This window comes from Lentzea sp. HUAS TT2, from assembly GCF_051853195.1.
GTDB lineage: Bacteria > Actinomycetota > Actinomycetes > Mycobacteriales > Pseudonocardiaceae > Lentzea.
This window is the reverse complement of sequence record NZ_CP196667.1, coordinates 5,467,589-5,521,673: the sequence shown is the minus strand read 5'-3', so window position 1 is coordinate 5,521,673 and position 54,085 is coordinate 5,467,589. Positions and strand designations below refer to the sequence as shown.

Genomic DNA, 54,085 nt, shown 5'->3' with positions numbered 1-54,085 from the left:
TCCACCTCGACGTCCGCCATCGCGTACCGGGGCAGCCCGGAGTCCCCGGAGCGCCGCTCCAGCGGTGACCGGTGGCGCAGGACCTCCTCGACGACGGCGGGGACGGCGCCGGGGTTCTTGAGCGCCCGCCACTGGCCGGGGTGGAGGCTGAGCAGCACGACCGCGCGGTCGATCGCGGAGACCGTCGTCTCGTGGCCTGCGAACAGCAGTCCGGCGCTGAGCTGCGCGATCTCCTGTTCACGGGCGTCCGGGTTCTGCCCGATCATGCGGCTGATGACGTCGTCCGCAGGGTTTTTCTTCTTCCGCGCGACCAGTTCGCTCATGTATGCCCACAGGTTTGCGAAACCCCGCGTCGACTTCTGCTCGTCGTTGATCGTGCTCATGGCCTCTGACCAGCTTCGGAACTCTTCTCGGTCCTGTGGCGGGACACCCAGCAGTTCGCAGATCACCAGCACCGGGAGAGGGAACGACACCGCTTCGTGAAAGTCCGCCGGCTGGTCTTGTTCCACCAGCGTGTCGAGGAGGTTGTCCAGAAGTTGCCTGATGCGCGGGCGCATCGCTTCCATGTTCTTCGCGGAGAACGCCGGGGTGAGCATCCTGCGCATCCACGCGTGCTTCTCGTTCTCCTCCTCCGCGGTGGCTTTGTGCGGTTTGCCGAGGATGACCGAGGTCGAGAACCTCGGCGCGTTGTCCGGGTCGGCGTGGCCGCGGCCGAGCCTGCGGTCGGCGAGCAGGGCCTTGACCTGGTCGTAGCCGGTGACGAGCCAGGCCTCGTCGCCGGCCGGTGTCGGTACGCGCTTGATCGCCATCGTTGCCCCTTCGATCCGTCGTATACGACGCGTCGTGTGCAACGTACCTCTAGAATCGCTCCGTGGTCGATGCTTTCGAGGACGCGGAGTCGGTGATGGCGCACCTGCGTGCGTTGCGGCAGGAGCTGCTGACCACGTCCGTCGAGCCGACCGGCGACCAGGCGCGCAGCGGGCTGACCGGGCCGCAGGTCGAGCTGATCAGGTCGTTGGTGACGGAGGGGACCGCCACGGTCACGGAGCTGGCGCGGCGGCTGAGCCTGTCGCACTCCACGACGTCCGGGATCGTGGACCGGCTTCAGGCGCGTGGGCTCGTGACCAGGGAACCCGACCCGCACGACCGGCGGTACACGCGGATCGAGGTGACCGAACCGGTCCACGGCTACACGCGGGAGATCTCCGAGGGGCCGTACGGACGGCTGACCCGCGCGCTGGACGCGGCCTCTCCCGCTGAGCGCAAGGCCGTGCTGAACGGGCTGGAGACGTTGCGGGCGCTGCTGGTCAGACGGGATCGGTGAACGAGACCGGCTTGCCGGTCTCGCGGGCGTACGCGATCTCCCTGCTCGTGGACTCGCCGACGTAGCCGCCGGGGTTGACGACCAGGACCCGGTCGGCCAGGTCGATCTTGCGCAGGTGCAGGTCGCCCAGCGCGGCCCGCTGCTCGCCGGTGACCACCCCGCCTGTCTCGGCGGGCGCGACGACGATGACGCCCGCCAAGGTCAGCTCGCGGTTGGCCGCGCGCAGCTCGTCTGCGAAACGGGTGGAGCCGCAGAGGCAGACGATCTCAGGCCGGCCGGTCACGGTTCAGTCCTTCTGTCGCCACAAGCGGCCGCCGGCGATCACGAACACCTGACCGCCGACCTGCTCCGCCGCCACGACCTTGCCGGAAGGCCCCTCCGCAGGCCGTTCGTCCTTTTCGGACACCAGCTTGACCCCGCCGTGGTCCACGAACAGCGTCGGGACGCCGTTGACGGGCACGGGTGCGGCGAGCGTGTCGTCGTCGCCCACCGGGACGTCCGGGGTGGTCAGCTTCTTCCAGTCCGGGCCGGACCACCAGGCGAGCTTGCCCTTGCTGCGGCCGACGACGTGGCAGGTGCCGTCCCAGCAGCGGGCGGCCAGCGCGGCGTCGCCGTCCGGGAGGGTGGCGGTGGTCCAGGTGGTGCCGTCGAACCGCCAGATCGCGGCGCTCACCACGCCCTTCGCGATCTGCCAGCCGACCACGAGCGCGCCGTCGCCGTCCGGGGTGACGGCCAGCGGGAACCGGAGCAGCTCCTGCGAGCTCTCCAGCACGGTGCCCGCGGAGGGCTGGCGGGTCCAGGTGTCGGCGGCGTAGGTCCAGGCGGCGAGGTCGAGGCCCGCCTTGGCGCTCTGCCACGTGCCGATGATCAGCGGACCCTGCTTCGTGCGCACCGGGCCGATCAGCTCGCCCGCGCCGTAGCCGCCGAACGTGCTGAAGGCCTGCGGTTTCTCGTTGATGGCACGGGTGTCACCGGTCCAGGCGCTCCAGCGGACGTTGCCGTGCGCGCCGCCGCGTTCCCCGCCGACACCGGTGATCGTGGTGCCGTCGGAGGTGATGCCGTACCAGTGCGCTTCCTTGCCGTACGGGGTCGCCGGGGTCAGCCTGGAGTTGCTCAGCGCGCCGTCCTTGGTGCGCGTGACCAGTTCCGGGTGGTCGGACGGCCGGGTGCCGATGACGAGCATGTCGCCGTGCGTCGCCAACGCTTCGGGCGTGGCCGTGAGGTCGACCACCGTGAAACCGACGGCGTTGTCCGCACCGCCGGACGAGCAGCCGGCGAGGACCAGCAGAACCACGAGCGTCAGCCTCCGCATGCGGGTCAGTATCGACCACATGCGCCCCGAACCAGGTCAGGTCCTGCACTTCTCCGAAGATCCGTCGATCACCCGGTTCGTCCCGCACCGGGCGGTGACCGCGCGGCAGGACGACGAGTACGTGTGGGCCGTGGACGCTCGACGCTCGCCCGACTACTGGTTTCCCCGGCAGTGCCCGCGGATGATGACGTGGACCGCCACGACCAGGGTGCACGCGATCGAGTACCGGTGGCTGGAACGGATGCGGACCGTCGAGCTGTACGCGTACCGGTTCAGCGCTGGGCAGTTCCGGCCGTTCGAGGAGCACGCGCACGTCGCGACCGAGCCGGTGGTGCCGCTGGGTCCGGCCGAACGCGTCGGCGACCTGTTCGCGCTGCACGAGGAGGCAGAGATCGAACTGCGCGTGCTGGCCAACCTCTGGCCGTTCTGCGACGAGGTCACCGGCAGCGGGCAGGAGTTCAGCGGCATCCGGCTGCGCAACGCCCTGCCTCGGTCAATGGAATGATCAGCGCCCATGCGGGTGCTGCTGGTGGAGGACGACGAGCCGATCGCGGAATCGCTCACGCGAGGTCTGTCCCGCTACGGGTTCGAGGTCCGGTGGGTGCGCACGGGCGCGGAAGCGCTGGTGGCAGGGGACTTCGCACTGGTGCTCGTCGATCTCGGGCTGCCCGACATGGACGGCCTCGACGTCTGCCGTGAGCTGCGGGCGCGCGGGGACGTGCCGATCATCGTGATCAGCGCCCGGTCCGACGAGGTCGACCGGGTCGTGGGGCTGGAGATCGGCGCCGACGACTACGTCACCAAACCGTTCGGGGTGCGCGAGGTCGTGGCACGGATGCGGGCGGTTCTCCGGCGCGCGCAGCCTTCCCAGCGCGAACCGGAAGTGCACGGGCGGGTGCGCATCGACCGGCGCGGGCGGCGGGTGCACCTCGACGGCGGCGAGGTCGAGCTGACGCCGAAGGAGTTCGACCTGCTGGCGTTCCTGGCCGAGGAACCGGGCGCGGTGTTCACCCGCGAGCAGATCATGGAGGCGGTGTGGGACGAGAACTGGTTCGGCCCCACCAAGACGCTCGACGTGCACGTCGGGGTGCTGCGCCGCAAGCTCGGTGACGCCGCGTCGCTGGAGACCGTGCGGGGCGTGGGGTTCCGGCTGGTGCTCCCGTGATCCGCCAGCTCGCCTGGAGCTACGTGCTGCTGGTCGCGGTGGCGATCGCCGCGTTCACGGTGCCGGTGGCGTTCACGCTGAACAGCCAGATCTACGGCGACGCCGTGAACACCGCCCGCCGCGAGGCCGACACCGCCGCGTTGCTGCTCGCCTCGAGCGACACCAGGTCGTTGAACGCCCTGGTGGACGCCTACGAACGGCAGACGCCCGGCCAGATCGACGTGCTGGAACCCCAGGCGGAGTCGACGGTCTGGGACGACGAGGGTCTCAAGCTCACGGTGCCGGCGAAGACGGCGGACGGCACGGTCGTCGGCGCGATCCGGCTGTCCTATCCGGACGGTCCGATCACGCAACGGCTGTGGCAGATCTGGGGTTTCCGGGCCGCGCTCGCCGTCGGCGTGCTGATACTGGCGGCGTTCCTGGGACTGTGGCTGGCCAAACGGGTCACCCGGCCGTTGCGCGAGCTGAACGCGATGGCGGGCAGGCTGCGCGACGGCGACCTGTCCGCGCGGGCCGAGGAGACCGGGCCGCCGGAGACCCGCACGCTCGCGAGGACCCTGAACACCGCCACCGAGACGATCGGCACGCTGGTCGGCTCGCAGCGGGCGTTCATCGGCGACGCCTCGCACCAGCTCCGCACCCCGCTGACCGCGCTGCGACTCTCTCTGGACAACGTCGCCGACGGCGTGGACGACCCGCTGGTCCGCGAGGACGTCGAGATGGCCACCGCCGAGGTCGTGCGGATGTCGAGGCTGGTCAACGGGTTGCTCGCGCTGGCACGCGCCGAGGCCGACGTCGCCCACCCCGAACCGGTGCAGGTGCTCGACGTCGTCGCGGAACGGTTCACCGCGTGGCGCGCCGCCGCGGACGAACGCTCGATCTCGCTGGTCAGCGAAGGCTTCGACATCCGCGTCCTCGCCACCCCGGGACACCTAGAGCAGGTGCTGGACAACGTGCTGTCCAACGCGCTGGAGGTGTCCCCGGACGGCGCCACGATCCTCGTCCGCACCACGCGGCCGGGTCTGCTGGAGGTCATCGACTCCGGGCCCGGCCTGCCGGAGGCCGACCGGGCGCGGGCGTGCGACCGGTTCTGGCGCGGCCAGGGCCTGACCGGCAAGGGCGGGTCCGGCCTCGGCCTCGCGATCGTGAAGCAGCTCGTCACCGACGACGGCGGCGCGGTGTCGCTGGAGGCGGCGTCCAGCGGCGGGTTGTGCGTGCGGATCAGGCTTGCTCCGGCATCGCCGACGAGTGGTGGTTCACGATGAGCCACTGCCCGCCGACCTTCTCGTAGACGAACGTGTAGCGCGCGTCCACGGTCGTCGGCTTGCCGTCCTTGGTGAGCGCGAACCGGTAGGTGCCCGCGTCGATCGCGTCGTCGGCGTCGAGGACGGCGACGTGCGAGTCGAGGATGCTGCCGCTCGGCCTGTTCAGCAGGAAGTGCTCGAAGTAGTCGACGATCTCGGCCCGCGTGGACCGCACCTGGTTCGACACCGTGGGCAGCAGCACCGCGTTCGGTGCGTAGCGGTCGGCCACCTTCTGGGCGTCCCCCGTCGCGAGGGCGGCGTTCCAGTCGGCGAACAACGCCTTGATCTGCTCGGCCGTCGGCGCCACTTCCGTGGCGGCGCCTGTTTGTGCTGGGGCGCTGGAACATCCGACGAGCAGGGCGGTGACCCCGGTCAGTCCGGCGGCGCCGATGAGGTGCTTGCGCATCGTGTCGTTCTCCCCGATCGAGTGGCTGTTGAGATCCACTTTCGGGCTACGACGGGAAGCGCTCGGACAGCACCGGCCCAGCACCGGGACAAGGTTTCGGAAAGCCTGGTAAACGTGGACTTATGGGACTTCTCAGCGGAATGATGGGGAACGCGTCGAAGCTCGACCCGCGGGACGCCGCGAAGGAGTTCGGGCGCCTGCTCGGTCACGGGGAACAGATCCACGCGGCGTACCAGTTGGTGCGCGACTCGTTCCTGTTCACCGACCGGAGGCTGATCCTGGTCGACAAGCAGGGCATGACGGGCAAGAAGGTCGAGTACCACTCGGTGCCCTACAAGGCGATCACGCAGTTCTCGGTCGAGACGGCCGGCCACTTCGACATGGACGCGGAGCTGAAGATCTGGGTCTCCAGCGCCGACGCCCCGATCTCCAAGCAGTTCGGCAAGGGCGTCGACGTCTACGAGGTGCAGGCGCTGCTCGCCACGTTCCTCGCGCGGTAGGCCCAGCGGGCCTGCAGCATCGGGCGGAACCTGTCGCGGTACGCCACCGTGCTCGGATCCGGTGCGGGCATGACGTTCAGGCCGGTCACGGTGAACAGCAGACCGGTCAGGACGCGGGTCACGAGCGTGGCGGTCATGTCGAGTTCCTCCTGGGGTGTCGTGTCCTTCCACTGATGCGTCGAACGGGCACCAGTCCCGGATCGACACGACGACCCAGAAGATCTTCGGAAATCATGAACGCGCTGGTCAGGCCCTCGCGGCTCGCACGTGCTCCGCGACGGGGCTGAGCTTGAGCCACTCCGGCAGGCCGCGCACCACCCAGCGCGGGCCGGTCAGCTCGATCGTGCCCGCGCGCACCGCGTCGAGCAGGTCGACCTCGCCCTCCCACATCCGGTAGAGCGTCGCGATGTCCGACGCCAGCACGGCGTCGACCTCCAGGCCCGGGTCGGTGTAGCAGATCGAGGCGTCGCCGGGTTCGACGACGAGCCAGAACGTGCGGCGGCGGTCGTTGATGCGGACCTCGATGTTCGCGCGCTTGGTCAGCGTGCCGGTGTCGACGCGGCCGTGCATCCACCACATCAGCACCTCGGGGTCGAGCTCGTCGGCGCGCGGGTCGCCGAACGCGTAGCGGGCACCCCAGTCGGCGAGGCCGAACACCAAGGGCCGCAACGCCTGTCCGGCCGGCGTCAGCGTGTAGCCGTCGCCGGTGCGCTGCACCAGCCCGGCGTTCGCGAGCTGCCGCAGCCGCCGCGACAGCAGGGCGCGCGAGAGTCCCGGCAGGCCGCGCGAGAGCTCGTTGAAGCGCGAGGCACCGACGAGCATGTCCCGCACGATCAGCAACGTCCACCGGTCGCCCAGCACCTCGACGGCGCGGACGATCGGGCAGTACTGCGCATACGTCCTCACAGGGGAAGTCTCCGTCTTGACGGGGGTTTCGTTACCGCCGTCCGGTTCACTTTCAGAACTACCCGCGGGGCTTGCGCGTTCTTACGTTTGTCGCATGACAACTCTTGAGACACCACGCGTGACCAGCACGTTCCCCACCGTGACCAGAGACGGCGACGCGAAGTTCGCAGAGATGGCCGCCCGCATCGGCACCATCGCGGCGGCCCACGCGGCCGGGCACGACCGCGATGCCACGTTCGTGAGCGAGGCGTACGAGGCCATGCGTGAGGAGGGCTACCTGGCGTTGGCCGTACCCGAGGAACTGGGCGGGCTCGGCGCCACGATGCGCCAGGTCTGTTACGCCCAGGCCGAGCTCGCGCGACACGACGGCGCCACCGCCCTCGCGGTCACGATGCACCTGTATCTGACGCTGATGCAGGCGTATCGCCGACGCAAGGGCGCGCCGGACGCGGAAGGCGTGCTGCGGCGCGTGGCCGCGGAAGGCCTGGTCATCGCGACCAGCGGCGGCTCGGACTGGCTGTGGCCGACGACGACGGCGACGGCGGTGGACGGCGGGTTCCTGGTGAACGGCCGCAAGGCGTTCTGCAGCCAGTCACCGCGCGCGAACGTCGTGGCCACGTCCGCCGTCCTCGGTGAGGAGGTGCTGCACTTCAGCGCCCCGTTGAACGCCGACGGCGTGCGCATCGAGGAAACGTGGGACACGCTCGGCATGCGCGGCACGGCCAGCCACGACGTCGTGCTGGAGGACGTGTTCATCCCCGCCGAGAAGATCGCCGCACGCCGTCCGTACGGCGAGTTCGGCGCTCCCCTGTTCGCCGCGGTCGTCCACTTCGCACCGGTGTGCGGGGCGACGTACTTCGGCATCGCGTCGGGCGCGCGGGACGTGGCCGTGCGGACGACGTCCAAGAGCGCCACCAGGCAGATCGGGCTGATGGACTACAAGCTGCGCACCGCGTGGTGGTCGCTGATGGGCTCGATCGAGGAGCTCGGCGACGACTACACGGCCAACGCCGAGTCGACCGTCACCGTGATGCTGGCCAAGCGCCAGGCCGTCGTGGAGGCCATCGAGGTCGTGGACCTCGCGATGGAGGTCCTGGGTGGACGGTCGTTCTTCAAGCGTTCCCCGCTGGAGCGCGCCTACCGCGACGTGCGCGCCGGAACGTTCCACCCGCTCACGCCCGAGGCCACACTCATGTACGCGGGCAAGGTCGCACAGGGTGACTCCGGCGTTACTGAATAGCTTCAAGTTGTAGGCGTCCCAAGGGTTTGCGAGGATTCGGATCCGTCTTCCTAAGGAGCGATCCCGGTGGCCACTCGCCTCAACCCGTACATCAGCTTCGACGGTCAAGCCCGCCAGGCGATGGAGTTCTACCAGTCGGTCTTCGGCGGCGAGCTGAAGATGAACACCTTCGGCGAGTTCGGGATGCAGGACACGCCGCAGGCAGACCAGATCATGCACGCGCAGCTGGAGACCGAGCTCGGCTACACGATCATGGCCGCCGACACGCCGCCCGGCATGGAGTACAAGTCCGGCTCCAGCATCACGGTGTCGCTGTCGGGCGACGAAGAGGTGCTGCGCGACTACTTCAACGCCCTCGCCGAGGGCGGCAAGGTCGGTACCCCGCTGGAGAAGCAGATGTGGGGCGACGAGTACGGCGACCTCGTCGACAAGTACGGCGTCAGCTGGATGGTCAACCTGGGCGGTCTGGGCTGATCTTCGTTCTGGCGGGGCCGCGGGAGTGGCCCCGCCCGCCGCGCTGACGCATCATGTGGACCATGAGCGAGCGTCTGCGAGGTGTGGTCGACCAACTCGCCGTCCGGCCGGGTGACCGGGTGCTGGAGATCGGCTGCGGTCAGGGCGTGGCCGCCACGATGGTGTGCCAGCTGCTGACCACGGGCACCCTCACCGCGATCGACCGCTCCACCAAGATGATCGAGGCCGCGACCCGCCGCAACGCCGCGTACGTGGCGTCGGGCAGGGCGGAGTTCCTCATCGCGGCGCTGGAGGACATGAACCTCGGCGACCGGCGGTTCGACCTGGTGTTCGCGGTGCGGGTCGGGCTGTTCCACCGCGATCCCGACCGCGCGCACGCGCTGCTGCAGCCGTGGCTGGCGCCCGGTGCACGCGTGTTGTCGTACTTCGACGTTCCCGTCTAACGCCTGTTGCCGGAAGTTGTGTCCGTTACTCGCCCCAGCGGCCCCGCGCCTGGCCCTGATGGCGTCTGCAAGTACCACCAACTCAACATCAACAGGCACTTTCCTACCGAGCCTTTTCCATCTTCATGATCGGGTGCGTTGTTCGAGGGTGAGGATGGCGCGGGCGTAGTGGGTGACTCGGTGGGGGCTGGCGCGGACTCGGGTGAGGACGCGCCAGTTCTTGAGGGTGGCGATGCCGCGTTCGACGAGGCAGCGGATGGCGGAGTGTGCGCGGTTGGCGGCGCGTCTGCCTGGGGTGAACTCGTTTTTGTAGCGGCGGTAGGGCAGATGAACGCCCTCGCCGGCGCCGATGTAGCCGCGGTCGGCGACGAGGTGGAGCCCGGCGTCACGGCAGGTGTCGAGGATGCCGTGGGTGCGGGCGGCGGTCAGGTCGTAGACCGAGCCGGGGAGTCCGTCGGAGACCCAGGCGAGCCGGCCGTAGGGGTCGGTCAGGACCTGCACGGTGATGCCGTGGTGGCGGGTTTTGACGCTGTAGCAGGCTTTCAGGCGCTCACGGTCGCCGGCGCGGTCGATGCGGATGACGGTGCCGTCCAGTAGCGCGTAGTTGGAGAACGATCCGGCCAGCCGGGCGACCGCGTGTGTGAGGCTGGGTGCTCGTGCCGCGAGCAGGTCGGTGGTCTCGCGGATGTAGCGGTAGGCGGTGGCCAGGCCGATGCCGAACCCGGTGGCCAGGCGCTGGTAGGTGTCGCCGTTGCGTAAATGCGCCAGCACCAGCAGGGCCTGGCGGTTGCTGGGCAGGCGGCGCCAGCGGGACCCGATGCTGGTGCGGTGGCGGCGGATCAGGCGTGCGACGTAGTCCAGGGTGCGATTGGACAACGTGATCACGGACGGATAGAACAACACACGAAGCTCCTGGTCGGCATCGGTTGATCTTGGTCGTGATGCCAGTGCTACCAGGGGCTTCGCCATGTTCAAGGCCGTCGAGCTACACCGATCCGATCTTGTGACCAGCAAGATCAGGATGGAAAAGGCTCACCACCAACAGGGGCCCGAGAACACGGCGCCTGTTCGTCGGACGACGAACAGGTTGGGTGTGGTTGACGGCGATTCGATCAAGAGTTGGTGGTACTTGCAGACGCCTCGGCACCGACAAGGACACGAGGTTTCGGACAAGACCGCTGGCCAGGTGCCTAGATCCGGCCGAACAGGTCCGTGATCAGCTTCTTCGACGGTTCCACACCGGCCGGGGACACGACCTCGATCTGGGTCTTGCCCTTGCGCGCGGCCACCGTGTGCTGGGCGGTCTCGGCCCCGCCCGCGCTGCTCTCGTAGGCCTCGTCGAACAGGCCCTCGATGGCCTTGGCCTTCTCCGGCCTGCCCTTGGCGAACGTCGCGGCGGTCGCGTTCGTCGTGAACCGCACCTCGACCGGCATGCCCGCGCCCACGTAGTTGCAGGTCGTGACGGTCTTGTCGACGCTCTCCCGCTGGCCCTGCAACCGCAGGTTGAGCGCCTTGCCCACGACGGACGAGTTGGCGTTCGCGCAGTTCGGGCCGGTGCCCGCCGGCTGCTCGACGGTGGTGGGGACCTGCGGCACCTGCGACGGCGCCGCCTCCGGCGTGGAGGTGCAGGCGGCGAGCAGGAACGCGGCGGCGGCGAGAAGGGTGATGCGCACATCCCTTCATCGGGCCTGCCGCCGCCGCGTTACCCCGTTCACGCGTCCAGGGTCAGCCGGAGGATCTCGTCCACGCGGGCGTTCCAGTCCACGTCGGCGATCGTGCCGTTCAGCACCGCCACCGCCGCGAGCGTCACGGTGCCCTCGACGTCCGCGGTCAGCGTCGGGAGATTCGCCGTGGTGGTGAAAGCCGTGCCCTGCGGCGCGGTCTGCCGTCCCACGCCGGTCCAGCCCCGCACCGCGACCAGGGGCGACGGCAGGTCCGTCGCCCAGCCGGTGAGTTCGGCTCTCGTGCCGGGCGGTGCGCCGATCACGCGGTGGATCCGCAGCTCCTGGTCGTCCCAGACGGCCGTGACGCTCTCGACCCGCAGGCCCGGCACGGTCGGCTGGTTCGCGTCGAACACCGGCCGGTGCCAGGACGCGGCCCAGTTGTCCCGCGCGCCCAGCGGGTGAATCCGCCTGCGCACGCTGCGGTCGCCCCTGATGACCAGGCTGAGGTGGTTGTCGGGAACGTTGTGCTTCGAGGTCGGCCCGGTGCTGGTCGAGTAGGCGAAGCGGCTGTAGAGCGGGTCGTCCTCGGTCGCGTACTCGCCCTCGAACGGCCGGACGTGGTCGCTGCCGTGGTTGTGCAGCCGCGTCACGCCGTTGTGCCGCTGGATCAGGAAACCCGGTCCTGGCAACGCGAGTGTGCGGTCCTCGTCCGTGGCGTCTTCCTGCGCTGTCCACAGTGGATGATCGGGGCCGGCGAGCAGGCAGACGAACGCCTTGGACGCCCAGTACGGCGAGGCCGGGCCGGAGTAGGGCTGGAGGCTGGCCTCGTGCGGGCCGTGCCAGCCGAGGCTGAGCAGGCCGTCGGTGAGCGAGCCGCGGTCGAGGAAGTACTTCAGCGCGTTGCTGATGAGGTGCCGGGAACGGCCGGGGCTCAGCGGTGTCTCGCCCGTGACCGCGCCGAGCGCCACGGCCGACGCCGCGGCGAACCGGTAGGTGAGCGACCGTCCGAAGTAGAGCGGGGCGCCGTCCGCGCCGAACAGCAGCGGGAAGCTCTCCAAGTGCTCGCGCAGGTGCGTGGTGACCGGGCGGCCGTTCAGGTGCGCGTCCAGTGCGGGGTAGAGGTGCAACGCCCAGCCGTTGTAGTGGTCGAACGCGCGGCCGTCGCCGTCGGAGTACCAGCCGTCGCCGACGTACCAGCCCTCGAGCAGTTCCACGGCACGGGCTTTCGCCTGGCGGGTCTCGTCGTCACCGCGACCGGCCGACTCCAGGAACGAGGCCACGGTGTACGGGAAGAAGTACCAGTTGTTGGCCGCCGGAACGTGCCGCAGCGCCTCCCGCAACCAGGCCTCTGCGCGGTCCTGCACGCCCTCGGGCAGCTTGTCCCACAGCCACGGCTTGGTCAGGCGCAGGCCCAGCGCCACCGAGGCCGACTCGACCATGGGCTGACCGACGTCGAAGATCGCGGGCCACTCCCCCGCCGTGCCGGCCGCCAGCCCCGCCGCGTAGCGCTCGAGCAGGTTGTTCGGGTCCTCCCCGTGCGCGGTGCGGAAGGCGGCGGCGAGGAACGTGCGGGCGTACCCCTCCAGGCCGTCCGACCGGACGCCGCTGCGCGAGGGGCGGCCGGGCAGGTCGAGGAAGGCCTGGTCGGGGGACGCGTGGCGCCAGGCGGCGGCGAGCAGGCCGTCGGCGGTGGCCACCCAGTGCGCGCGGGTGAGGCCGGTGTGGGGACTGAGCGCGTGGTCGGGGTCTGGCAGCTTCACGCCGTGCTTTCCCTTCGCTCCAACGACAGCTGGTTCTTGGCGGGCGTCACGCGATCCGCTCCCGTCGATCCGCGGGCACCGGCGTCGCGAACGGCTCCCCCGCGGCCCACCGGCGGACCTCGTCCACGGCGTGCCGGCCGAGGCGGCCCCACTCGTTGCCCTGCGAACCGGCCAGGTGCGGTGTGATCAGCACGTTGTCCGACCGCCACAGCGGGTGGTCCACCGGCAGCACCTCGGGATCGGTCACGTCGAGCACCGCCCGGATCCGCCCGACCTCCGCGACGAGGGCGTCCTGGTCGAGGACGGCGCCGCGGGCGGTGTTGATCAGCACGGCGTCGTCGCGCAGCCGTCCCAGCAGGTCGCGGCCCACCAGACCCCTGGTCTCCGGCAGCAGCGGCGTGTGCACGCTGACGACGTCGCTGCGCTCGAACAGCTCGGTGAGGCTCACGGACTCGGCACCGTCCACTTCGGTCACGAACGGATCGTGCACCAGCACCTCGAAATCGTAGGGTGCCAGCAGCTCGATCACCCGCCGGCCGATCATCGACGCGGACAGGACGCCGACGACCGCGCCGAAGTTGCCGACGGACGCGGGGATCCCGTACACCGACATCTGCTTCGTCTCGCGGTATTCGCGGGCCCGTTCGAGCACGCGCTTGCCGCTGAGCAGGATCATCGCGACGGTGTACTCGGCGACCGGCAGCGCGTTGGCCTGCGCGGCCGACGACACCGCGACACCGCGGTCCCAGCAGGCGTCGGTGACGAAGCCCTTCACCGAACCGGCGGTGTGCACGATCGCCTTCAGGCTCGGCAGGCGGTCGAGCACCTCGGCGGTGATCGGCGGGCAGCCCCAGCCCGTGACGAGCAGGTCGACGTCGGGCACCCCGGCGAAGTCCTCGTGCACGCCCTCGAAGTCGCACAACGCTTTCAGGTCGTGGAGCACGGGCGCGAGAACGGCGGCGGCGGCCTCCGCCGACATCACACCCGCGGCCCTCACTTGACGGCTCCCGCGGTCATGCCCGCCTTCCAGAACCGTTGCAGCAACATGAACGCGAGGATCAGCGGCAGCACCGCGAAGAGAGATCCCATGATCACCACCGGGTAGTACTCGGGAGACACCGTGGCCGAACTGTTCCACTGGTAGAGGCCAAGGCTGACGGGGTAGAGCTTCTGGTCGGACAGCATCACCATGGGCAGGAAGAAGTTGTTCCAGATCGTGGTGAGCTGGAACAGGAACAGCGTCACCATGCCGGGGCCGAGCATCCGGAAGGCGACCTTGAAGTACGTGGCGAGGTCGCCGGCACCGTCGATGCGGGCGGCCTCCAGCACCTCGTCGGGGACGTAGCCCTGCGCGAAGATCCGGCCGAGGTAGACGCCGAACGGGTTGAACAGCGCCGGGATGAACACCGCCCAGAACGTGTTCACCAGGCCCGCCCCGGACGCCATCAGGTACAGCGGCAGCGCGAGCACGGTCTGCGGCACCATGACCGCCGCGAGCACCAGCCCGAAGAGCTTCTCTTTGTGGCGGAAGGAGTACTTGTCGAACGCGTACCCGGAGGCGATCGAGATGAACGCGCTGACCGCCGCCCCGAACACCGCGTACAGCAGGCTGTTCAGGTACCAGCGCCCGTACAGGCCCTTGTCCATCGCGAACAGGTTCTCGACGTTCTCCACCAGCGAGAAGCCACCGAACAGGTCGCTGTTGAACAGGGCGTCGACGTTCTTGGTGGCGGCGAGCAGCAGCCACATCACCGGCAGCAGGGTGTAGAGCACCGAGACGCCGATGACCACGTTGACCGTGGTCCGGCCGAGGAGGGTCATCAGGCGGCCTTCCTGTTCGTCCAGCGGGTGACGCCGAAGGACAGCGCGACCGTGAAGGCCAGCAGGATCACGGACGCGGCCGCGGCGAGGCCGTAGTTGTTGCGGGTGAAGGCGGCGTCGTAGATGTACATGCTCGGCGAGAACCTGGCGCTGATCATCGGTGTGGACTGGCTGAGCAGCACGGGTTCGGTGAACAGCTGCAGCGCCCAGATGAGCGTGAAGATGCCGACCGTGACGATCGCGCCGCGCACCAGCGGTGCCTTGATCCGCAGCGCCTGCTTGACCGGACCGGCACCGTCCACGACGGACGCTTCCAGCACCTCGCGCGGCACGGCCTGCAACGCGGCGTAGAAGATCACCATGTTGTAGCCGAGGTTGCTCCACAGTGCGATGTTCACGATCGACGGCAGCACGGTGTTGATGCCGAGGAAGTTGATCTGGATGTCGGCCTTGGCGAACAGGTCGATGATCGGGCTCAGCCCCGGCGTGTAGAGGTAGAGCCAGATCAGGGCCGCGATGATGCCCGGCACCGCGTGCGGCAGGTACAGACCCATCTGCATCCAGCTGCGCAGCTTGGCGACCCCGGAGTCGAGCAGCAACGCCAGCGTGAGCGCGCCGACGACCATCAGCGGGATGTAGAGCAGGCAGTACAGGACCACGGTCAGCAGGCCGTTGAGGAACGTCGGGTCGCTGAGCACGGCGACGTAGCTGCGCAGGCCGACGAACACCGTGCTCTCCGGGCCGAAACCCAGTCCCGGCTGGTCGGCGGCGAAGAAGCTGAGCCAGACGGCCGTCCCCGTCGGGATGAGGAAGACCGTGACCAGCAGCAGGAAGAACGGCGCCATCAGGACGGCGCACGCGAGCTTGCTCTTCACCGCGCACCCTCCTCAGTGGACAGACCGAGGGCCTTGAGGTCGGGCATCGTGCCGCTCTGGGCCGTCCGCACCGCGTCGATCAGCGTGCCCTCACCGGCTCCCGCCTTCGCGAACCCGTCCTGCATGACCTTCAGGGTGGCGGTCATCCGCGGGCCCCACACCCAGCCGTCGCGGACCTTGTTCGCCTCCTGCTCGAAGAGCCGGTAGATGTCCTGGCCGCCGTAGTACTCGCCGGGGAACGCCTTGGCGCCCGCCTCGACCAGGCCGGGCGCGACCGGGTACTGGCTGCTGGTGCCGCTCTTCAACCGGGCGGTCAGCGCGTCCGGGTGGGTGCACTGCCACTCGATGAACTCCATCGCGGCCTCGGGCTCCCGGGAGTCCTTGGTGACCGCGAACGTCGAACCGCCGTGCGTGCCGACGACCTGCCGGTCCCAGACCGGCATGGCGGCGATGCGCCACTTGCCCTTCTGCGCGGGCCTCGCCCGCATCTGCGCGCCGGCGTCCCAGGCCCCGCTGAGCCTGGTGATCACGCGGTCCTGGCCGATCTGGGCGTCGTGCTGCTTGCTGTCGCCTGCGTTGCGGAACACCAGGTCCTCGTCGATCAACCCCTGCCAGTAGCCCGCGACCTTGCGCGTGGGTTCGTCCGTCATCGACACCCGCCACCTGCCGCCGCTGGTGTCGAACCACTGCGCGCCGGCCTGCCAGGCGTGGCAGGCGAACTGCGTGCCGCCGTCCGTGGGGAACAGCGTGAGCCTCTTGTCCGGGAACCTGCTCCGCACGGTGCGGGCGAGATCCGCGAACTCGTCCCAGGTCGTCGGGATCTCGAAACCGTTGGCCTGGAACAGGTCCGCGCGGTAGTGCAGGACCATCGGCTCGATGTCGAGCGGGACGCTGAAGACGCGGTTGTCGAAGGTCGTGAGCTTGAGCGCCTGCGGCAGCAGCTTCTGCTTCACGCGATCGGTCACGAGGTCGGTGATGTCACGGGCCACCCCGTCGATCGCGAACCCCGGGACCTGCGGGTACTCGATCGTGGCGATGTCCGGTGCGTTGCCCGCACGAGCCGCGTTGCTGAGCTTGGCATAGCCGCCCTGCCCACCGGAGGGGATCTGCTGGAAGACCACCCTGATGCGGTTCTGCGAGGAGTTGAACGCGTCGACGACCTGCTGACTACCTCGCAGGGCCGACCAGAACGTGATCTCTACCGGACCTCCGGCACCGCGGCGTTGCGGAGTGGAGCAGGCCGCCAATGGTGCCGTGAGACCCGCCGCGAGAAGTGTGCGACGACTCAGGCGCATGGATCGCATCCTGATCGCCTGATCGGTTTTACGTCAAGAAACGGTCAAACGCTCAGTCGATGAGCGGATCTTCAACTGGGGCAGCAGCTCGACCCTCGCGGTGGCCGTGACCTCGCCTTTCAGCTTCCTGAGCAACAGCTCGGCGGCCACCCGGCCGACCTCGGTCTTCGGCGGGGCGACGGCCGTGAGCGGGATGCTGCCCAACGATGCGACCACGTCGTCGTACGACACGACCGAGCACATCCGCGGCACCTCGAGACCGGCGTGCATCATCTGCTGGACCAGCATCAACGCGTCCTCGTCGCCGTGCAGCACCGCCGCCGTGGCCCGATGCGCGCGCAGCACGTCCACCAGCCCGGTGTCCGGCGAACTCAGCACCGTGACCGCGTCCTCCAGGTCCGCCGAGATCTCCTGGAACGCCCTGCGCAGCACCCGCGCCGTCGGACTGTCGTCGCGGGCGGCCAGCACGATCCGGCGATGTCCGAGGTCGGTCAGGTGCTTCACGGCCAGATGCATGCCGTACCAGTGGTCCGAGCACACGGAGTTCATCGCCCGCAGGCCCCCGCTCGGGCGGCGTTCCATGAGGACGGTCGGCACGCCCGTGTCCGCGAGCCAGTCGTCCTCGGCCTCCTCCTCGAACGTGCGCCAGCGCGGCGCCATCAGCAGCCCCTGCACGGACTCGGTCAGCGCCTTCTCGACGATGGGCCGTTCCGCACCCCTGACCTGCGGCGCGATGTGCAAGACAACCCGCATGCCCGCTTCTTCGAGCGCTTTGCGGGCGCCGTTCATCGTCTCGTACAGGTACGTGTGGCGCTCTGGCACGACCAGCGCGATCGCGCCGTTCGTGGCCTGTTTCGGCGCCGGCTGCTCGACCGGGGTGAGCGAACGAGCGACGCCGTGCCCGCGGCGCAGCTTGCCGAGCCGCGCGAGCTCCTCGACGTCACGGCGGATCGTGACGATCGAGACGTCCAGCTCCTCTGCCAGATCGCTCACCTTGACCGTGCCCCGCGACGCCGTGACGGCCAGGATCCGCTGCCGCCGTGCCTCGCTGGACTCACGCATGACCGACCGCCTGTTCGTTTGAGCGTTTTGCCGCGAGCATAGCCGGGCGTTCGCTGAAACACCTCTCAGCGAGCGGGGGCTAGCTTCGGCCGCGAGGGGGCACCGAGATGAAGATCGTGATTCCAGGCGGTACGGGGCAGGTCGGCGGCGTGCTGACCCGCGCGCTCAGGGCGGCGGGCCACGAGGTGGTGATCATCAGCCGCAGCGCGGGCGTGCGCTGGGACGGCCACTCGCTGGGCAGGTGGGCCGACGAGATCGACGGGGCCGACGTCGTGATCAACCTGGCCGGGCGGAGCGTGAGCTGCCGCTACACGGCGGAGAACCTGCAGCAGATGATGCGTTCGCGGGTGGACTCCGCGCGGGTCGTCGGTGAGGCCATCGCGAAGGCGGACAACCCGCCCGCGGTGTGGCTGCAGATGAGCACGGCGACGATCTACGCGCACCGGTTCGACGCGGCCAACGACGAGGAGACCGGGGTCATCGGCGGGCGCGAGCCGGACGTGCCGGGGTACTGGGCGTACAGCGTCGAGATCGCCAAGCGCTGGGAGGCCGAGCTCGACGAGGCGGACACGCCGGGCACGCGCAAGGTCGCGTTGCGCGCGGCGATGGTGATGAGCCCGGACAGGGGCGGCGTCTTCGACTACCTGTCGTGGCTGGCGCGGCTCGGGCTGGGCGGACCGGTCGCGGGCGGGCGCCAGTACGTCTCGTGGATCCACGACGACGACTTCGTGCGGGCGGTCGCGCTGCTGATCAGGGAACCGATCGCGGGCGCTGTCAACCTCGCGGCGCCGAACCCGGTGCCGCAGGGGGAGTTCATGCGCGAGCTCCGCGGCGCCTGGAAGGTGCCGGTGGGGCTGCCCGCGACGCGCTGGATGGCGGGGCTCGGCGCGTTCGCGCTGCGCACCGACACCGAGCTGCTGCTCAAGAGCCGCCGGGTCGTGCCGGGCAGGCTCCAGCAGGCCGGATTCGCGTTCCACTTCCCCCGGTGGCGGGAGGCGGCGCAGAATCTGGCTGAGCGCAGGAGGTGAGATGCCGAGGATCAACGACGTCGGCGGGCAGGACGGGTTCGGCCCGATCGAGGAGGAGCTCGACGAGCCGCCGTTCCACCACGACTGGGAGGCGCACGTCTTCGCGATGAACCGCGCGCTGATCGGCCGCGGGGTCTACAACCTGGACGAGTTCCGCGACGCCGTCGAACGGACGATGTCGCACGAGTCGGGGTACTACGAGAACTGGTTCAGGGCGATCCAGACTCTGGTGCGGGAGAAGGGCCATGCCTGAGCCGTACCGGACGGGCGACCGCGTGCGGACGTCCACAATGGACCCCGACCACCACACCCGGCTGCCTCACTACGCACGCGGGCGCGCGGGCACGGTCGTCGGCTTCGACGGCGTGCACCCGCTCGCCGACCTGCGGGCGCGCGGAGTCGAGCGGCCGCAACAGGTCTACCTCGTGGAGTTCACCGCGCGGGAGCTGTTCGGGCAGGGCGACCACAGCGTCACCCTGTCCCTCTGGGAGGAGTACCTGAGCGATGAGTGACGACCACGACGACACCCTGATCGCCGCCCAGGTCCGCGACTTCGAGGCGGTTCTGGAGGAGAAGGGCCTGATCGACGCGTCCGAACTGGACAGAGCGCTCGAGGCCTTCACCCACAGGGCCAAGCCCGCCAACGGGTTCCGGGTCGTGGCACGCGCGTGGGTCGACGACGACTTCCGCGCGAAGCTCCTCGAGGATGCGAACGCGGCGCTGCCCGAGATCGGCCTGTCCATGGGCGGCGGCCTGCAACCGCAGGTGCTGCACGTCGTGGAGAACACCGAGAGCGTGCACAACGTGGTCGTGTGCACGCTCTGCAGCTGCTACCCGATCGCGCTGCTCGGGCCGTCGCCGACCTGGTACAAGAGCACGGCCTACCGCTCGAAGGTGGTCAGCCACCCGCGCGAGGTGCTGGAGCAGTTCGGGCTCACGCTGCAGGACGACACCGAGATCCGGGTGTGGGACGCGAACGCCGAGTCGCGGTACATGGTGCTGCCGCGCCGGCCGGCGAACACCGGCGACCTGTCCGAGGCCGACCTGGCGGCGAAGGTGACGCGCAACGGGTTGATCGGCACGGCAGCCCTGTAGGTCAGCGCACGGGGTGAACCACCGGCACGTTCTCCACCGTCCGCACCGACCGGGACACGAGCATCCCCACCGTCGCGAGCAGGTAGATCGCGGCACACCCGAGCAGCGCGCCCGACGTCCCGAACGCGTGCGCCAGCGGCCCGATCGCGAGCTGCGCCAGCGGGATCGCCACGAACGACCCGAGCATGTCGTAGGAGTAGACCCGCGCGAGCCTGTCCTCGGGGATGTGGTGCTGCAACGACGTCTCCCACGCCACACCGAACTGCTCGATGCCCAGCCCGCACACGAACGCGGCGAGCAGGAGCGCCCAGGGCACGGGATGCAGGACCATCACCAGCGGCAGGAACACGGACGTCCCCACGCTCGCCACCCCGACGAGCAGCAGGCGGCGTGCCTTGACCCGCATCGCGACGAAGGCACCGGCGACCATGCCCGCGGTCTCCGAGGCCAGCACCAGGCCCCACACCTCGCGGCCGAACGTCGTGTCGGCCAGCACGGGACCGAGGATCATCACGCCGCCCGCGAACGCCGCGTTGAAGAACGTGAAGGCCAGGACCACGACCCAGACCCATTGCCGTGACGCGAACTCCGTCCAGCCCACCCTCAGCTCGGAGAACACCGACGGCTTGTGCTCGGCGGCGGCACGGGCGGCGGGCACCCGCACGAACGCGAAGAACACGCCGGCCAGCGCGAACGAGAGCGCGTCCACGGCGAGGCCCCAGCCGGGACCGGTGAACGCGATCAGCAGGCCGCCCAGTGCCGCGCCGCCGATGTTGCCCGAGTTCAGTCCCAGGCGCAGCAACGCGTTGGCGCCCTGGCGCAGGTCGGCGGGCACGGTCTGCGGCAGCAGCGCAGCGGAGGCCGGGAACGCGAACGCGCTCGACATGCCGTTGACCGCGGACAGCACAATGAACCACGGCATCGACACGGTCCCGGTCAGCACGAGCGCCGCGATCAGGGCCTGGCTGACGAAGCTGACCACGCACGACCCGGCGAGCACGAGCTGGCGCGGCAGCCGGTCCGCCACCACCCCGCCCCACAGCAGGAACACCACGTTCGTCACGGACCGCGCGGCGACGACGATGCCCAGCGAGGTGACCGACGAGGTCAGGTCGAGGACCGCGAACGCCAGCGCGATCGGTGCCATCGAGTTGCCGATGACCGTCGTGAAACGGCCTGCGAAAAGCCAGCGAAAAGCCGGATGCGCCAACGGCGCGAAAATATCCCCCATGTAATAGGACCGTACAACGGCGGGAGCCGCCCGACCCTGGGGATCGAGCGGCTCCCGGTCATCGCACCCTCGGGTGCGATGAGGCGATGACCACCGCGGCGGCGACGGTCACCAGGTTCTTCAGGATGTACTGCGCTTCGAAGGACGCCTGCAGCGGACCGGACCACATCTCACCGGCGAACAACACCAGCGGTGTCGACACCAGCACGACATGACCGATCAGCAGGACCGCGCACAGTCGTGGTGCGCGGAGGCTCAGCAGAACCAATGCGATCCCGATCTCGGTGATCGCGGCACTCAGTCTGGCCAAATCCCCGTGGACGATCCCGAACGTCAGCGCGGACACCGTGCGTTCGACGAGATCCTGGGCAGGGCTGCCACCGGGAAAGAGCTTCAGCACGCCGAACCAGAGGTACACGACCCCCAGCCCAATGCGCAGCAACGGAATTCCGGACTCTCGCGCAAAACGAGTCAGGCGCTCCTCTGTGCTTTCGCGGCGCGTGGTTTCTGGACTCGACATCGATCTCCCTCTCCTGTCTGACTGCCACCACCCGGCCAGACAGGAGACGCGAGGAAGATCAGCTGACGGGGTCCCCCAGCGGGTTCAGCAGGTCGGCCTTGCCCTCGAACGCGAACAGCAGCAGGTCGACCATGCGGAACGTGCTGGAGTCCGGGCCGAGCGTGGGCCGCCAGTACGGCGAGCGCACGATCGAGATCCGGCTGCCTTCGATCGCCCGGTGGAAGACCTCCGCGGTGATCCGTCCGCCGACGGGGCCCATCAGCCCGTTGCCGACCTCGGCCTCGCGCAGGACGTAGAACCACAACGGGGTGGCGGCGACGAGCTGCGCCTTCTGCTCCTCCGAGAGGCCCTCGACGACCGCGCCGCCGTTGCCCACCAGGATCTGCTCGGCGGTGAGCGGCTCGACCCCGAACAGCTCGGCGATCTGCTGGCCGGTGGCGAGCTCCATCATCGAGGCCCTGGTCAGGTTCCGGAACGCGAGGTTGCGCTCGATCTCCCGGAACTGCGTGCCGCGGCCGCCGAACGTGCCGGCCGGCAGCTGCGTGAGCGGGTCGACCAGCAGCGTGTCGATCCGCTTGGTGACGTTGCCGCCACCGGACTCCGCGGGCGGCACCAGGTCGTCCCGGTCGGCCTCGGTGAAGTCGTAGAGCCGCCGGAAGTCCGCGATCCAGTTGCTGGGCAACGTGAAGATCGGGCCCCGGTTCACGTCGTCGAGATCGGCCGGTGTGCCGGAGCTGGGATCGAAGTTGCCGCTCACGCCGGTGAAGGTGAACAGCGCGAACAGCGTCGCGATGCCGCCGGGACCGGCCGAGTTGAACACGCGGTTCCACTGGTACGCGCCGCGGACCTGGCTGTGCCCGAAGCGGTACGAGGCGACCGAGAACTCGATCGGCATCGTCGGCGAGTGGTCACGGCACCTGCCGGGCACCTCGAAGAACCTGCGGCCGTTGGTGAAGACGTCGTCCACGATCGCCGGGTCGATGATCCGCGGCAGGTGGTCGGTCCTGAGCATCCACTGGTAGTGCCGGACCACGAGCTCCTTGGCGGCGCGGAACAGCCGCTCCCCCGTGAGGCCGGTGAGCGCGAGCTCGTCGACCACGCGGTTGTGGAAGCGGATGAACGCGAGGTGCGTCTGCGCCACCACGAGGTTCTCGTCGTTGCGGGCGTCCGGGATCAGCGGCAGCCTGCGGTCCGCCGCCGTGCCGGCCGTCCCACCGCGGCGCGGCAGGTCGAAGCCCTCGAACGGCACGTTGGTGCCCTCGTCGGGGAACGGCACCGGCGTCGTGGTGCCGACCTTGAACTTCACGCCGTCCTGCGCGTAGAAGACCTGGTCGTCCTTGTCCCGCGGGCCGCGGCCGTAGACCGAGTCGAGGTCCAGCGCCGGCGAGCGGCCCTGGGTGAGCTCGTCGAGGTTGACGTCCTGCCCGAGCTGCGACTCGGTGCGGTCCATGGTCAGGTCGTGGTCGACGAACTGACCGAGGTAGGTGAACCCCGCCGGGACGGCCGGGTCCGCCGAGTCGGGCTGCGGGACGTTCGCGGTGATCGCGGTCGCGAGGGCCACCCGCGTCTCCTCGTCCGTGTGCGGCCCTTTCGGTCCCAGTCGCGAGAACCGGAACCTGCGCAACTCCTCCGCCGTGGAGGGCTGACGCGTGGTGGCCTCACCTTTGCCGTCGAATTCCAGCACACCTTCGCCCACGACGAAGAAACTGTCGCGCACATGCCTCTTCATATATCCCCCTGTTTTCCCCTCTTACAGGCGACCTGTTCTCCCCAACAAGCACCTGCCCCACCGCCAGTCTCCAGACGGACTAAATTTCCGTCGAAGCTTTTGGGGAAAACCAAAATGTCGTCACACAGCGGATACGAGGTGGTCCGGAATATTCGTGAAGAGCGGAAGATCATTCATCTGCGCGGCCAGTTTCTCAGCCTCGTCGTGATATGCCCTCGTGTCCAGCACGTGCTGGACCCGTTCGGCCAGAACGGCGGCGGTCAGTTCTTTCACGTCCACTCGCACGCCCACTCCGAGATCTTGAATTCGGTCGGCGTTGCGCGGCTGGTCGACGAACAACGGCAGCGCGACCATCGGCACGCCCGCGGTCAGCGCCTCCCGCACACCGCTGTAGCCGCCGTGCGTCACGAAGACCTTCGCGGTGCCGAGGAGCCGTTGCTGCGGGATCTCGGCTTCGAGCCGGACGTTCGACGGGCGCGGGCCGGTCCACTCGCCGGAGCCGATCGCGATGACCGCCGGCGCGCCGACCTCGCCGAGCGCCTCCACGACGACGTGCGGCAGCGCCGACCCGGCCATCATCATCAGGGCGTTGGCGCCGAAGGACGCGACGATCTCCTCGCCACCGTCCCCGCCCCGGTCGATCGGCACGCGGAAGTGCTGCTGGGCCGGGTGCCAGGCCGGCGGGGTCAGGCCCGCGGTGAGGAACGGGCCGGTCGCGCAGATCCCGAACCTGGCGCGGACCTTGTCCATCAGCTCGTCGAGCAGCGGGATCTCGAACGGCGCGAACGGGGCGATGTCGAGCAGCGCGTGCGGGACACCGAGCACCTCGGCGGCGATCTGCCCGCCGTACTCGCTGGTCTCGCGCAGGACGACGTCAGGACGCCAGGTGCGGGCGAAGTCGAGGATGTTGGCGGCGGACGCGACCACGAGCTCGCTGGACCAGAGCGGCACCTTCAGCACGCCGTCGCGTTCCGGCACCCACGACGGCGGTGGCCCGAAGTCCGACGGCGCCGGGATGTCCGGCATCACGACCGTGTGGTCCAGGTGCGCCATGGCAGGGCCGGTCGCGATCACGGCCTCGTGCCCCTGCTCCCGCAACGCCCGCGCGAGCGGCACCACCGCCGGCACCAGGTGGGAGCGGAGGGGCAACGAGGTCAGCAGAACGCGCATGCGAAACAGTTTCGCGGCGCGCACCACCGGGTACAGCTGCGAAATGCTCGAAGTCACGGTGACCGAATCGTCGCCTGCCTCCACCCTCGTCACCGTCACCGGTGAACTCGCTGGTCCCGGCGCGGAACGACTCCTCGCCCGGCTGGACCGGCTCCTCGACCAGGGCCACCGCTACGTCGTGCTGGACCTGACGGGCGTCAGGTTCTGCGACTCCAGCGGGGTGAGCGCGTTGGTGCGCGGCCACGCACGCGCCTCGGCCGCGGCGGGCGGCCTGAAGCTCGCCGCCGCGTCCGAGCAGGTGACACGGGTGCTCGAACTCTCGGGCCTGGGCAGAATGCTCGGCCTTCAGTCCACAGTGGAGGCCTAGGAGCAGACCGTACCCATCGCCTCGGCCAGCGCGTCCTCGTGCAGCCGGTCGAGGCGGTGCAGCACCACCGCGGACCGTTCCGCGATGGTCGCGTGGATCTCGCACCGCAGCGACGGGTGGCGGAGCCGTTCGGTGTCCTTGAGCTCGGCCAGGATGCCGGTCGTGAGCCGGTCGAGGATCGGACGGACCTCGGTGGCGAGATCCGGCCTGTGCTGCGGGACCTCCTCCGGGTGCGCGGTCCAGCGCGCGTAGAGACCGCGCTGCACGAGCTTGTTCGCCTCGATCTGCGCGCGGAAGAAACGAGCCGCGTTCTCCGGGTCGAGCCGCAGCTCCACCGCCTTGGCGCGCACGCCGTCGAGCACCTGCTGTTCGCGCGCGGGGTCGTCGATCGGTTGTGTCGTCCCGAACTTGGCCGCCGCCACCAGGTCCGCGACCTGGACGCGCTGCACGGCGAGACCGGTGAGCTCACCGAGCGGGCCGACGGGGGTGAGTGACGCGGCGAGGGTGAGTGCGACCGCCAGGAGCCTCATGATCTCCGAGAGTGCCATGATGGCGGGGTGGAGTCCACGCGCATCGACCGCTGGCTGTGGGCGGTCAGGCTGACGAAGACCCGCCCCGACGCCGCCCAGGCGTGCAAGGGCGGCCACGTGCGCATCAACGACAAGACCGCGAAAGCCTCGGCGACCGTGGTCCCCGGCGACACCGTCCGCGCCCGCGTGAACGACAAGACCTGGACCGTCGTGGTCGTGCGGGTGATCCAGAAACGGGTCGGCGCGGCGGACGCGGCCACGTGCTTCCTCGACCGCACTCCCCCGCCGCCGGTGGAGGCGCCGATCGCGCGGCGTGACCGGGGTGCCGGGCGGCCGACGAAGAGGGAGCGGCGCGTGCTGGACCAGTTCCGGTCACAGCACTAGGTCGGCGAGCTCCGTGAGTGAGCGGCCGAGCGGCAGGTCCACCCGTACAGAGGCGTGCGGGTCACCCCGCGTCTCACCCCGGTTGATGATCACGACCGGCAGCCCGGCAGCCGCGGCACGGCGCACGAACCTCAACCCGGACATGACCGTCAGCGAAGACCCGAGAACGAGCAACGACCGTGCGTTGTCCACGAGTTCGTAGCACTGCTCGACACGCGGCCGAGGCACGTTCTCACCGAAGAACACGACATCCGGCTTGAGCACCCCACCGCACTCAACGCACGGCACGATCCGAAAGCCACGGACCTGTTCCTCCGGCAGGAACACGTCACCGTCCGGGTTGATCTCGGTGGTGGTGGCGGCGAAGTCCGGGTTCGCCTCGCGCAGCCGGCGGTCGAGGTCGATGCGCGGCGAGAGCAGCCTGCAGTCCAGGCAGATCACCCGGTCCAGGCCGCCGTGCAGTTCCACGACGTCCGGCGAGCCCGCGGCCTGGTGCAGGCCGTCGACGTTCTGCGTGATGACGCCGCACAGCTTGCCCGAGAGCCTGGTGACGGCGTGGTGGCCGGCGTTCGGGTGCGCGCGGGCGATGGTGCGCCAGCCGACGTGGCTGCGGGCCCAGTAGCGCTGCCGGCCGGCCTCGCTGGTGGTGAACTCGTCGTAGGTCATCGGGGTGTGCTTGCGCAGCGACCCGCCCTCGCCGCGGTAGTCGGGGATGCCGGACTCCGTGGAGAGGCCCGCACCGCTGAGCACCAGCACCCCACCCTCCGCGACGATCGGCACGACGTCGGTGAGGGTGGAGGCGCGCGGCAGTGACGGGCCCGGGTTCGACCAGCTCAGAGTGGGCCTAGTTCGCACTTCACCAGCTTACGTACCACTGTCGAATCTCGGCCTCCGCCGCCGCGACGTTGCCCCCGGACGGGGCCGTGACCAGCGCGAACTGCCGTCCCTGGCCTGCTCGCAGCAGCAACTTGTCGCCGTCGACGGTCGAGGACGCCGAGCTGATCACCAACGGCGAGCGCAGCGACTCCGGCAGGTGCAGCTCGGTCGGCGCGCTGCCCCCGTTCGAGTCCCAGACGATCACCGCGAACGGGGCGGAGCCGACGAGCGCGCGGACGTTGGTCAGCGGGATCTGCTGCCAGGTCTGGTAGGCGCGGTCCTCGTAGGTGAACGCGAGCGTCGTGCCCGCGACGGCCTGCGGGTAGACGCGGTCGACGATCGCACGGTCGACGTTGAGCACCGCGTTGCCGGCCGCGTCGAGCTTGACCGCGGAGAAGTGCTCGTCGTTCATGGCGTCGCCGTCGGTCTTGACCTTGCCGGGGTTGTCGTTCATCAGCTCGCGGTGGCGGCCGTAGTTGGTGTCCCAGTGCCACTGGCTGCCCGAGATCACGCTCCCGCGCGGCGCCGACCACCAGCGCGCGCCCGGCGCCGTCGAGTCGAGGCCCTGGTAGATCGCCTTGAGCACGGACGGCGTCTTGTCGGAGGTGAAGCCCGACACCGGGTGGCCGAACTCGGAGACGATCGAGGTGGTGCCGAGAGCGGCAGCGCGCTGGCGGATCGTGCCGAACGCCTGGGTGTACTGGCCGTCGGCCGCCTTGCCCGGCATCAGGATTCCCGACTGCGCCTTGCCGTCGTAGAAGTGCGCGTTGAACACGAAGCGCTCGCCGAGACCGGGCACGAGCGTGAGACCGCCGGGTTCGGCGAAGAAGTCCACGTTCTGGTTCCAGAACACCAGCGGCTCCACGAACGCGGGCTTGGCCGCCCAGCCCGCCTCGTCCATCTCGGCGCGGAAGCGCTGGTAGAACGGCATCAGGAGGTCGCGCTCCCACGTCTGCGAGGTCTGGCCGGCGTCGTACTTGCCGGCGTACGGCTCGTTGAGCGGGTCGACGCCGACGACGAGCTTGAACTCGTTGGCGGGCAAGGCTTCCCTGACGTGCTTGAGCGCCTCGCCGGCCGCGTTCACGAACGAGTCCTGCACACCGTCGCGGTTGTGCCAGAAGTCGTAGGTGGCGGCGGTGACGGCGTTGTTGTTCTTCATGTTCTGGCCCCAGTGCACGCAGATCCCGCACGACTCCTTGGGGTACCCGCTCGCCGCCCACGCCGGTGCGCCGTCGCCGGTGTACCAGCTGTCCTTGTTGAACAGGTGGCGCGAGTACAGGTCCTGGTGGAAGTCGAGGTAGACGCGAAGGCCGAGATCCGTGAACTGGCGCAGCTGGTTCGTGACGCCGTCGAGGTAAGCGCGGTCGATCTGGCCGCGCTGCGGTTCGATCCACGCCCAGGTGAGCAGGAACCGCACGGCGTTCGCGCCGGTCAGCTGTTTCATCGCCTGCGCGGACTTGCGCGCGTCCGCGGTGTTCGCGAACGGGAGCCCGCGGTACTCCGCGAGTTTCGCCGTGCCGGAGACGTTGAAGCCGCGCAACACCACCTCGCGGCCGTGTTCGTCGCGGAAGACCCCGCCGGACACCCGCAGCTCGGAGCCGTCGAACGACTCCGCGCGCACAGGTGTGACCACCAGGGAGAACAGGAAGAGGACCACCAGGAGAACCGCTCGCCGCATCGCCGCCGCCTTTGGGAACGTGAACGAGATTCGCATTGAACCGTAGCCGGTGCGGGGCGGCGGGGATAGGGTCGTTCGTGCGCAATGACCTGATCAGCCGCGAGGACGTCCCGGTGCTGGAGCACACGGTCGCCGACGAGCTCACCGCGATGCGCGAGGCGTGGGACTGGTTCGAGAACCTCGTGGGCCTCCAAGGGCGCAGGATGTTCGCCCGCGTGGACGAGACCGCCGGCACCTACACCGTGTGCACACCTCTGAAGCCCGCCGACTCGTTCTCACTGACGGTCGGCGTGCTGCCGGGCGGGCGGTATCGGCGCACGGTGCTGGAGGGTGAGCCGCCCGGGCTGTACGGCCGGATCGGACCGGCCATGGAGGAGCTCAAGGCCCTGGGGCCCTGGGACTCCTCCAGGCCGCTCGTCGAGTTCTACCGGCGTCACACCGTGATCGAGCTCTGGGTGCCGGTCAGCTGAACGACGCCGCCACGAGCTCGGCGGTCTTGGCCACCAGCGGTTCGTCGGCCCCGCCCTCCGGGGTGTCCTTCTTCGTCGACAGCACGGCGATCACGATCGGCGCGCGGCCGGGCGGGAACGCGATGCCGACGTCGTTGGTGGTGCTGTACTTGCCGGTGCCCGTCTTGTCGCCCCAGCCCCACGCCGACGGCAGGCCCGCGCGGACGCGGTTGCCGCCGGTCGTGTTCGCCAGCAACCACTTCAGGAGCTGGTCGGAGTCGTTCGAGTTGAGGGCGTGGCCCAAGGTCAGACGCGCGTTGCTCTGGCCGATGGCGCGCGGTGAGGTCGTGTCGGTGACACGACCCGGTTCCGCGGAGTTCAGCTCCGGCTCGTAGCGGTCGAGGCGCGTGACCGGGTCGCCGATCGAGCGGCTGAAGCGGCTGATCGCCGTGGGGCCGCCCAGTTCCTCGAGCAGCAGGTTCGCCGCGCAGTTGTCGCTGTAGGTGATGGTCGCCTCGCACAGGGCCGAGACCTTCATGCCGTTCGCGAGGTTCTCCGGTTTGCCGGTGATCGGCCCGTAGCCGGACTTGTCCACGTCGGCCTGCGTGTAGGTGATCACCTTGTTCAGCAACGACCCGTCGCGGTCCTTGCGCAGGATCGCCGCCGCCGCGATGGTCTTGAAGGTCGAGCACATCGGGAAGAGCTCGTCCGCGCGGTGCAGCACCGTGCGGCCGGTTCCGGTGTCCGTGGCGAACACGCCGAGGCGCGCGTTGTGCAGCTTCTCCAGGTCGCGCAGCTTGCCGGTGACCGTCGAGGCCTGTGCGGTGGCGGGCACGGCCACGGCCAGCGCCGCTCCGGCGCCCAGTGCCAGCACGGCACGTCGGTTAACGCTCAACGTCCTGTCCCCTTCTTCGGAAACCTCTCCACAGGACAGGACGCGCGAGAGATCAACTGGTTGTCACTCGATCCGGCGCCAGCACGCGAGGTACGTGAGCGCGGCGATCAGCGATCCGGCCGACGCGAACGTGCCGGCACCGAGGTAGAGCACCCACTCGTCGGCGTTGAGGCCCTCGTTGCCCAGCGAGAACCCCCACAGGATCGCGCCCAGCGCCAGCGTGGCGACCGCGACGAGGGACCAGAACACCACCAGCACGACCCGTCCGACGCGCCGCGGTCCGGTGTAGGGCCGCAGGGAACCCTTGCGCTGCAACCACCACGCCGCCAGCGCCGCGATGGCGAGCGCGATGCCGTCGGCGGCGAGCGTGTCGCTGAGACGGTGCCACTTCGCGGTCAGCGTGTACTGGCCGATCGCCGTCGCCCACGGCAGCACGAAGAAGAGCATCACGCCGCGCCACTTCCACGGCACCACGATGATCGCCGCGAACAGCACGGTCATCGCGATCGTCGTGTGTCCACTCGGGAGGCTGTTGTGCGCGTAGTCGCCGGTGACCTCGACGAGTGCCGGGCGCGGCAGGACGAACCGCTTGAGCGCCTGCACGACGACCTGGCCCGCGACGATCACGCCGACGGCCGCGACGGTGAGGTCCCAGCGCTTTCTGAGCACGCCGACGAGCGCGACCACCACGACCGCCGCCGCGAGCGAGTAGAGGGTGATCTGGCCGAGCGCGTTCCAGGCGGCGTCCGACTCGGACACGTTGTCCTGGTCGGCGCCGCGCAGGGCCGCGTTCTCGATGGTCTGACCGGCCTTCGTCAGCACCGCGAGCACGTACACGACCGCCGCGAAGACGAACCCCGCCGCCGCGACCACGGGCCACCGTCGATAGTTCACCCCGCGCAGTCTGCCGCCGTTCGGACCAACGCGCTCCTTGAAGATCAACCGGCTCGTGGAGACGTCCGGCGGCTGGCGCAGGGCCCCTACGAGGACCTGGACCCGAGCCGCTGACGTTCGATCCGGTCGAGCACGGCGGTGATCGCGAGGTCCACCGTGTACTCGAACTCGGCCGCGCGGTCGAACTCCGCGATGTACGCCGCCGTGCACACCACCGCGGGCAGTCCGGAAGCCTGCAGTGCCTCGTGGCGCGCGCCGTCGTCGCCCCCGAACGTGGGTGCCGCCGACACCTCGCGCAGCAACGTGCCGATCAGCGTGGCGAGCAGCATCCGCAGCAGGTGCACGGACTCCTGCGCCGAGGCACCCGCGGCCAGCAGCACGGCGAGCACCGCGTCGACCGGCGCGAGGCCTTCCAGCGACGAGACCTGGCGGGTCAGCACCAGCGGCGCGGCGCCGGGGTGGGCCAGCGCGCCCGAGCGGAACGCGGTGGCGATCGCGTGCAGGTCGTGGCGGGCGTCGCCGGTGGGCGCCGGCAGGACCAGGCCACCCAGGAGCTGCTCGGCGACGGCGTCGAGCAGCCCGTCCTTGCCGTCGACGTGGTTGTAGAGGCTCTTCGGGTCCACGTTCAGCGCCCTGGCGACCGAGCGCATGCCCACGGCCGCCACCCCCTCCGCGTCGATGACCTGCAGCGTCGCCGCGACGATCGACTCGCGGGACAGCAGCGGCGTGCGCGGACGCCCTCGGCGCGGTTCAGTCACCCGGCCATTGTGCCTTGCGGATATCCACGCCGTGGGTTTAACCTCCAAATTAACCCACAGTGTGGGTATTGGAGGGGATGATGAGCTTCACCGGGATCGACACGCTCGAGCACATGGACGTCGAGGGTGGGCCTGGCGCGCGGCTGCGCGTCGCACGGGAACGCGGTCTCGCGTTCCGGCGGGAGTTCGCCACGACGGGCACTCCCGACAGCATCGTCACGCGCGACCTGGTGACGCTGCCGTATCCGACGCGGTTCGGTCTGTTCAGGGCGTCGCGGGCGATCGCGCCGTTCCTGTCGATCACGAACCGCATGCTGGTGATCCGCTGGCACGAGGGTGACCGCGAGCGGATCCTGCTGTTCGAGCCGAGCGACCACGAGTACGGCCGGTACACGCCGTACTTCGAGGACCTGTCGGGCCGCACGCCGGACGTGATCGAGCGGCGCATGGTCAAGGTCCACGGCACCGTGCCCGGCCACCTCGAACGCCTCGGCATCGCGCCCGCCGACGTCGACTACCTGATGTTCGACCACCTGCACACGCAGGACCTGCGGCGCTGGATCGGCGCCACGCCGTACTTCCCGAACGCCAAGGTGATCGTGCAGCGCGACGAACTGTCGGCGCTGAACGAGCTGCACCCGTTGCAGAAGCCCTGGTACCAGCCGTCGACCTACCGCGACCTGCCGGCGGAGGCGTTCCTGCCGATCGACGGCTCGGTCGTGCTGGGTCCGGGTGTCGCGGTGATCAAGACGCCCGGCCACGTGTTCGGCAACCAGAGCCTCGTCGTCAACACCTCGACCGGCATCTGGGTGAGCAGCGAGAACGTGATCGCCGCCGAGGCGCTGACGCCCGAGCACTCGAAGCTGCCCGGCCTCGCGTCGTGGACGCGGCGGTGGCAGCAGGAGGTCGTGCTCAACGCGAACACCGTCGAGACCACCGCCGACCAGTACAACTCGATCATCCTGGAGAAGACGCTCGCCGACCGCAGCCAGGCCGACCCGCGGTTCCTGCAGTTCTTCCCCTCCAGCGAGCTCACCGGTGCCTGGACGAACCCCGGCACCAGGCCCACGTTCAGCCACGGCCAGATCGTCCACTGAGGAGCTTCGATGTCCGACCGCTTCACCCTGCCGTCCAAGGAAGTCCTGCAGGCACGCGAGAAGCTCGTGCTGGACCACTTCCGCGACGAGGTGGCGCACGACTGGGACGCCACGCTGTCGACGTTCCCGCATCCGCACTACGAGGTCATCGCGCAGATGGTCGTCCACGACGGCGACGAGGCGGTGCGGCAGTACTACACCGACACGCGCGTCGCGTTCCCCGACCAGCACCACGAGCTGATCTCGTTCCGCCACAGCGTCGACGCCGTGATCGTCGAGTTCTGGCTGCTGGGCACGCACCTCGGGCCGTTGGGCAAGATCCCCGCGACCGGCGGCAAGCACCGCACGCGGATGAACGCGTACTTCATCTTCGACGCCGAAGAGAACCTCGTCACCGAACGGATCTACTTCGACCAGCTGAGCGTGCTGAAGCAGGTGATCGGCGGGATCGACCGGAAGAAGCCGAGCGGGCTGCGGAAGCTGCTGCAGGTGTTGCGGGGCGTGCTCGCCATGTCGGGCAGCCAGCCGGACGCGCGGCTGACCCGCACCACACCTCCCTCCCTCGACTAGATGTACCTGGCCGACAGGTTGGTGACGGCGTGTCGGCTTGATCATGGGTGAGGCCTCCGGGTGCGGTGGTGATTGCGAAGTCAGTCACCACAGCCGGAGGCCTCGATGGGACACGCTAATGCCCGCTTGACCGTCCACGGTCGCCTGGTCCTTGTTCAGCGGGTCGCTGCTGGCAGACCAGCCGCGCATGTGGCCAAAGAGCTCGGTGTCTCGCGGCAATGCGGGCACCGCTGGGTCCGTCGTTTCCGCACCGAAGGCGTGGCGGGCCTGGCCGATCGATCAAGCCGGCCGCACCATATGCCGTCTCGCACACCGACCGAAGCCGAGGAGCGGGTCATCGCCGCACGGACGCAGCTGCGGTGCGGCCCGGCTCGGATCAGTACAGCCACAGGCGTCGCGATCCGGACCGTCTCACGGGTGCTGGCCAGGCGTGGCATGCCACGCCTGGCCGAGTGTGATCCGCTGACCGGGCAACGCATCCGCGCCACCCGGCACACCACACGCCGCTACGAGCACCCGGCACCCGGCGATCTGGTGCACCTCGACGTCAAGAAGATCGGCAAGATCCCGCCCGGAGGCGGCTGGCGCGCCCACGGTCGTGGCGTCCGGCCCCGCACGGTCCGAGGACTTGGCTACGACTATGTCCACGCCGCGGTCGACGACCACTCCCGGCTCGCCTACGCCGAGGTCCTCGACGATGAACGCGGAACGACCTGCGCGGGCTTCCTGCTCCGCGCGGCCGAGTGGTTCGCCGGCAACGGCATCCCACGCGTTCACCGCGTCCTGACCGACAACGCCAAGAACTATCTGATCTCCCGCGACTTCGCCGCAGCGGTCACCGCGATCGGCGCCCGCCACAAGACCATCAAGCCACATTGTCCTTGGCAGAACGGCAAAGTCGAGCGGTTCAACCGCACCCTGCAGACCGAGTGGGCCTACCACGATGTCTTCCCTGACAACACCGCCCGAACTGTCGCGCTGGCGCCCTGGCTCGACTACTACAACACTGAACGCGGTCACACCGCACTCAACGGCCACCCGCCCACGAGCCGCACCCAGTCACCAACCTGATGGCTAGGTACAACTAGAGCCGGATCAGCTTGCGTTCCACGGCGGTCGTCACGGCCGCCGTCCTGGTCTCGACGCCGAGCTTCGTGAAGATCCGCACCAGATGGGTCTTCACGGTGGCCTGGCTGATGAACAGCTCCTTCGCGATCTCCCGGTTCGCGAGCCCCTTGGCGAGGCTCTCGAGGATCTGGATCTCGCGCTTGCTGATCTTCGGCGCGGGGTCGCGGACCTGGCCCAGCAGCCGTTGCGCGATGTCCGGCGAGAGCACGGTCTGGCCCGTCGAGGCCGTGCGCACGGCCTTCGCCAGGTCCTCCGGCTCGCAGCCCTTGAGCAGGTAGCCGATCGCACCCGCCTCGACCGCGCGCACGATGTCGGAGTCCGCGTCGTACGTCGTCAGGATCACGACCTGCGGCCCGTTCTCCATCGCGCGGATCCGCCTGGTGGCCTCCACGCCGTCGATCCCCTTGCCCAGCTGGAGGTCCATCAGCACGACGTCCACAGTGGACGCCTTGGTCAGCGACTCCTCGCCGGTCGCGGCCTCGATCACCTCGAAGTCGCGCGACAGCAGCCCGACCAGCCCGAACCGGACCACCGGGTGATCGTCGACCACCAGCACCCTCACGGCGTCGGCACCGTCACGGCCACGGCGGTTCCCTCCCCCGGCGCGCTCTCCACGGACACGGTGCCCCCCAGCTCGGTGATGCGGCCGCGGATGGACGCCAGGCCATAACCCCGGCCGTCCGCCGCCCGCACCTCCGCCGGGTCGAACCCGCGGCCGTCGTCCACGACGTCCATCGACACCGCGTCCCCGAGGAAGGACAGCGTGATCGCCACCCGGCCGGCCCCCGAGTGCTCGAACACGTTGGCCACCGCACCCTGCGCGACCCGTAACAACGCCACCTCGGTCTGCACGCTCAGGGCGTACGGGTCGCCGTCGATCTCGACGTGCGGGACCAGCCGGTGCAGCGCGTCGACCAGCGTGCCGTGGATCGGCGCCAGATCCCGCACGAACCGCCGCGCCTCACCCAGGTTCTCGCGGGCGACCTCGGCGGCCTTCCTCGTCTCCCCCAGCGACAGCAGCAGGTTGATGCTGGAAAAGCCCTGCGCGAGGGTGTCGTGGATCTCGCGCGCGAGCCGCTGCCGTTCCTCGAGCACCCCGGCCTCGTGCAGCAGCCGTGCCCGGTCGAAGAACACCGCCGCCGTCAGCACCGCGACCCCGACCGGCCCGAGCACCAGCGACCAGTCGAACGCGGCCGCCAGCCTGATCTGCGCCAGCACCACCGACACCGTCAGCACGGCCGCGATCGGCAACGCCACCCGCGGCTTCAACTGCCGCAGGCACTGGAAGAACAACGGGATCGCGCACCACCCGAAGCTGGGCGCCAGCCACACCAGCACCAGCCACACGGCGAGCACGACCGGCAACGCCCGCGTCCACCGCACGCCGGCGGGATAAGCGAGCCCCAGCGCCAGCGCCAGTCCGAGCACGACGAGATCGGCGCCGTGGTACGTGACATACCGCGCCGCCGACGCCGTCAACAGCACGTAGAAACCCGCGTGCATCGCTCTGTGCAGCCACACAACGGCGACCATAAGCGACCCAGCAGGCTCCGCGGGTCAACCGATGGGTTGAACCCCGGTTCAACCCATCACCACCATGGCAAACGGCCCTGATCAGCGAATCGTAAGTGCCATGAACCTCACCAAGATCGCAGTCGCCACCCTCGTCGTCCTGACCGTCGGCGGCGGCTACGCGGCGGCCGACCAGCGCACCACCACCCGCACCGAGAAGGTGCTGACCGTCGACGCGGCCATCAGGGCGGCGCAGGCCACCCTCGACGCCGCGGAGAAGGAGAACCAGCGCGTCACCGTCGCCGTGGTCGACCGCAGCGGCGACCTGGTCGTCCTGCTCGCCGGCGACGGCGCGGGCCCGCAGACCGAGGAGTCGGCACGCCGCAAGGCCTTCACCGCGGTCTCGTTCAACGCTCCGACCTCGGAGCTGGCCGGCCGCGTGACCGGCCAGGGCGCGACGCTGCGGGACATCCCCGGCACGTTGTTCCTGGGCGGCGGGGTGCCGGTGGCGGTCGACGGCACGTCCGTGGCGGGCATCGGGGTCGGTGGCGCGCCCAGCGGCGACCTGGACGAGAAGTACGCGAAGGCGGGTCTCGCGACGCTGCGGTGAGCGAACGCCGCCGCACGTCAACCGGGTGGCAGCCGTTCCGCCGGGAAGACGTGATCGCGAGCCGGGTTGGCGAGGTGCGGTGGCCGGAAGGGTTCAGCCTGGCCGAGAAGTGCCGGGGTCCGGCAGTGGTGGGTGCGGCGGTGGCGGGAAGGTGCTGGTCAGCGGCGCCGTTCCGTCGCAGCCCACCCGGGCGCGATCCGATCCGTCGCCTCAGGATCGATGGCATGCCGAGCCACGTGCCGCCCAGGCTTCGGCTTCTTCCCCATCAGCATGAGCGCCACCGCCACGATCAACCCGATGGTGGCCAGACCAGCGGCAACGGCACGGGCAGCCGGGTGCTCCAGGATCAGCGTGGAGACCGTCAGGGCGAGCACGAGCGCGGCGATCGGGCCGATGACGGCCATGTCCGAGCGTTCGTCCGGCTCCTCGACGACGGGCGCTGCCGGGGGCGTGACCTGCACGACGGGTGCGTACACCTCGATCGTCTCGAAGTTCCCGCGCGGCTGCTCGTAGGGCGGGGGCCGTAAGCCGGGAGGGACCGTCACCCCCGCCATGCTGCCCGAGAATGGCGCGCCGCCGCAAACCTCGCCTTTCACATGCGGTACGTGTTCCCATATATCGCTGGTCAAAGGGAGGTTCGTCATGTGCCGGTGGCTCGCGTATTCCGGTTCTCCTGTCTTGCTGGAGGAGCTGCTGTACGCGCCGGAGAACTCGCTCGTCATGCAGTCGAAGCACGCCCGGCTGGGGGCTACGGCGGTGAACGGTGACGGGTTCGGCATCGGCTGGTACGGCAACACGAGCACGCCTGGGCTGTTCCTGAGCACGGAGCCGGCGTGGAACGACCGCAACCTGCGGGAACTGTCCGCGCAGATCACCGTCGACCGGGTGTTCGCGCACGTCCGGGCCTCCACGGGCGGCGCGGTGCAGCGGTCGAACTGCCATCCGTTCCGGTACGGCAACTGGTTGTGGATGCACAACGGGCTGATCGCCAAGTTCCCGCTGGTGCGGCGGGAGCTGATGCTGGCGATCGATCCGGTGCTGTTCCCGCTGATCGAGGGCTCCACGGACTCGGAGATCATGTTCTACCTGGCCATCAGCTTCGGGATGGAGCAGGACCCGCCGGCCGGGGTGGCGCGCATGGTCGAGTTCGTCGAGGACGTCGGGCGGCGTGCCGGGGTCGAGTACCCGATCCAGATGACGGTCGCGGTCACGGACGGGTCGACGACCTGGGCGTTCCGGTACTCGAGCCGGGGCAAGTCGCGGAGCCTTTTCCACAGCACCGACGTGTCCACGTTGCGCCGCCAGTACCCGGACAACCCGGCGTTGCACAACCTCACCGACGACTCGCGGCTCGTGGTGTCCGAGCCGCTGGCCGACCTGGTCGGGGCGTGGCAGGAGGTGCCGGAGTCGACGTGCGTGGTGGTCAGGACCGGCGTCGAAGAGGAACTCATGCCGTTCAAGCCGTGAATCGTCAGGTGACCGTTAGTTGACGAACCGCGATCCGTCATAGCGTCTGGTGCTGCCGCCGCCACGGCCCCCTCGGAGAGGTTCCTCATGCTCACCACGGCAGCGGCAGCACTCATCGCCCTATCCGCCCTCGCACCGGCCGACGCGGCCCCGGCGCCCGTCCTGGAGGTCGTGACCGTCAACGGCTCCGGTTGCCCGGCCGGTGACGCCGACGTCAAGACGGACGACCGGACGTTCACGGTCGGGTACCACACTTTCCTGGCGCGGGCGGGTGGCGGCTCGTCGCCGGTCGACCTGCGCAAGAACTGCCAGCTCAACCTGCGGGTGAACGTGCCGCAGGGCTTCACCTACGGGTTGGCCAGAACCACCTACGAGGGCTACACGCACCTGCAGGACGGTGCGACGGGCCTGAGTCGCATCAGCACCTACCTGCAGGGAACGTCGCCCACCGCGACGGTGAGCCAGTCGTTCACCGGGCCGTTCAGCGACAGCTGGCAGACGCACTACCGCCCGAACTCGACCGAGATCCAGTGGGCGCCGTGCGGGGAACAGCGCAACATCAACATCAACGCCGAGGTCCGCGTCGCACTCGGCGCCGCGGACCCCGACCGGCTCAACTTCGCGATCGTGGAGTCCAGCCGCGGCGCGGTGCGCGTGCGTCGCTGCTGAGCTCCGGCCTGGTGGCGGTGAACGCCGCCGCCACCAGGCCGATGATCGCGACCCAGGTGTACGCGTCGCCGTAGACGTGTTCCTGCCAGCTCCACAGCATCTCCTTGTCGCCGGTGCTCGGCAGCCACGTGAAGGGGTGGACCAGGAAGATCACCAGCAACGCGTCGAGCGTCGGCCAGGCCCAGCGCCTGCGCGCGAAACCCAGTGCCAGGAACGCCGGGACGCACCAGACCCAGTGGTGCGACCAGGAGACCGGCGAGACGAGCAGGCCCGCCGCCGCGATCGCGGTCAGTGCCGCGACCTCGTTGCGCGCCCGGTACGCCGCCACCAGCGCGAGCGTCACGACGATCAGCGACAAACCCGTCCACATCAACGACTCCGCGTGCTCTCCGGGGTTGATCCGGTGCAGCACACCGCGCAGCGACTGGTTCGTCATGTACGCGAGCCCGCCGGCACGGCCGGGGTCGAGCAGCGCGTGGAACCAGAACTCGGCGGAGTCCTTGGCGGCGAACAGGAACCCCAGCACCGCCATACCGAGAAACGCCAGCGCCGACGTCGCGGCCGCGCGCCATTCCCTGCGCACCAGGAAGTACAGCAGGAAGATCAGCGGCGTCAGCTTGATCGCGGCGGCCACTCCGACGAGCAGGCCGCGGAACCGCGGGTCGCGCACGGCCAGGCAGTCCACCACCACGAGCGCCATCAGCAGCAGGTTGATCTGTCCGAAGAGGAGGGTCGAGATCACCGGTTCCAGTGCCACACCGAGGACCGCGACGGCGGGGCCGACGGTCCACACGACGTCCGAACGCCGGGTGAGCCGCGCGGTGACCAGGACGCTGACCACCGACAGGCACAGGAAGTTCACCACGACCACGAGCGAGTTCGCCGCCCACACCGGCAGGAACGTCAAGCCGCTGAACAGCACCGCGGCGATCGGCGGGTAGGTGAACGGCAGCCGTGGGCCGTCCAACGCGCCGGGGAAGTCGACGTAGAGCGCGTGTCCCTGCAGCCACGCCTCGCCGCCCGTCCGGTAGACCTGCAGGTCGAGGAAGTGGAAACCCATGCCGATCAACGAGATCGGCAGCGCGGCCAGCGCCACGAACCACAGCACGCGCGCGACCTTGCGCGCGGCCACCCAGCGGTGCCGGGTCAGCAGTCGTTTCCTGCCGGACTCGAACGCACCGGCGGACATCGGCGGGATCTCGTCGGCGAGCCCCCTGATCAACAGCATCTCGTTCACGACCACTACTTGGCCGTTACGGGCTTCACCGTTTCCACCAAGGGAATGTGACAGTCCTCATGGGAACGCCGAGGGGGTCATCGACCAAGAGGGGGCATGACCCACGAGCAGTTCCTTGCGCTGAAGCGCTTTCCCGCACTGGACGGTGTGCGCGCCATCGCCGCGTTGATGGTCGTGTTCTTCCACTACGGCGGGCCGGGCGTGCTGCAGGGCTGGCTAGGGGTCCAGATCTTCTTCGTGCTGTCCGGGTTCCTGATCACCACGTTGCTGCTGCGCGAACAGGCGCGCACCGGGCGCATCAGCCTCAGGGAGTTCTACCGCCGCAGGGCGTTCCGGATCCTGCCGGTCTACTTCGTGGTCCTGTTCGTCACGGCGGCGGGCCTGCTGGTCGCCGGGCAGTTCTGGCAGAACCCGCTCGGCCGCGACTTCCCGCTGTACCTGACTTTCCTCAACGAGTTCGGGCACGGCGGCGCCTACGGCCAGTCGTGGTCCCTTGGTGTGGAGCAGAAGTTCTACCTCGTGTGGCCGTTGCTGGCGTTCGCGTTGCTGCCCCGGTGGCGGCCGATGGTCACCGTCGGGCTGATGGCGCTCGCGTTGGCCGTTGTGCCGTTCACCGTTTCGTCCGACCCCAAGGGCTGGTCGGTGCACTACTTCACCGTGCTGGTCGGGTGCGCGCTGGCGCTGCTCATGCACAACGGGCGGGGGTTCGCGCTGATCAGGCTGTTCATGACACCGTGGGTGATCTTGCTGTTCCTCGGCGTGCACCTGTCGGTCCCGCTCATCTCCGGCGCGCTGGACGGCAGGATCCCCGGTTTCGTGTCGGTGGTGCCGATCTACGCCGTCGCCACCGGGCTCGCACTGCCCTCGCTGCTGGCGCCGGGACGGGTGCAGCGGCTGCTGTCCGCTCGCCCGATGGTGTGGCTCGGTGAGCGGTCGTACTCGATCTACCTGGTGCAGGCCCTCGCGCACTCCGCCGTGCTGCTCTCGGGCGCATCAGGCCTGGTCATGGCAGCGTTGACGACGTTGGTGGCGATCGGGATCGCCGATCTGACCTACCGGTTCGTCGAGCTCCCGATGATCAGGCGAGGCAGGTCACACCGTCCGGTCGGGAATGCGATGACCCCCATCGGCCAATAGTTTCCGTGAGCACCGAGACAGCGCCGCCGGCGCGAACAGGAGGACCGGGGGTGACGAAGCCTCTGGACAGGGACGCGTGGGTCGAGCTGTACGACCGGCACGCCCGGGATCTGCACCGCTATCTGGCGCTGCGGGTGGACGCCGCGATCGCGGACGACCTGGTGTCCGAGACGTTCCTCATCGCCTGGGAACGCCGCGAGAGCTTCGACCCCGCCCGCGCGAGCGTCAAGGCGTGGCTGTTCGGGATCGGGACGAACCTGCTGCGCCAGCACGTGCGCTCCGAGGGCAGACGCCTGCGGGCGTGGGCGCGCGACCACGGCAGGCGCGCGGTGGCCGACCACGTCGACGACCGCACGGCGTCGGTGGTGGACGCCAAGTCGCTGATGAGCGACCTGGGCGAGGCGCTGGCGGACCTGCGGCCGGAGGAACGGGACGTGCTGCTGATGGTGGCGTGGGCCGACCTGAGCGCGGCCGAGGTCGCCGAGGTGACCGAGACGCCGGTGGCGACGGTGCGGACCCGGTTGTTCCGGGCGCGGGCCAAGCTGCGGGCGAAGATCAACGGACAGGAGGGTGACGACGATGCGTGACGAGACACGCCAGGTCGAGGACGAGACGGTCAAGTGGGCGATGTCGGACGTCGCCCCGATGAGCGACGAGGCGTTCGAACGGGGCCGCGCGGCACTCCTCGCACGCATGGACGCCGAGGAGTCCGGCAAGGTCGTCGCGCTGGCACCTCGTCGCCGCCGCCGGATCCCGGTGGTCGCCGCGGCCGCCGCGATGGTCGTCATCGCGGGCGCCGCACTGCTCGCCCCGTCGCTGATGTCGCGCGACAACGGCCCGGGTGTGGGCAGCGCCGCCGCGGCCGATCTGCTCAACCGGGCCGCGAACCTCACCGGTGACGCGAAGCTGCAGCCTGGCCAGTACCTCCACGTGCTGCAGAACTCCCGGTGGTCGATGACCGAGTACCACCACAGGTGGATGTACCTGCAGGACGTGAAGCTGCAGGTGTGGATCCCGGCCGACCGCAAGGGCACGTGGGTCTACCGGCACGACGCGGTCGGCGACAGGCAGTGGCTGATCGGGTCCGCGGCGGACCTTCCCGACGACCTCAAGCCACCGGTCGCCAGCGACGGCGAGTACACCTCCGCGGGCGGCCCCGCGCTGCACGACGAGATCAATCCGAGCTTCCGCGATCCGTCGCCCGAGTACCTCGCCACGCTTCCACTAGACCCTCGTGAGCTCTACCGGAAGCTCCGCGCCGAGGTGGGGGGCGACGAAGGCCTCGTCCTGCTGCGGATGGTCAACGACGGCCTCGACACCGGCGTCTACCCGGCCGAGGTGCGCTCCGCCGTCTACAAGGCCCTGAGCAACCTGCCGAAGCTGGAGGTCGTCGACAGGGCGTCGGTGATCGACGGCCGCACCGGCACCGCGCTCGGCGTCACCGAGAACGAGACGACCGAGCAACTCGTCATCGACCAGACGACCGGCGAGTACCTCGGTTCCCGCACGGTGCTGGCGAAGGACGCGTGGGGCCTCAAGCAGGGCCAGGTCATCGGCACCACCTCGGTGACCACGAAGGTCGTGGCGGGGATCGGGCTCGCCTCCTGACCCGTCAGGCCCTGTACAGCACGACCCAGTACTCGCCAGGCCGTTCGGTCGCGCCGGGGAACCACCTCGGCGCGACGGCCTCGGCGAGTTCGTCCGCGCGGTCGAGCAACGTGCTGACCGCCGGTTCGCCGACGACGACCACGGCGGACCAGTCGACGTGGGCGAGCATGAAGTCCTGCGTGACACCGAACCGCTGCTCCAGCACCGTCATCAGCTCGTGGGCGGTGTCGGGCCCGGCGTCGACCTCGCTGACGTCCGGCACCTCGGCCTCGGTCGCCGGTGGGCGTTCCTCGCGTTGCTCGGACCAGACGTGCTTGTCGAGCGAATGGATACTCGAGGCGAGGTCGTGGGCCTGGTCCTCGCCGAGCACCAGCGTGATCGCGCGCCCGTCGGTGAGCGTGAACGTCAGCTCGGCGTCCGGCAGCGCCCCCGACCCCGGTGCCGCCGCGACGGACCCGGCGACCTCACCGGTCAGCGCGTGGACCGCGTGCGTCTCGGCGCCCGTCCGGAACGACGGCAGGTTCGCGGCCATGTCCACGACCAGCCGTGCGGCGGTGAAGAACGCCTCCTTGTCGCGGAACTCCTTGTGGCTGCTGGTGATCGTGCGCCCGATGCCGGAGGGCTCGACGTACGCCTCGACCGTGCCGGTGCCGTCCCAGCGGGCGTGGACGGTGACCCCGTTGGCCAGTCGCTTGCGGTAGTCCTCCTGGTCGCCGTGGCGGGACAGCGCCCAGCCGGCGATCTGCTCGGACAACGGTCTTCCTCTCGACGGGGAATCCGACGCTGTCACAAACCGGCGTGCTGCGTGGTCTTTTCTGACATGAGCCACGAACACACGCACCAGCTGGACAACCCCGACAAGAGCGGTCCGCCGCCGAAGATCGAGGTCATCGGCACCGTGCCGGGAGCGCCCCAGATCCCGGACGGCGCCGAGGCCATGACGATCCTCGTGACGCTGCCGCCGTCGAGCCCGGGAGCACCGCCGCACCGGCATTCCGGGCCCGCGTACGGCTACGTCGTCAAGGGCGCCATCGTCTTCGAGCTGGAAGGCGAGCCGCAGCGGGTCGTCCGCGCGGGCGGGACGTTCTGGGAGCCGGGCGGCGACGTCATCCACTACCAGGACGGAAACCACCTGGCGGACGAGGAATCCGCCTTCGTGGTCACGATGTTCTGCGCGCCCGGCCAGCCCATGCTGACCGTCGTGGAGCCCGAGGAACTGGAGGCGCGCAAGCACCTCAGGGCGCCGAGGCCGTGACGAGGGAGAGGGGCGGGACTGTGAACTGCTCCTGCCCCTCTCGTGTTCACTCGACCAGCTTGCCCGCGGTGTCGACCTCCCGCATCAGCGCCGCGATCTCGTCCGGCACCACGGGGATCGCCTCCCGTTCGACCTGGCCGGGTCCTGCCCAGACGAGGTTCACCTGCTGTGCCGGATCCAGCTCGGGGTGGTCCGATCGGTTGTGGCAGCCGCGGGTCTCGCGGCGTTCGAGAGCGCACTCCAGCGTCGCGCGGGCGGACAGGGCCGACGCCAGCAGGTCGAAGGCGTGCGCGAGGTCCTGGAACCCGGCGAGGTCGGGGTGCACGCCGACGTCGCGGATGCGGAGCTCCAGCTCGTCGAGTTCCGCGAGTCCCTTGCGCAGCCCGGCTTCGTCGCGGACGACGCCCGCGTGCTCGGTCATCGTGTTGCGCAGTGCGCGTTGCAGGGCGCGGACGTTCTCCGGCCCGTCGGCGTTCAGCAGTCCGTCCACTTCGGACCTCGCCTCGCCGAGTGCGCCGTGCGAACGCCGTTGCGCGGTCAGGGAAGCCGAGTACTCGGCCGCCGCCTCGCCGACGATCCGGCCGTAGACCAGCAGTTCGATGAGCGAGTTGCCGCCGAGCCGGTTCGCGCCGTGCAGGCCGCTGGACGCCTCACCGATCGCGTACAGGCCCTCGACTCCCGTCGAGTGATCCGCGGGCGACACCCACACACCGCCCATCGAGTAGTGCGCGGTCGGGGCGATCTCGATCGGCTCCCGCGTGATGTCCTTCATCTGCAGTTCGAGCAGCGTCTGGTACACCCTGGGCAGCCGCTGCATGATCTGCTCGCGCGGCAGGTGCGACACGTCCAGCCAGACGCCGCCGTTCGGCGTGCCGCGGCCTTCCTTGATCTCGGTGTACGCGGCGAGCGCCACCCTGTCGCGTGTGGACAGTTCCATGCGCTGCGGGTCGTAGCGGGCCATGAACCGGTCACCGCCGGCGTTGGTGAGGATGCCGCCCTCACCTCGTGCCGCCTCCGACACCAGCGTGCCGGCCGCGTTCTCCGGTTCGATCAGGCCGGACGGGTGGAACTGCACCAGCTCGGGGTCGCGGATCCGGCCGCCCGCGAGCACGGCCAGGCGGAACGAGTCGCCGGTGTTCTCGTCGCGGCGGCTCGACGTGCGGCGCCAGATCCGGGTGTGCCCGCCCGCCGCGAGGATCACGACGTCCGCGTGGAACACGTACCGCTCGCCGGTGTTGAGGTCGAACCCGTACGCGCCGAACACCACGTTGTCCTGCACCAGGATCCGCGTGATGTAGCAGGAGTCGTGGATCGGGACGTTGAGCTGAGTGGCCCGGTTCACGAGCGTGCGCTGGATCTCCAGCCCCGTGTAGTCGCCGGCGAACGACGTGCGGCGGAACGTGTGCGCGCCGAAGAACCGCTGCGAGATGCGGCCGTCGTGCTCCCGCGCGAACGGCATGCCCCAGCGTTCGAGGTCCGCGATGCCCTGCGGTGCCTGCTCTGCCACGACCCGCACGATGTCTGGGTTGGCGAGGAGGTAGCTCTCCTTGATGGTGTCCGCCGCGTGCTGCTGCCACGTGTCAGCGGGGTCCATCGTCGCCAGCGCCGCGTTGATGCCACCGGCCGCGAGCGCGGTGTGCGCGTCGGCCTTGGGGCGCTTGCCGACGACCAGCACGTCGACCCCGCGCTCAGCGAGTTCGATGGCGGCGCGCAACCCCGCGCCACCGCTGCCGATCACCAGAACCGAAGTGGCTACTTGATGTTCAGGTCGTGTCATCGCGGCCTCCGTTGCCCGTCTCTTCCATTAAGTAGGACCAGGCAGCGTCAGGACGTGTGACTGTTAGCTGCGCGACATGCGTCGGTCGTCACGCCACTAGTGCCGCACTAGGATCGGTGGTGTGTTCGTGAAGCTTTGTGGTCTGCGCACCGAGTCCGACGTCGCCGTGGCAGTCGGGACCGGGGCGGACGCCGTCGGTTTCGTGCTGACCACCAGTCCCCGCCAGATCGACGTCGACCTGGCGGGCCGGCTCGTGGCCGCGGTGCCGGAGCACGTCCTCACCGTCGCCGTGGTACGCGGCATCACGGCCGCCGAAGCCGGCGAGCTGGCGCTGAAGACTGGTGTGCGCGCGTTGCAGCTGCACGGCGACTACCCGAGGGAAGCCTTCGACGAGCTGGCCGATCTGCCGTTCGGGCTGATCAGGGCGACCGCGCTGGGGCCGGAGACGGACGTGCGCACCGGAGCGTTCGGCGAGGAGCTGCTGCTGATCGACTCCCCCGTCGCGGGGTCGGGTGAGCAGTGGGACATCAGCAGGCTCGAGGACGCCCCGCCCACCGGCCAGTGGCTGCTGGCGGGCGGGTTGTCGCCGGAGACCGTGGCCGGGGCGATCAGCGTCGCGAAGCCGTGGGGTGTGGACGTGTCCAGCGGCATCGAGTCGAGCCGTGGCGTCAAGGACCACGGCCGGATGCGCGAGTTCGTCGCCGGGGCACGCGCTTCCCTGCCCTGAGGACCGCGCTAGGCCGCGCGGTAGCCCGGGACGTCCTCGACCCGGTGGTAGACGGGCAGTCCGCGCTCCCGTGCGATTCGCACGTCCTCGTCCGCGCCGGTCGACTCACCGGGCAGCCGCAGCACCGCCTCGCAGTGCTCCAGCAGGCGTTGCGCGGTCGGGTACATGATCTCCGACGCGATCGGGTCGGTCGGCGCCGAGCCGCCGGCCCCGCGCAGCACGGGCAGCGCCACCCACTCGCCGATCATCGGCACGTGGCCGCTGCGGAAGAGCGGCCACGCCGCCTCCTCCAGCCGTGCGAGGTTGCGCGCCATCAGTTCGGGGTCGTCCCCGGTGCCCGATCGGTAGGGCCCCGCGATCAGAATCAGCATGCGACCGACCATAATGTGCAAGACTCGGCAAAAACAAGGAGAAACGTGCATGCTGGCTGCCCAACGTCGTGACCTGCTGCTCGAACGACTGCGCAGCGACGGCCGGATCGTCGCCAAGGACCTCGCCGCCGAGGTCGGCCTCTCCGAGGACACGATCCGTCGCGATCTGCGCGACATGGCGGCGGCGGGGCTCTGCCAACGCGTGTACGGCGGCGCACTGCCCGTATCCCCCGCCATCGCCGACTACGCCACGCGTCAGGGCGTTCAGGTCGATGGCAAGCAACGAGTCGCACGGGCGGCAGCCGCGTTGGTCGAACCTGGCAGCACCGTGATCCTCGACGGCGGCACGACCACCCTCGCCGTCGTGCGCGCGCTACCGCTCGATCTGCACGCCACGGTCGTCACGCACAGTCCGACGATCGCGAGCGCGTTGGAAGAGCACAGGGACGTGGAGGTCTACGTCATCGGCGGACGGCTCTTCAAGCACTCGATGGTCGCGTGCGGTGCCGCAGCCGTGGAGGCCGCACGGAACGTGCACGCGGACCTCTTCTTCCTCGGCGTCACGGGCGTACATCCCGAAACGGGCCTCACGACCGGTGACGCGGACGAGGCCGCGATGAAACGCGCGCTCGCCCACCAGGCCGCGGACACCTACGTGCTGGCCAGCTCGGAGAAGATCGGCACCGCGTCGCGGTTCTCCGTGCTGCCGTTCGCCGAGGTCGCCGGCGTGATCACGGACGCGGACAACGAGACCGTGCGCGCCCTGGAGGTGCCCGTCGTCCAGGCCTGACGGTCAGCTGCTGACCCGCAGGAACCCCTTGGGCGAGCCGTGGACGCGGCCGCACTCGGTCAGCGCGAGCACGCCGGACCCCTCGACGTCGCCCTCGAAGTAGGCGGGGTTGACCGACAGCTCCTCGGCGACGTCGGTGGCCCAGATGTCGTCGAGGTCGTCGTTCTCGTCGCTGGTGTCGTGCGGCAGGCCCCAGCCGTCCTCGACGTCGAGCTCGCCGATCTGCTCCTCCGCCTTGAACGCGTCGTAGTAGCGGACGATCTCGCCCTGCTCGGCGATGCACCACGCCGTCCAGCCGTCGCCGCAGCTCATGCCGTAGTAGTGCGCCTCGCCGAACACGGCGCTCAGCACGGCGCAGATCTCCGTCACCGGACGGGTTCCGTGCTCGAACGGCTCGCCGAACACGAGCGTCCAGCCGTCCCACGAGCCCGTGACGTAGACCCTGGCGCACCGGACGTGCTCGTCGTCCTTGGACCACGCGTGGTGGTCGTTGTTCCACGCCTCGGCACCCAGGAACCTGGGCACCGGCACCGGTTCCTTCAGGCCGCAGACCTCCAGGACGGCCGCCTGGTTCTCGGTCCTGATCGCGTACCAGCCGCCGCAGAGGTGCATCTCGTCGACGCTGTACAGGTCGTCCTCGGCCTTGAACCGGACGAACCGGTCGACGACCTTGCGGTCCTCCGGCGAGAACGCGTCGGGTCCGGCGACCTCGGCGATGCCGATCAACGCGGCCCTGCGCAACGCACCCTTGGCCGTGCGGCGGGTCTCCTGCAGCAGTGGCAACACGTCCGGGCCCATGGTTCCGAACGCCCACAACGCTTCTCGTCGCACGTAGTGGTTCTCGTCGGCGAGCACGGGCAGCAGCCGGGCGGCGTGCGGGAGCGCCTCCTCGCCGCGGAACATGCTCGCGGCGGCACGGCGGATCCCGTGGTGCGGATGGCGCAGCAGGTCGAGGTAGGTCTCGTCGCCCGCACTCACCAGGGAGAACACCCGGTACCCCTGCCGCACGACCTGGCCGTCCTGGGACGTGGTGATCACGTCCAGCAGCTCGTCGAACGTCGTGATCCCCTGCTCTCGCACGAAGTCCTCGACCTCGCTGCGGAAGCGGTCGTCCCTGCGGTCGAGCAGCGCCCGGATCTCCATGGCGCGGCACCCTATCCCGTCGTCCGAAGTGGACTCGCGGTTCCGCCGATCGGCCGAGACCTTGACTCGCAGCGGCGTACTGGGCACGCTGCGAACCGTGACGAGCCTGGCTGAGGAGCACGTCAAACCGGCGGTGCGCTGGAGCATCGGCCACGCGCTGCCGCGTGCCGTGCTGCGCATGGCCGCCCGCCGCGGCGATCTGCAGGGCCGCATCACCGTCGAGGCCTCCACCGGCGCCGACCTGACGGACCTGTTCGACGAGATCCGGGCCCGCGGCCCGCTCGCCGCGACGAGGATCGGGCACACCACCACGAGGCACGAGGTGGTCAAGGCGGTCCTGTCCGACGACGCGTTCGTGACGGCCCGGCCGCGGTTCGGCGCGGGCATCCTCGGCAAGCTCGCCGCGTGGTCCGCCACCGAGGTCATGCACCCGGTCCAGCCGCCGTCGCTGCTGGCCGTCGAACCGCCCGCGCACACCCGCTACCGCAAGCTCGTGACCCGCGTCTTCACCGCCCGCGCCGTCGAACAGCTGCGCGTGCGCACCCAGGAGATCGCCGACGACCTGCTCGACGGGCTCGACCCGGCCAACCCCGTCGACCTGATCGAGACGTACTGCGGCCTGCTTCCGGTCACCGTGATCAGCGAGATCCTCGGTGTGCCGCAAGGGGAACGCGCGACCGTACTGGCCCTCGGCGCGGCCGCAGCCCCGAGTCTCGACCTCGGCCTGTCGTGGCGCGTGTTCCGCAACGTCGAGAGCACGCTCAGCTCGTTCGACGCCTGGCTCTCCCGTCACCTCGATGCCCTGCGCGCCAACCCCGGCGACAACCTGCTGAGCCGCCTGATCACCGCCCGCGAGGACGGCGCAGGCCTCACCGAACGCGAGCTGAAGGCCACCGCGGGCCTGGTGCTGGCGGCCGGGTTCGAGACCACCGTGAACCTCCTCGGCAACGGGATCTCCTTGCTCACCAGGAACCCTTCGCAGCTCGAAGCACTCCGCGCGCACCCGGAGCTGTGGGGCAACGCCGTCGACGAGGTGCTGCGCCACGACCCGCCGGTCCTGCTGACCGGGCGCATGTGCGCGCGGGACACGACGGTCGCCGGCGTCCCGGTGCGCCGCGGCCAGCTCGTCACGACCGTGCTCGCCGGGGCCAACCGCGACCCGTCCGTCTTCGAGGCCCCGGACGCGTTCGACGTCAGCCGCCCGAACGCGCGTGACCACGTGTCGTTCGGCGCCGGCCGCCACTACTGCCTCGGCGCGCAGCTCGCGCGCATGGAGGGCGAGATCGGCCTGCGCACGATCTTCGACCGCTTCCCCGGCCTCGCCCCGCTGCCCGGCGCGCGCCGCCGTCCGACCCGCATCCTGCGCGGCTTCGAACGCCTGCCCACGGCTCTGCGCTGAGCCGCAACACAGCCCGATCGGCAGCTGGCGGAGAGCGCCAGAAATGATGTTGCCTCGGTCGAGGGGATCAGGCCGCCGAGGAGGACGTGGTGCAGAGCAACGAGGTGGCGAACGCTTCCGGGACCGTGGTGCAGGCGGGCACGATCCGGGGTGACATCCACGTCCACAGCGCGCCGGTCACGCCCGTGCCCCGCCAGCTGCCGGCGCTGCCCAGGGGTTTCACCGGGCGAGGCCAGGTCATCGCGGCCATCGACGACGCCACGGCCGACGCGTCGCCCGACACCGTGCCCGTCGTGGTGCTGTCGGGCATGGGCGGTGTGGGCAAGACGGCCACCGCGGTCGCGTGGGCACGGGCAGCCGCAGAGCGTTTTCCCGGCGGTCAGCTGTACGTGGACCTGCGGGGCCATGGACCGGAAGAGCTGGTCAGCCCTGGTGAGGCGCTTGCGGGTTTCCTGCGGGCGCTCGGGGTGGCCCCTGAACGGACACCGTTGGACACCGGTGAGCGCGCCGCCACGTTCCGGTCGCTCGTCGCCGGGCGTGGTGTGCTCGTGGTGCTCGACAATGCCCAGGACGCCGAGCAGATCCGGCCGTTGCTGCCGGGGCCCGGTTCGGCTGTGGTGGTGACGAGCCGCAGGCCGTTGAACGGTCTCGTCGTGGAGCAGGGGGCGGTGCCGGTGCCGGTCGATCTTCTCAGCGAGGAGGAATCCCTCGCCCTGCTGCGGACTCTCGTGGGCCGCCGGGTCGAGGAGGACCCCTCGGCCGCCGCGGAGCTGGTGCGGCTGTGCGCTCGGCTGCCACTGGCGCTGCGGGTCGTGGCGGGCCGGGCGCAGCTGATGCCGGGCCGGCCGTTGACCGAGCTGGTCGACACCCTGGCCGACACGCACAACCGGCTCGACTCGCTGGACGTCGGCGACCCGCGCACCGCCGTCCGCACGGTCTTCTCGTGGTCCTACGAGCGACTGCCCGCGGACCAGGCGAGGGTGTTCCGCCTGCTGGGCCTGGTGCCGGGCGCGACCACGTCCCGGCGCGCGGTCACCGCGCTCGCCGCACTTCCCGCCGCGTCGGCCGAGCGCGCGTTGACCGCCCTCACCGAGGCGCAGCTGGTGACCGAGTCCGCCGACCGCCGCATCGGCATGCACGACCTGCTCCGGGTCTACGCGACGGAACTGGTGGAACAGGACGACCCGGACACGCGGTCGGACGCCGGCGCGCGCCTCTTCGACCACTACCTGCACGCCGCGGAACAGGCCGACCGTCTGCTGACGCCCAACCGGTTCCGCATCCCCCTCGACGGACGCCCGCGCGAGACCCCGGACCTCCCCGACCGCGCCGCGGCACTGCGCTGGCTGACCGCGGAGCAGGACGTGCTCACCGGACTCTGCCAGCTCCCCGACGTCCGCCTCGACACCCGGCGCTGGCAGCTGGCGTACACGTTGCGGGGCTTCTTCTTCCTCACCAAGAACTGGGAGGCGTGGGTCCGCACCCACGAGCTCGCCCTCTACGCCACCGAACGGCTCGGCGACCGCGCGGCCGAGGCGTCGACGCGCAACAACCTCGGCGCCGCACTTCTCGAACGCGGAACGCCGGCCGAGGCGGAACACCACTACCAGGTCGCGCTGCGGATCTTCGAGGAGCTGGGCGACCTGCGCGGCGCGGGCAACGCACGCGGCAACCTCGCGTGGGTGCTGCACGACCGCGGCGACCACGCAGGCGCACTCGAACAACTCGAGCTGGCACTGGAGCACTACCGCCGTTGCAACGCCCGCACGAACGCCGGGATCACGTTGCGCGGCATGGCCATCTTCGAGGCCGCGCTGGGCCGGTACGAGGAGGCGACCACCCACCTGTACGAGGCGATGGAGATCTTCGAGGAACGGTCTTCGGTGCTCAACATGGTGATGGCGCTCAACAGTCTGGGCGAGGTCCGCACAGCGTCCGGGGATCCCCGCGCCGCCGACGAGGCCTACGAGCGGGCGATCACCCTGGCACGGTCGCAGGGCAGCACGTTCGAGACCGCCCGCGCCCACCGAGGCCGGGGCAAGGCCGCTGTGCTGCTGGACGAACGCGACCGCGCGATGGTCGAACTGCGGGCGGCGTTCGAGCTGTTCACCGAGCTGTCCGCACCGGAGACCGCGGAGGTGGCCGCCGAACTCGCCGCGCTGGACAGCTGATCCTGTCCGGACTTCGTCGTGAATTCGTCCATTTTCGCCACCCTCTACGATCGTCGGCGTGAATGGCGATGCCCTCATCTACGACGTCGCGGTCTCGTTCGCCGGAGCGCAGCGGGACGAGGTGGAGCCCCTCGTCAGGGCGTGCCAGCAACTCGGCGTGAAAGTGTTCTACGACAAGGACAAGACCGTCGAGTTCTGGGGCGAGCACTTCCACTACGGGATGCGGGACATCTACGGCGGCGCGCACGCCCGGTACTTCATGCCGTTCCTGTCCAAGGAGTATCTGGCGAGCCCTTACCCGATGGACGAGTTCCACGCCGGGGCGCTGCACGCGTTGGAGATCATGGGTGGGAACTACATCCTGCCGATCATGGTCGGGGACGTGCAGGTGCCTCCTCGGCTGCTCAGCCCGTCGATCGGGTATCTGATGCTGGAGAACTACACGACTGATGAGCTGGCCGCGATCATCGCGAAGAAGGTGGGGGTTGCGGCTGCCCCGAAGCCGCTCCGCATGCCGCGGCTGCCTACCATCGATTTCAACCCACGCGAGGAACTGAAGGCAGCGCTGACGCAGGTTGGCCGCTTGTTCGAGCAGCACGCGGGCACGTTGACGCCCTACGGCGTGGAGTTCACCATCAAGGTCGGCGACACGCTCGACGTGCGGGTCGAACGAAATGATTCTGCCGTTCGCCTCCTGCGCATGGGGTTCCACCCCGCCGACGGCGCGCGACTGGTGCTCCCATCGCTACAGGGCCACATGCAGGTGAACGCGGACTGGGATCATGACACCCGCCGCCCGGTGCTGCGACTCGCACGGCTCGACAGCCAGAACCCAGGCGAGATCGTCACCGCCGACAAAGTCTTCCACCTGCTGTGGGACAAGATCGTCGATGACCTGGAGCGGAGCTAGGCTCAGCCGGTGAGCACCGACTCGGCCGGACGGATCCTCGACGCCGTCCTCACCCTGCTGTCCCAGCAAGGCATCGGCGGCGTCAGCATGCGCGCCGTGGCCAGGGAAGCCGACGTCGCCCTCGGCCTGGTCAACTACCACTTCACCGACAAGACCGGCCTGGTCTGCGCGGCTCTGCGCCGCATCGAGGACCAGGACATCGCGCTGGTGGAGCCGGACCCCGAGCTACCTCCAGCTGAACGTGGTCGTGCGCGACAGGTCTGGAGTCCTCCGCGCGTTCTACAACGTCTGCAAGCACCGCGTGCACGAACTGCTGAGCGGCGATCTGAAGGCCGCGAGACGCGCTGACCGCATGGAGACGTTCGACAAGTCCACCGTGTGCCTGGACCAGGTGCGGTGGAGGAGTTCGGCGGCTTCGTCTACGTCAACCTCGACCCCAATGCCGAGAGCTAGCCGTCCAGGCATCGGACCTGGCAGCGGAGATCGACCTCTGGGCCCCGGACGTCGCCGCGCTGACGCACACCAAGCGGCTCACTTACACGATCGACTCCAACTGGAAGAACGTCGTCGACAACTTCCTGGAGTGCTACCACTGCCACATCGCACACCCGGAGTTCGTGGACCTGGTCGACATGGGCACCTACGACGTGAAGACGCACGGCATCTGGTCGAGCCACTTCGCCGAGGCCGACAACCAGGAGAACAGCGCGTACGACGTGTCCGGCGCGACGGTCAACCAGCACGCCGTGTGGTGGCTGTGGCCCAACACGTGCCTGCTGCGCTACCCCGGCAGGTCCAACTTCATGGTGCTGCAGATCCTCCCGGACGGCCCGGACCGCACGCGCGAGACGTGGGACTTGTACTTCGAGACCACCGAACTGACCGCCGCGGAACTGGACGGCGTGCGCTACATCGACGAGGTGTTGCAGCAGCAGGACATCACCATCGTCGAAAGCGTGCAGCGCGGGATGCGCACGCCCGCGTTCGACCAGGGGCGGATCGTCTACGACCCGGCGGGGTCGGGGCTGTCCGAGCACGGCGTGCACCACTTCCACGGCCTGCTGCTGGACGCCTATCGCGCGGGACTGCCCGCTGATCCGATCGAGTGACCCCGTAACGGATCCGGCGACATCTCCGACCAGCAGTACGCGAAACGACCCGCCCCCGGAGAGAAAAGTTGACACCGCAGCGATTTCTGGACACTCGATCACCCAGTCGCCTGGAATGTGACGGTCTTCTGTCATGTTTTCGCCTGGCCTGTGTCGTGCGTCCGAAGGCAAGGTGATGAGACCACGAGCGGAGGCAACGAACGATGACCGCAGCACGACCGCGAATCTTCCTGAGCTACACGT

At 69.6% G+C, this 54,085-nt stretch carries 65 protein-coding genes (2 of these 65 cut by a window edge); 33 read left to right on the top strand and 32 right to left on the bottom strand.

Going from position 1 to position 54,085, the window contains the following annotated elements; genetic code table 11:
• Positions 1-809, bottom strand: the 5' portion of a protein-coding gene (locus tag ACSHWB_RS27570) for a cytochrome P450 (protein ID WP_439656188.1). Its footprint begins 310 nt before the window's first position; 809 of the gene's 1,119 nt are visible here — the first part of the coding sequence; the start codon lies at positions 807-809; the stop codon falls past the left edge of the window.
• 62 nt (positions 810-871) lie between these two features.
• Here ACSHWB_RS27570 and ACSHWB_RS27565 point away from each other — a divergent pair, with 62 nt between their 5' ends.
• On the top strand, positions 872-1,324 hold the full coding sequence (locus tag ACSHWB_RS27565; RefSeq protein ID WP_439656187.1) for a MarR family winged helix-turn-helix transcriptional regulator: 453 nt from the start codon (positions 872-874) through the stop codon (positions 1,322-1,324).
• Here the strand turns inward: ACSHWB_RS27565 and ACSHWB_RS27560 are convergent.
• Both ACSHWB_RS27560 and ACSHWB_RS27555 read right to left on the bottom strand, forming a co-directional pair.
• Positions 1,308-1,607 (bottom strand): hypothetical protein, encoded by a 300-nt coding sequence (locus tag ACSHWB_RS27560; protein ID WP_439656186.1) that lies wholly within the window; start codon positions 1,605-1,607, stop codon positions 1,308-1,310. The two genes, ACSHWB_RS27565 and ACSHWB_RS27560, sit on opposite strands and share 17 nt — an antisense overlap.
• A gap of 3 nt (positions 1,608-1,610) precedes the next feature.
• Positions 1,611-2,636: a hypothetical protein gene (locus ACSHWB_RS27555; RefSeq protein WP_439656185.1), complete on the bottom strand. Its 1,026-nt coding sequence runs from the start codon at positions 2,634-2,636 to the stop codon at positions 1,611-1,613.
• Positions 2,637-2,655: 19 nt separating this feature from the next.
• Between ACSHWB_RS27555 and ACSHWB_RS27550 the strand changes: the two genes are divergently transcribed.
• From ACSHWB_RS27550 to ACSHWB_RS27540, 3 genes are read left to right on the top strand one after another with little or no spacing between them, the layout of a single operon-like run.
• Positions 2,656-3,141: a DUF6886 family protein gene (locus ACSHWB_RS27550; RefSeq protein WP_439656184.1), complete on the top strand. Its 486-nt coding sequence runs from the start codon at positions 2,656-2,658 to the stop codon at positions 3,139-3,141.
• 9 nt (positions 3,142-3,150) lie between these two features.
• Positions 3,151-3,801 carry a response regulator transcription factor gene (locus ACSHWB_RS27545; protein WP_439656183.1) on the top strand — a complete coding sequence of 217 codons (651 nt, stop codon included), beginning with the start codon at positions 3,151-3,153 and terminating at the stop codon, positions 3,799-3,801.
• Positions 3,798-5,066, top strand: coding sequence for a sensor histidine kinase (locus ACSHWB_RS27540; RefSeq protein WP_439656182.1), 1,269 nt, complete (start codon positions 3,798-3,800; stop codon positions 5,064-5,066). The genes ACSHWB_RS27545 and ACSHWB_RS27540 overlap by 4 nt, the downstream gene beginning before the upstream one ends.
• Here ACSHWB_RS27540 and ACSHWB_RS27535 read toward each other — a convergent pair.
• Entirely contained in the window at positions 5,023-5,550 is a 528-nt protein-coding gene (locus ACSHWB_RS27535) for an SgcJ/EcaC family oxidoreductase (protein ID WP_439656181.1), read from the bottom strand. The two genes, ACSHWB_RS27540 and ACSHWB_RS27535, sit on opposite strands and share 44 nt — an antisense overlap.
• Positions 5,551-5,633: 83 nt before the next feature.
• Here ACSHWB_RS27535 and ACSHWB_RS27530 point away from each other — a divergent pair, with 83 nt between their 5' ends.
• The gene (locus ACSHWB_RS27530) at positions 5,634-6,011 is read left to right on the top strand and encodes a PH domain-containing protein (RefSeq protein WP_439656180.1); all 378 of its coding nucleotides are present in this window, start codon (positions 5,634-5,636) and stop codon (positions 6,009-6,011) included.
• On the opposite strand, the gene ACSHWB_RS27525 is transcribed toward ACSHWB_RS27530, so the two are convergent.
• Together ACSHWB_RS27525 and ACSHWB_RS27520 are read right to left on the bottom strand one after the other, a co-directional pair.
• Positions 5,969-6,148: a hypothetical protein gene (locus tag ACSHWB_RS27525; RefSeq protein WP_439656179.1), complete on the bottom strand. Its 180-nt coding sequence runs from the start codon at positions 6,146-6,148 to the stop codon at positions 5,969-5,971. The genes ACSHWB_RS27530 and ACSHWB_RS27525 overlap by 43 nt on opposite strands.
• Positions 6,149-6,257: 109 nt before the next feature.
• Positions 6,258-6,917: a winged helix-turn-helix transcriptional regulator gene (locus tag ACSHWB_RS27520; RefSeq protein ID WP_439656178.1), complete on the bottom strand. Its 660-nt coding sequence runs from the start codon at positions 6,915-6,917 to the stop codon at positions 6,258-6,260.
• Positions 6,918-7,011: 94 nt separating this feature from the next.
• On the opposite strand from ACSHWB_RS27520, the gene ACSHWB_RS27515 reads away from it, so the two are divergent.
• The 3 genes from ACSHWB_RS27515 to ACSHWB_RS27505 all read left to right on the top strand — a co-directional run bounded on the left by ACSHWB_RS27515 (position 7,012) and on the right by ACSHWB_RS27505 (position 9,074).
• A complete protein-coding gene (locus ACSHWB_RS27515; RefSeq protein ID WP_439656177.1) occupies positions 7,012-8,157 on the top strand; it encodes an acyl-CoA dehydrogenase family protein in 1,146 nt (381 codons plus the stop codon).
• A gap of 66 nt (positions 8,158-8,223) precedes the next feature.
• Positions 8,224-8,631: a VOC family protein gene (locus ACSHWB_RS27510; RefSeq protein WP_439656176.1), complete on the top strand. Its 408-nt coding sequence runs from the start codon at positions 8,224-8,226 to the stop codon at positions 8,629-8,631.
• A 62-nt stretch (positions 8,632-8,693) separates the two neighbouring features.
• Positions 8,694-9,074 carry a class I SAM-dependent methyltransferase gene (locus ACSHWB_RS27505; protein ID WP_439656175.1) on the top strand — a complete coding sequence of 127 codons (381 nt, stop codon included), beginning with the start codon at positions 8,694-8,696 and terminating at the stop codon, positions 9,072-9,074.
• Positions 9,075-9,197: 123 nt separating this feature from the next.
• Here ACSHWB_RS27505 and ACSHWB_RS27500 read toward each other — a convergent pair whose 3' ends face one another.
• The 8 genes from ACSHWB_RS27500 to ACSHWB_RS27465 all read right to left on the bottom strand — a co-directional run bounded on the left by ACSHWB_RS27500 (position 9,198) and on the right by ACSHWB_RS27465 (position 17,551).
• Positions 9,198-9,977 (bottom strand): transposase family protein, encoded by a 780-nt coding sequence (locus ACSHWB_RS27500; protein ID WP_439656174.1) that lies wholly within the window; start codon positions 9,975-9,977, stop codon positions 9,198-9,200.
• A gap of 287 nt (positions 9,978-10,264) precedes the next feature.
• Positions 10,265-10,747: a hypothetical protein gene (locus ACSHWB_RS27495; protein ID WP_439656173.1), complete on the bottom strand. Its 483-nt coding sequence runs from the start codon at positions 10,745-10,747 to the stop codon at positions 10,265-10,267.
• 38 nt (positions 10,748-10,785) lie between these two features.
• Entirely contained in the window at positions 10,786-12,498 is a 1,713-nt protein-coding gene (locus ACSHWB_RS27490; protein WP_439656172.1) for a DUF2264 domain-containing protein, read from the bottom strand.
• Positions 12,499-12,544: 46 nt separating this feature from the next.
• A complete protein-coding gene (locus tag ACSHWB_RS27485; protein WP_439656171.1) occupies positions 12,545-13,495 on the bottom strand; it encodes a hydroxyacid dehydrogenase in 951 nt (316 codons plus the stop codon).
• Complete coding sequence (locus ACSHWB_RS27480) at positions 13,492-14,319, bottom strand: carbohydrate ABC transporter permease (protein WP_439656170.1); 828 nt, start codon at positions 14,317-14,319, stop codon at positions 13,492-13,494. The genes ACSHWB_RS27485 and ACSHWB_RS27480 overlap by 4 nt, the downstream gene beginning before the upstream one ends.
• Positions 14,319-15,194 (bottom strand): carbohydrate ABC transporter permease, encoded by an 876-nt coding sequence (locus ACSHWB_RS27475; protein WP_439656169.1) that lies wholly within the window; start codon positions 15,192-15,194, stop codon positions 14,319-14,321. The genes ACSHWB_RS27480 and ACSHWB_RS27475 overlap by 1 nt, the downstream gene beginning before the upstream one ends.
• Positions 15,191-16,489: an ABC transporter substrate-binding protein gene (locus tag ACSHWB_RS27470; protein WP_439656168.1), complete on the bottom strand. Its 1,299-nt coding sequence runs from the start codon at positions 16,487-16,489 to the stop codon at positions 15,191-15,193. Before ACSHWB_RS27470 ends, ACSHWB_RS27475 begins: the two co-directional genes overlap by 4 nt.
• A 33-nt stretch (positions 16,490-16,522) precedes the next feature.
• The gene (locus ACSHWB_RS27465) at positions 16,523-17,551 is read right to left on the bottom strand and encodes a substrate-binding domain-containing protein (protein ID WP_439656167.1); all 1,029 of its coding nucleotides are present in this window, start codon (positions 17,549-17,551) and stop codon (positions 16,523-16,525) included.
• Between the two features lie 107 nt (positions 17,552-17,658).
• Here ACSHWB_RS27465 and ACSHWB_RS27460 point away from each other — a divergent pair, with 107 nt between their 5' ends.
• From ACSHWB_RS27460 to ACSHWB_RS27445, 4 genes are read left to right on the top strand one after another with little or no spacing between them, the layout of a single operon-like run.
• On the top strand, positions 17,659-18,579 hold the full coding sequence (locus tag ACSHWB_RS27460) for a TIGR01777 family oxidoreductase (protein WP_439656166.1): 921 nt from the start codon (positions 17,659-17,661) through the stop codon (positions 18,577-18,579).
• 1 nt (position 18,580) lies between these two features.
• Complete coding sequence (locus tag ACSHWB_RS27455) at positions 18,581-18,832, top strand: hypothetical protein (RefSeq protein WP_439656165.1); 252 nt, start codon at positions 18,581-18,583, stop codon at positions 18,830-18,832.
• Positions 18,825-19,091 carry an SH3-like domain-containing protein gene (locus ACSHWB_RS27450; RefSeq protein WP_439656164.1) on the top strand — a complete coding sequence of 89 codons (267 nt, stop codon included), beginning with the start codon at positions 18,825-18,827 and terminating at the stop codon, positions 19,089-19,091. The genes ACSHWB_RS27455 and ACSHWB_RS27450 overlap by 8 nt, the downstream gene beginning before the upstream one ends.
• Complete coding sequence (locus ACSHWB_RS27445) at positions 19,084-19,674, top strand: nitrile hydratase subunit alpha (protein WP_439656163.1); 591 nt, start codon at positions 19,084-19,086, stop codon at positions 19,672-19,674. The genes ACSHWB_RS27450 and ACSHWB_RS27445 overlap by 8 nt, the downstream gene beginning before the upstream one ends.
• A 1-nt stretch (position 19,675) precedes the next feature.
• Here the strand turns inward: ACSHWB_RS27445 and ACSHWB_RS27440 are convergent, their stop codons facing one another.
• The 4 genes from ACSHWB_RS27440 to ACSHWB_RS27425 form a co-directional block, all read right to left on the bottom strand.
• A complete protein-coding gene (locus ACSHWB_RS27440; protein WP_439656162.1) occupies positions 19,676-20,905 on the bottom strand; it encodes an MFS transporter in 1,230 nt (409 codons plus the stop codon).
• Positions 20,906-20,963: 58 nt separating this feature from the next.
• A complete protein-coding gene (locus ACSHWB_RS27435) occupies positions 20,964-21,323 on the bottom strand; it encodes a hypothetical protein (protein ID WP_439656161.1) in 360 nt (119 codons plus the stop codon).
• Between the two features lie 160 nt (positions 21,324-21,483).
• A complete protein-coding gene (locus tag ACSHWB_RS27430; protein WP_439656160.1) occupies positions 21,484-23,154 on the bottom strand; it encodes a peroxidase family protein in 1,671 nt (556 codons plus the stop codon).
• Positions 23,155-23,274: 120 nt separating this feature from the next.
• On the bottom strand, positions 23,275-24,324 hold the full coding sequence (locus ACSHWB_RS27425; protein WP_439656159.1) for a glycosyltransferase: 1,050 nt from the start codon (positions 24,322-24,324) through the stop codon (positions 23,275-23,277).
• Here ACSHWB_RS27425 and ACSHWB_RS27420 point away from each other — a divergent pair.
• Entirely contained in the window at positions 24,323-24,691 is a 369-nt protein-coding gene (locus tag ACSHWB_RS27420) for an STAS domain-containing protein (RefSeq protein WP_439656158.1), read from the top strand. The two genes, ACSHWB_RS27425 and ACSHWB_RS27420, sit on opposite strands and share 2 nt — an antisense overlap.
• Here the strand turns inward: ACSHWB_RS27420 and ACSHWB_RS27415 are convergent.
• The gene (locus tag ACSHWB_RS27415; protein ID WP_439656157.1) at positions 24,688-25,239 is read right to left on the bottom strand and encodes a chorismate mutase; all 552 of its coding nucleotides are present in this window, start codon (positions 25,237-25,239) and stop codon (positions 24,688-24,690) included. The two genes, ACSHWB_RS27420 and ACSHWB_RS27415, sit on opposite strands and share 4 nt — an antisense overlap.
• Before the next feature lie 9 nt (positions 25,240-25,248).
• On the opposite strand from ACSHWB_RS27415, the gene ACSHWB_RS27410 reads away from it, so the two are divergent.
• Positions 25,249-25,605: an RNA-binding S4 domain-containing protein gene (locus ACSHWB_RS27410; protein WP_439656156.1), complete on the top strand. Its 357-nt coding sequence runs from the start codon at positions 25,249-25,251 to the stop codon at positions 25,603-25,605.
• On the opposite strand, the gene ACSHWB_RS27405 is transcribed toward ACSHWB_RS27410, so the two are convergent.
• Positions 25,594-26,460, bottom strand: coding sequence for an NAD-dependent protein deacetylase (locus tag ACSHWB_RS27405; RefSeq protein ID WP_439656155.1), 867 nt, complete (start codon positions 26,458-26,460; stop codon positions 25,594-25,596). The two genes, ACSHWB_RS27410 and ACSHWB_RS27405, sit on opposite strands and share 12 nt — an antisense overlap.
• A 1-nt stretch (position 26,461) precedes the next feature.
• Positions 26,462-28,159: a cellulase family glycosylhydrolase gene (locus ACSHWB_RS27400; protein WP_439656154.1), complete on the bottom strand. Its 1,698-nt coding sequence runs from the start codon at positions 28,157-28,159 to the stop codon at positions 26,462-26,464.
• Between the two features lie 77 nt (positions 28,160-28,236).
• Here ACSHWB_RS27400 and ACSHWB_RS27395 point away from each other — a divergent pair, with 77 nt between their 5' ends.
• Positions 28,237-28,629: a GyrI-like domain-containing protein gene (locus tag ACSHWB_RS27395; protein ID WP_439656153.1), complete on the top strand. Its 393-nt coding sequence runs from the start codon at positions 28,237-28,239 to the stop codon at positions 28,627-28,629.
• Here the strand turns inward: ACSHWB_RS27395 and bla are convergent.
• The 3 genes from bla to ACSHWB_RS27380 form a co-directional block, all read right to left on the bottom strand.
• The gene (bla, locus tag ACSHWB_RS27390) at positions 28,622-29,503 is read right to left on the bottom strand and encodes a class A beta-lactamase (protein WP_439656152.1); all 882 of its coding nucleotides are present in this window, start codon (positions 29,501-29,503) and stop codon (positions 28,622-28,624) included. The two genes, ACSHWB_RS27395 and bla, sit on opposite strands and share 8 nt — an antisense overlap.
• Before the next feature lie 63 nt (positions 29,504-29,566).
• Positions 29,567-30,397, bottom strand: coding sequence for a phosphatase PAP2 family protein (locus ACSHWB_RS27385; RefSeq protein ID WP_439656151.1), 831 nt, complete (start codon positions 30,395-30,397; stop codon positions 29,567-29,569).
• A gap of 86 nt (positions 30,398-30,483) precedes the next feature.
• Positions 30,484-31,155, bottom strand: coding sequence for a TetR/AcrR family transcriptional regulator (locus ACSHWB_RS27380; RefSeq protein WP_439656150.1), 672 nt, complete (start codon positions 31,153-31,155; stop codon positions 30,484-30,486).
• Between the two features lie 59 nt (positions 31,156-31,214).
• On the opposite strand from ACSHWB_RS27380, the gene ACSHWB_RS27375 reads away from it, so the two are divergent.
• The 3 genes from ACSHWB_RS27375 (at position 31,215) to ACSHWB_RS27365 (ending at position 33,893) form a co-directional block, all read left to right on the top strand.
• Positions 31,215-32,252: a hypothetical protein gene (locus ACSHWB_RS27375; protein ID WP_439656149.1), complete on the top strand. Its 1,038-nt coding sequence runs from the start codon at positions 31,215-31,217 to the stop codon at positions 32,250-32,252.
• Positions 32,253-32,261: 9 nt separating this feature from the next.
• The gene (locus ACSHWB_RS27370; RefSeq protein ID WP_439656148.1) at positions 32,262-32,822 is read left to right on the top strand and encodes an ester cyclase; all 561 of its coding nucleotides are present in this window, start codon (positions 32,262-32,264) and stop codon (positions 32,820-32,822) included.
• Positions 32,823-32,927: 105 nt separating this feature from the next.
• Positions 32,928-33,893 (top strand): IS481 family transposase, encoded by a 966-nt coding sequence (locus tag ACSHWB_RS27365; protein ID WP_439656147.1) that lies wholly within the window; start codon positions 32,928-32,930, stop codon positions 33,891-33,893.
• A gap of 13 nt (positions 33,894-33,906) precedes the next feature.
• On the opposite strand, the gene ACSHWB_RS27360 is transcribed toward ACSHWB_RS27365, so the two are convergent.
• A complete protein-coding gene (locus ACSHWB_RS27360) occupies positions 33,907-34,512 on the bottom strand; it encodes a response regulator (RefSeq protein WP_439656146.1) in 606 nt (201 codons plus the stop codon).
• Positions 34,509-35,471, bottom strand: coding sequence for a sensor histidine kinase (locus tag ACSHWB_RS27355; RefSeq protein WP_439656145.1), 963 nt, complete (start codon positions 35,469-35,471; stop codon positions 34,509-34,511). Before ACSHWB_RS27355 ends, ACSHWB_RS27360 begins: the two co-directional genes overlap by 4 nt.
• A 112-nt stretch (positions 35,472-35,583) precedes the next feature.
• On the opposite strand from ACSHWB_RS27355, the gene ACSHWB_RS27350 reads away from it, so the two are divergent.
• Positions 35,584-36,072 carry a GlcG/HbpS family heme-binding protein gene (locus tag ACSHWB_RS27350; protein ID WP_439656144.1) on the top strand — a complete coding sequence of 163 codons (489 nt, stop codon included), beginning with the start codon at positions 35,584-35,586 and terminating at the stop codon, positions 36,070-36,072.
• 158 nt (positions 36,073-36,230) lie between these two features.
• Here the strand turns inward: ACSHWB_RS27350 and ACSHWB_RS27345 are convergent, their stop codons facing one another.
• A complete protein-coding gene (locus ACSHWB_RS27345; RefSeq protein WP_439656143.1) occupies positions 36,231-36,617 on the bottom strand; it encodes a hypothetical protein in 387 nt (128 codons plus the stop codon).
• Between the two features lie 97 nt (positions 36,618-36,714).
• Between ACSHWB_RS27345 and ACSHWB_RS27340 the strand changes: the two genes are divergently transcribed.
• Both ACSHWB_RS27340 and ACSHWB_RS27335 read left to right on the top strand, forming a co-directional pair.
• Positions 36,715-37,539 carry a class II glutamine amidotransferase gene (locus ACSHWB_RS27340; protein ID WP_439656142.1) on the top strand — a complete coding sequence of 275 codons (825 nt, stop codon included), beginning with the start codon at positions 36,715-36,717 and terminating at the stop codon, positions 37,537-37,539.
• 87 nt (positions 37,540-37,626) lie between these two features.
• Positions 37,627-38,208: a DUF4360 domain-containing protein gene (locus ACSHWB_RS27335; protein ID WP_439656141.1), complete on the top strand. Its 582-nt coding sequence runs from the start codon at positions 37,627-37,629 to the stop codon at positions 38,206-38,208.
• Here the strand turns inward: ACSHWB_RS27335 and ACSHWB_RS27330 are convergent.
• On the bottom strand, positions 38,153-39,436 hold the full coding sequence (locus ACSHWB_RS27330; protein ID WP_439664673.1) for a glycosyltransferase 87 family protein: 1,284 nt from the start codon (positions 39,434-39,436) through the stop codon (positions 38,153-38,155). The genes ACSHWB_RS27335 and ACSHWB_RS27330 overlap by 56 nt on opposite strands.
• A gap of 105 nt (positions 39,437-39,541) precedes the next feature.
• On the opposite strand from ACSHWB_RS27330, the gene ACSHWB_RS27325 reads away from it, so the two are divergent.
• From ACSHWB_RS27325 to ACSHWB_RS27315, 3 genes are read left to right on the top strand one after another with little or no spacing between them, the layout of a single operon-like run.
• Positions 39,542-40,582 carry an acyltransferase family protein gene (locus ACSHWB_RS27325; protein WP_439656140.1) on the top strand — a complete coding sequence of 347 codons (1,041 nt, stop codon included), beginning with the start codon at positions 39,542-39,544 and terminating at the stop codon, positions 40,580-40,582.
• 50 nt (positions 40,583-40,632) lie between these two features.
• Positions 40,633-41,169 (top strand): RNA polymerase sigma factor, encoded by a 537-nt coding sequence (locus ACSHWB_RS27320; protein WP_439656139.1) that lies wholly within the window; start codon positions 40,633-40,635, stop codon positions 41,167-41,169.
• Complete coding sequence (locus tag ACSHWB_RS27315; protein WP_439656138.1) at positions 41,162-42,190, top strand: CU044_5270 family protein; 1,029 nt, start codon at positions 41,162-41,164, stop codon at positions 42,188-42,190. Before ACSHWB_RS27320 ends, ACSHWB_RS27315 begins: the two co-directional genes overlap by 8 nt.
• Before the next feature lie 4 nt (positions 42,191-42,194).
• Here the strand turns inward: ACSHWB_RS27315 and ACSHWB_RS27310 are convergent, their stop codons facing one another.
• The gene (locus ACSHWB_RS27310) at positions 42,195-42,944 is read right to left on the bottom strand and encodes a hypothetical protein (protein WP_439656137.1); all 750 of its coding nucleotides are present in this window, start codon (positions 42,942-42,944) and stop codon (positions 42,195-42,197) included.
• 66 nt (positions 42,945-43,010) lie between these two features.
• Between ACSHWB_RS27310 and ACSHWB_RS27305 the strand changes: the two genes are divergently transcribed.
• Positions 43,011-43,445: a cupin domain-containing protein gene (locus tag ACSHWB_RS27305; protein WP_439656136.1), complete on the top strand. Its 435-nt coding sequence runs from the start codon at positions 43,011-43,013 to the stop codon at positions 43,443-43,445.
• A gap of 46 nt (positions 43,446-43,491) precedes the next feature.
• On the opposite strand, the gene ACSHWB_RS27300 is transcribed toward ACSHWB_RS27305, so the two are convergent.
• On the bottom strand, positions 43,492-45,222 hold the full coding sequence (locus ACSHWB_RS27300) for an L-aspartate oxidase (protein WP_439656135.1): 1,731 nt from the start codon (positions 45,220-45,222) through the stop codon (positions 43,492-43,494).
• A gap of 121 nt (positions 45,223-45,343) precedes the next feature.
• Here ACSHWB_RS27300 and ACSHWB_RS27295 point away from each other — a divergent pair, with 121 nt between their 5' ends.
• Entirely contained in the window at positions 45,344-45,949 is a 606-nt protein-coding gene (locus ACSHWB_RS27295) for a phosphoribosylanthranilate isomerase (RefSeq protein WP_439656134.1), read from the top strand.
• Positions 45,950-45,957: 8 nt separating this feature from the next.
• Here the strand turns inward: ACSHWB_RS27295 and ACSHWB_RS27290 are convergent, their stop codons facing one another.
• The gene (locus ACSHWB_RS27290; RefSeq protein WP_439656133.1) at positions 45,958-46,320 is read right to left on the bottom strand and encodes a DUF4406 domain-containing protein; all 363 of its coding nucleotides are present in this window, start codon (positions 46,318-46,320) and stop codon (positions 45,958-45,960) included.
• A 49-nt stretch (positions 46,321-46,369) separates the two neighbouring features.
• On the opposite strand from ACSHWB_RS27290, the gene ACSHWB_RS27285 reads away from it, so the two are divergent.
• The gene (locus ACSHWB_RS27285) at positions 46,370-47,110 is read left to right on the top strand and encodes a DeoR/GlpR family DNA-binding transcription regulator (protein ID WP_439656132.1); all 741 of its coding nucleotides are present in this window, start codon (positions 46,370-46,372) and stop codon (positions 47,108-47,110) included.
• 3 nt (positions 47,111-47,113) lie between these two features.
• On the opposite strand, the gene ACSHWB_RS27280 is transcribed toward ACSHWB_RS27285, so the two are convergent.
• Positions 47,114-48,253 carry a HEAT repeat domain-containing protein gene (locus ACSHWB_RS27280; protein ID WP_439656131.1) on the bottom strand — a complete coding sequence of 380 codons (1,140 nt, stop codon included), beginning with the start codon at positions 48,251-48,253 and terminating at the stop codon, positions 47,114-47,116.
• 97 nt (positions 48,254-48,350) lie between these two features.
• Here ACSHWB_RS27280 and ACSHWB_RS27275 point away from each other — a divergent pair, with 97 nt between their 5' ends.
• From ACSHWB_RS27275 to ACSHWB_RS27250, 6 genes are all read left to right on the top strand, one after another.
• Positions 48,351-49,652 carry a cytochrome P450 gene (locus ACSHWB_RS27275; RefSeq protein ID WP_439656130.1) on the top strand — a complete coding sequence of 434 codons (1,302 nt, stop codon included), beginning with the start codon at positions 48,351-48,353 and terminating at the stop codon, positions 49,650-49,652.
• Positions 49,653-49,741: 89 nt separating this feature from the next.
• Complete coding sequence (locus ACSHWB_RS27270) at positions 49,742-51,823, top strand: ATP-binding protein (RefSeq protein WP_439656129.1); 2,082 nt, start codon at positions 49,742-49,744, stop codon at positions 51,821-51,823.
• 58 nt (positions 51,824-51,881) lie between these two features.
• On the top strand, positions 51,882-52,733 hold the full coding sequence (locus tag ACSHWB_RS27265) for a TIR domain-containing protein (RefSeq protein ID WP_439656128.1): 852 nt from the start codon (positions 51,882-51,884) through the stop codon (positions 52,731-52,733).
• Between the two features lie 9 nt (positions 52,734-52,742).
• A complete protein-coding gene (locus ACSHWB_RS27260; RefSeq protein WP_439656127.1) occupies positions 52,743-53,081 on the top strand; it encodes a TetR/AcrR family transcriptional regulator in 339 nt (112 codons plus the stop codon).
• Positions 53,078-53,842 (top strand): RHO alpha subunit C-terminal catalytic domain-containing protein, encoded by a 765-nt coding sequence (locus ACSHWB_RS27255; RefSeq protein WP_439664672.1) that lies wholly within the window; start codon positions 53,078-53,080, stop codon positions 53,840-53,842. The genes ACSHWB_RS27260 and ACSHWB_RS27255 overlap by 4 nt, the downstream gene beginning before the upstream one ends.
• A gap of 203 nt (positions 53,843-54,045) precedes the next feature.
• Positions 54,046-54,085 carry the beginning of a TIR domain-containing protein gene (locus ACSHWB_RS27250; RefSeq protein ID WP_439656126.1) on the top strand. Its footprint extends 2,789 nt past the window's final position, so only the first 40 of its 2,829 coding nucleotides appear in the window; it begins with the start codon at positions 54,046-54,048; its stop codon lies off the right edge, out of view.

Coding starts and splice junctions, on each gene's coding strand:
- ACSHWB_RS27555 (WP_439656185.1), bottom strand. CDS start 2,636: ATGCGGAGGCTGACGCTCGTGGTTCTGCTGGTCCTCGCCGGCTGCTCG.
- ACSHWB_RS27550 (WP_439656184.1), top strand. CDS start 2,656: ATGCGCCCCGAACCAGGTCAGGTCCTGCACTTCTCCGAAGATCCGTCG.
- ACSHWB_RS27545 (WP_439656183.1), top strand. CDS start 3,151: ATGCGGGTGCTGCTGGTGGAGGACGACGAGCCGATCGCGGAATCGCTC.
- ACSHWB_RS27530 (WP_439656180.1), top strand. CDS start 5,634: ATGGGACTTCTCAGCGGAATGATGGGGAACGCGTCGAAGCTCGACCCG.
- ACSHWB_RS27525 (WP_439656179.1), bottom strand. CDS start 6,148: ATGACCGCCACGCTCGTGACCCGCGTCCTGACCGGTCTGCTGTTCACC.
- ACSHWB_RS27515 (WP_439656177.1), top strand. CDS start 7,012: ATGACAACTCTTGAGACACCACGCGTGACCAGCACGTTCCCCACCGTG.
- ACSHWB_RS27505 (WP_439656175.1), top strand. CDS start 8,694: ATGAGCGAGCGTCTGCGAGGTGTGGTCGACCAACTCGCCGTCCGGCCG.
- ACSHWB_RS27480 (WP_439656170.1), bottom strand. CDS start 14,319: ATGACCCTCCTCGGCCGGACCACGGTCAACGTGGTCATCGGCGTCTCG.
- ACSHWB_RS27470 (WP_439656168.1), bottom strand. CDS start 16,489: ATGCGCCTGAGTCGTCGCACACTTCTCGCGGCGGGTCTCACGGCACCA.
- ACSHWB_RS27465 (WP_439656167.1), bottom strand. CDS start 17,551: ATGCGTGAGTCCAGCGAGGCACGGCGGCAGCGGATCCTGGCCGTCACG.
- ACSHWB_RS27460 (WP_439656166.1), top strand. CDS start 17,659: ATGAAGATCGTGATTCCAGGCGGTACGGGGCAGGTCGGCGGCGTGCTG.
- ACSHWB_RS27455 (WP_439656165.1), top strand. CDS start 18,581: ATGCCGAGGATCAACGACGTCGGCGGGCAGGACGGGTTCGGCCCGATC.
- ACSHWB_RS27450 (WP_439656164.1), top strand. CDS start 18,825: ATGCCTGAGCCGTACCGGACGGGCGACCGCGTGCGGACGTCCACAATG.
- ACSHWB_RS27445 (WP_439656163.1), top strand. CDS start 19,084: ATGAGTGACGACCACGACGACACCCTGATCGCCGCCCAGGTCCGCGAC.
- ACSHWB_RS27440 (WP_439656162.1), bottom strand. CDS start 20,905: ATGGGGGATATTTTCGCGCCGTTGGCGCATCCGGCTTTTCGCTGGCTT.
- ACSHWB_RS27430 (WP_439656160.1), bottom strand. CDS start 23,154: ATGAAGAGGCATGTGCGCGACAGTTTCTTCGTCGTGGGCGAAGGTGTG.
- ACSHWB_RS27420 (WP_439656158.1), top strand. CDS start 24,323: ATGCGAAACAGTTTCGCGGCGCGCACCACCGGGTACAGCTGCGAAATG.
- ACSHWB_RS27425 (WP_439656159.1), bottom strand. CDS start 24,324: ATGCGCGTTCTGCTGACCTCGTTGCCCCTCCGCTCCCACCTGGTGCCG.
- ACSHWB_RS27415 (WP_439656157.1), bottom strand. CDS start 25,239: ATGGCACTCTCGGAGATCATGAGGCTCCTGGCGGTCGCACTCACCCTC.
- ACSHWB_RS27400 (WP_439656154.1), bottom strand. CDS start 28,159: ATGCGGCGAGCGGTTCTCCTGGTGGTCCTCTTCCTGTTCTCCCTGGTG.
- ACSHWB_RS27370 (WP_439656148.1), top strand. CDS start 32,262: ATGTCCGACCGCTTCACCCTGCCGTCCAAGGAAGTCCTGCAGGCACGC.
- ACSHWB_RS27365 (WP_439656147.1), top strand. CDS start 32,928: ATGGGACACGCTAATGCCCGCTTGACCGTCCACGGTCGCCTGGTCCTT.
- ACSHWB_RS27350 (WP_439656144.1), top strand. CDS start 35,584: ATGAACCTCACCAAGATCGCAGTCGCCACCCTCGTCGTCCTGACCGTC.
- ACSHWB_RS27340 (WP_439656142.1), top strand. CDS start 36,715: ATGTGCCGGTGGCTCGCGTATTCCGGTTCTCCTGTCTTGCTGGAGGAG.
- ACSHWB_RS27335 (WP_439656141.1), top strand. CDS start 37,627: ATGCTCACCACGGCAGCGGCAGCACTCATCGCCCTATCCGCCCTCGCA.
- ACSHWB_RS27330 (WP_439664673.1), bottom strand. CDS start 39,436: ATGCTGTTGATCAGGGGGCTCGCCGACGAGATCCCGCCGATGTCCGCC.
- ACSHWB_RS27325 (WP_439656140.1), top strand. CDS start 39,542: ATGACCCACGAGCAGTTCCTTGCGCTGAAGCGCTTTCCCGCACTGGAC.
- ACSHWB_RS27315 (WP_439656138.1), top strand. CDS start 41,162: ATGCGTGACGAGACACGCCAGGTCGAGGACGAGACGGTCAAGTGGGCG.
- ACSHWB_RS27305 (WP_439656136.1), top strand. CDS start 43,011: ATGAGCCACGAACACACGCACCAGCTGGACAACCCCGACAAGAGCGGT.
- ACSHWB_RS27300 (WP_439656135.1), bottom strand. CDS start 45,222: ATGACACGACCTGAACATCAAGTAGCCACTTCGGTTCTGGTGATCGGC.
- ACSHWB_RS27290 (WP_439656133.1), bottom strand. CDS start 46,320: ATGCTGATTCTGATCGCGGGGCCCTACCGATCGGGCACCGGGGACGAC.
- ACSHWB_RS27285 (WP_439656132.1), top strand. CDS start 46,370: ATGCTGGCTGCCCAACGTCGTGACCTGCTGCTCGAACGACTGCGCAGC.
- ACSHWB_RS27280 (WP_439656131.1), bottom strand. CDS start 48,253: ATGGAGATCCGGGCGCTGCTCGACCGCAGGGACGACCGCTTCCGCAGC.